This window comes from Lysinibacillus sp. NPDC093210 (assembly GCF_044753985.1).
In the GTDB taxonomy this organism is placed as follows: domain Bacteria; phylum Bacillota; class Bacilli; order Bacillales_A; family Planococcaceae; genus Lysinibacillus.
Window position 1 is genome coordinate 1 of record NZ_JBIVOE010000013.1, and the last position, 56,875, is coordinate 56,875.

The 56,875-nt window shown below is 38.0% G+C and carries 55 protein-coding genes, 16 tRNA genes, 1 rRNA gene and 1 other annotated feature (1 of these 73 cut by a window edge); of the genes, 46 read left to right on the plus strand and 26 right to left on the minus strand.

What is annotated here, in order from left to right; all coding sequences use genetic code 11:
• The 20 genes from rrf to ACIP9C_RS21335 all read left to right on the plus strand — a co-directional run.
• Positions 1-95 (plus strand): 5S ribosomal RNA (rrf, locus tag ACIP9C_RS21240); the annotation flags it as partial.
• Between the two features lie 18 nt (positions 96-113).
• Positions 114-190 (plus strand) — tRNA-Asn (locus tag ACIP9C_RS21245).
• 5 nt (positions 191-195) lie between these two features.
• A tRNA-Ser gene (locus tag ACIP9C_RS21250) sits at positions 196-287 on the plus strand.
• 24 nt (positions 288-311) lie between these two features.
• Positions 312-386: transfer RNA gene (locus ACIP9C_RS21255), tRNA-Glu, on the plus strand.
• Between the two features lie 20 nt (positions 387-406).
• Positions 407-482, plus strand: a tRNA-Val gene (locus ACIP9C_RS21260).
• Between the two features lie 24 nt (positions 483-506).
• Positions 507-581 (plus strand) — tRNA-Met (locus ACIP9C_RS21265).
• Positions 582-585: 4 nt separating this feature from the next.
• Positions 586-661 (plus strand) — tRNA-Asp (locus tag ACIP9C_RS21270).
• 20 nt (positions 662-681) lie between these two features.
• Positions 682-754: transfer RNA gene (locus tag ACIP9C_RS21275), tRNA-Phe, on the plus strand.
• 12 nt (positions 755-766) lie between these two features.
• Positions 767-842 (plus strand) — tRNA-Thr (locus tag ACIP9C_RS21280).
• Between the two features lie 9 nt (positions 843-851).
• Positions 852-935, plus strand: a tRNA-Tyr gene (locus ACIP9C_RS21285).
• A gap of 10 nt (positions 936-945) precedes the next feature.
• Positions 946-1,019, plus strand: a tRNA-Trp gene (locus tag ACIP9C_RS21290).
• 12 nt (positions 1,020-1,031) lie between these two features.
• Positions 1,032-1,107, plus strand: a tRNA-His gene (locus ACIP9C_RS21295).
• Positions 1,108-1,143: 36 nt separating this feature from the next.
• Positions 1,144-1,219, plus strand: a tRNA-His gene (locus ACIP9C_RS21300).
• Between the two features lie 4 nt (positions 1,220-1,223).
• Positions 1,224-1,298, plus strand: a tRNA-Gln gene (locus tag ACIP9C_RS21305).
• Between the two features lie 5 nt (positions 1,299-1,303).
• Positions 1,304-1,378, plus strand: a tRNA-Gly gene (locus ACIP9C_RS21310).
• A gap of 8 nt (positions 1,379-1,386) precedes the next feature.
• Positions 1,387-1,460 (plus strand) — tRNA-Cys (locus ACIP9C_RS21315).
• A 51-nt stretch (positions 1,461-1,511) separates the two neighbouring features.
• Positions 1,512-1,592 (plus strand) — tRNA-Leu (locus tag ACIP9C_RS21320).
• A gap of 191 nt (positions 1,593-1,783) precedes the next feature.
• On the plus strand, positions 1,784-1,969 hold the full coding sequence (locus ACIP9C_RS21325; RefSeq protein WP_401014301.1) for a hypothetical protein: 186 nt from the start codon (positions 1,784-1,786) through the stop codon (positions 1,967-1,969).
• Position 1,970: 1 nt separating this feature from the next.
• Positions 1,971-2,327, plus strand: a complete 357-nt coding sequence (locus ACIP9C_RS21330; protein ID WP_401014304.1) for a VOC family protein — start codon at positions 1,971-1,973, stop codon at positions 2,325-2,327.
• 209 nt (positions 2,328-2,536) lie between these two features.
• A complete protein-coding gene (locus ACIP9C_RS21335; RefSeq protein ID WP_401014307.1) occupies positions 2,537-3,625 on the plus strand; it encodes an S-layer homology domain-containing protein in 1,089 nt (362 codons plus the stop codon).
• 37 nt (positions 3,626-3,662) lie between these two features.
• On the opposite strand, the gene ACIP9C_RS21340 is transcribed toward ACIP9C_RS21335, so the two are convergent.
• Complete coding sequence (locus ACIP9C_RS21340) at positions 3,663-4,406, minus strand: arylamine N-acetyltransferase family protein (protein ID WP_401014310.1); 744 nt, start codon at positions 4,404-4,406, stop codon at positions 3,663-3,665.
• Between the two features lie 196 nt (positions 4,407-4,602).
• Here ACIP9C_RS21340 and nagB point away from each other — a divergent pair, with 196 nt between their 5' ends.
• Complete coding sequence (gene nagB, locus ACIP9C_RS21345; protein ID WP_401014567.1) at positions 4,603-5,316, plus strand: glucosamine-6-phosphate deaminase; 714 nt, start codon at positions 4,603-4,605, stop codon at positions 5,314-5,316.
• A 96-nt stretch (positions 5,317-5,412) separates the two neighbouring features.
• Positions 5,413-6,315 carry a S66 peptidase family protein gene (locus tag ACIP9C_RS21350; protein ID WP_401014312.1) on the plus strand — a complete coding sequence of 301 codons (903 nt, stop codon included), beginning with the start codon at positions 5,413-5,415 and terminating at the stop codon, positions 6,313-6,315.
• 194 nt (positions 6,316-6,509) lie between these two features.
• On the opposite strand, the gene ACIP9C_RS21355 is transcribed toward ACIP9C_RS21350, so the two are convergent.
• The 3 genes from ACIP9C_RS21355 to ACIP9C_RS21365 all read right to left on the minus strand — a co-directional run bounded on the left by ACIP9C_RS21355 (position 6,510) and on the right by ACIP9C_RS21365 (position 9,579).
• Complete coding sequence (locus tag ACIP9C_RS21355; protein ID WP_401014315.1) at positions 6,510-8,087, minus strand: catalase; 1,578 nt, start codon at positions 8,085-8,087, stop codon at positions 6,510-6,512.
• A 278-nt stretch (positions 8,088-8,365) separates the two neighbouring features.
• A complete protein-coding gene (locus ACIP9C_RS21360; RefSeq protein WP_401014318.1) occupies positions 8,366-8,875 on the minus strand; it encodes a hypothetical protein in 510 nt (169 codons plus the stop codon).
• Positions 8,876-8,889: 14 nt separating this feature from the next.
• Positions 8,890-9,579, minus strand: coding sequence for a B3/B4 domain-containing protein (locus ACIP9C_RS21365; RefSeq protein ID WP_401014321.1), 690 nt, complete (start codon positions 9,577-9,579; stop codon positions 8,890-8,892).
• A gap of 59 nt (positions 9,580-9,638) precedes the next feature.
• Between ACIP9C_RS21365 and queG the strand changes: the two genes are divergently transcribed.
• Both queG and trmL read left to right on the plus strand, forming a co-directional pair.
• Entirely contained in the window at positions 9,639-10,769 is a 1,131-nt protein-coding gene (queG, locus tag ACIP9C_RS21370; RefSeq protein ID WP_401014324.1) for a tRNA epoxyqueuosine(34) reductase QueG, read from the plus strand.
• A gap of 14 nt (positions 10,770-10,783) precedes the next feature.
• Positions 10,784-11,257, plus strand: coding sequence for a tRNA (uridine(34)/cytosine(34)/5-carboxymethylaminomethyluridine(34)-2'-O)-methyltransferase TrmL (gene trmL / locus ACIP9C_RS21375; protein ID WP_049668897.1), 474 nt, complete (start codon positions 10,784-10,786; stop codon positions 11,255-11,257).
• 245 nt (positions 11,258-11,502) lie between these two features.
• On the opposite strand, the gene ACIP9C_RS21380 is transcribed toward trmL, so the two are convergent.
• Positions 11,503-12,537, minus strand: a complete 1,035-nt coding sequence (locus ACIP9C_RS21380) for an LLM class flavin-dependent oxidoreductase (protein WP_401014327.1) — start codon at positions 12,535-12,537, stop codon at positions 11,503-11,505.
• A 12-nt stretch (positions 12,538-12,549) separates the two neighbouring features.
• A complete protein-coding gene (locus ACIP9C_RS21385) occupies positions 12,550-13,395 on the minus strand; it encodes a VOC family protein (RefSeq protein ID WP_401014330.1) in 846 nt (281 codons plus the stop codon).
• A 420-nt stretch (positions 13,396-13,815) separates the two neighbouring features.
• On the opposite strand from ACIP9C_RS21385, the gene ACIP9C_RS21390 reads away from it, so the two are divergent.
• The 3 genes from ACIP9C_RS21390 to ACIP9C_RS21400 are packed head-to-tail and all read left to right on the plus strand — an operon-like array spanning position 13,816 to position 15,556.
• A complete protein-coding gene (locus ACIP9C_RS21390; RefSeq protein WP_173479841.1) occupies positions 13,816-13,986 on the plus strand; it encodes a hypothetical protein in 171 nt (56 codons plus the stop codon).
• Between the two features lie 32 nt (positions 13,987-14,018).
• On the plus strand, positions 14,019-14,720 hold the full coding sequence (locus ACIP9C_RS21395) for a hypothetical protein (RefSeq protein WP_401014334.1): 702 nt from the start codon (positions 14,019-14,021) through the stop codon (positions 14,718-14,720).
• Positions 14,721-14,725: 5 nt separating this feature from the next.
• The gene (locus ACIP9C_RS21400; RefSeq protein WP_401014337.1) at positions 14,726-15,556 is read left to right on the plus strand and encodes an aldo/keto reductase; all 831 of its coding nucleotides are present in this window, start codon (positions 14,726-14,728) and stop codon (positions 15,554-15,556) included.
• A gap of 50 nt (positions 15,557-15,606) precedes the next feature.
• Here the strand turns inward: ACIP9C_RS21400 and ACIP9C_RS21405 are convergent, their stop codons facing one another.
• The 3 genes from ACIP9C_RS21405 to ACIP9C_RS21415 form a co-directional block, all read right to left on the minus strand.
• A complete protein-coding gene (locus ACIP9C_RS21405) occupies positions 15,607-17,781 on the minus strand; it encodes a 5'-nucleotidase C-terminal domain-containing protein (RefSeq protein ID WP_401014340.1) in 2,175 nt (724 codons plus the stop codon).
• A 286-nt stretch (positions 17,782-18,067) separates the two neighbouring features.
• Complete coding sequence (locus ACIP9C_RS21410) at positions 18,068-18,907, minus strand: RluA family pseudouridine synthase (RefSeq protein WP_401014343.1); 840 nt, start codon at positions 18,905-18,907, stop codon at positions 18,068-18,070.
• A gap of 222 nt (positions 18,908-19,129) precedes the next feature.
• Positions 19,130-19,555, minus strand: coding sequence for a disulfide oxidoreductase (locus ACIP9C_RS21415; protein WP_401014346.1), 426 nt, complete (start codon positions 19,553-19,555; stop codon positions 19,130-19,132).
• Between the two features lie 234 nt (positions 19,556-19,789).
• On the opposite strand from ACIP9C_RS21415, the gene ACIP9C_RS21420 reads away from it, so the two are divergent.
• Entirely contained in the window at positions 19,790-20,905 is a 1,116-nt protein-coding gene (locus ACIP9C_RS21420; RefSeq protein WP_401014349.1) for a GAF domain-containing sensor histidine kinase, read from the plus strand.
• A 13-nt stretch (positions 20,906-20,918) separates the two neighbouring features.
• Positions 20,919-21,566, plus strand: coding sequence for a response regulator (locus ACIP9C_RS21425; protein ID WP_401014352.1), 648 nt, complete (start codon positions 20,919-20,921; stop codon positions 21,564-21,566).
• A gap of 444 nt (positions 21,567-22,010) precedes the next feature.
• Here ACIP9C_RS21425 and ACIP9C_RS21430 read toward each other — a convergent pair whose 3' ends face one another.
• Positions 22,011-23,132, minus strand: a complete 1,122-nt coding sequence (locus ACIP9C_RS21430; RefSeq protein WP_401014355.1) for a response regulator — start codon at positions 23,130-23,132, stop codon at positions 22,011-22,013.
• A gap of 409 nt (positions 23,133-23,541) precedes the next feature.
• Here ACIP9C_RS21430 and ACIP9C_RS21435 point away from each other — a divergent pair, with 409 nt between their 5' ends.
• Both ACIP9C_RS21435 and ACIP9C_RS21440 read left to right on the plus strand, forming a co-directional pair.
• Complete coding sequence (locus ACIP9C_RS21435; protein ID WP_401014358.1) at positions 23,542-24,468, plus strand: helix-turn-helix transcriptional regulator; 927 nt, start codon at positions 23,542-23,544, stop codon at positions 24,466-24,468.
• 84 nt (positions 24,469-24,552) lie between these two features.
• Positions 24,553-25,293, plus strand: a complete 741-nt coding sequence (locus ACIP9C_RS21440) for an effector binding domain-containing protein (RefSeq protein ID WP_401014361.1) — start codon at positions 24,553-24,555, stop codon at positions 25,291-25,293.
• 68 nt (positions 25,294-25,361) lie between these two features.
• Here the strand turns inward: ACIP9C_RS21440 and ACIP9C_RS21445 are convergent, their stop codons facing one another.
• From ACIP9C_RS21445 to ACIP9C_RS21460, 4 genes are all read right to left on the minus strand, one after another.
• Entirely contained in the window at positions 25,362-26,270 is a 909-nt protein-coding gene (locus ACIP9C_RS21445) for a cation diffusion facilitator family transporter (RefSeq protein ID WP_401014363.1), read from the minus strand.
• Positions 26,271-26,345: 75 nt separating this feature from the next.
• Positions 26,346-27,689 (minus strand): hemolysin family protein, encoded by a 1,344-nt coding sequence (locus tag ACIP9C_RS21450; protein WP_401014366.1) that lies wholly within the window; start codon positions 27,687-27,689, stop codon positions 26,346-26,348.
• A 422-nt stretch (positions 27,690-28,111) separates the two neighbouring features.
• The gene (locus ACIP9C_RS21455; protein ID WP_401014369.1) at positions 28,112-28,522 is read right to left on the minus strand and encodes a hypothetical protein; all 411 of its coding nucleotides are present in this window, start codon (positions 28,520-28,522) and stop codon (positions 28,112-28,114) included.
• A 170-nt stretch (positions 28,523-28,692) separates the two neighbouring features.
• Complete coding sequence (locus tag ACIP9C_RS21460) at positions 28,693-28,896, minus strand: YheE family protein (protein WP_340822414.1); 204 nt, start codon at positions 28,894-28,896, stop codon at positions 28,693-28,695.
• A gap of 222 nt (positions 28,897-29,118) precedes the next feature.
• Here ACIP9C_RS21460 and ACIP9C_RS21465 point away from each other — a divergent pair, with 222 nt between their 5' ends.
• The 3 genes from ACIP9C_RS21465 to ACIP9C_RS21475 all read left to right on the plus strand — a co-directional run bounded on the left by ACIP9C_RS21465 (position 29,119) and on the right by ACIP9C_RS21475 (position 31,424).
• Positions 29,119-30,261, plus strand: coding sequence for a DUF445 domain-containing protein (locus ACIP9C_RS21465; RefSeq protein WP_401014372.1), 1,143 nt, complete (start codon positions 29,119-29,121; stop codon positions 30,259-30,261).
• Positions 30,262-30,279: 18 nt separating this feature from the next.
• The gene (locus ACIP9C_RS21470; RefSeq protein WP_340822416.1) at positions 30,280-30,624 is read left to right on the plus strand and encodes a YlbF family regulator; all 345 of its coding nucleotides are present in this window, start codon (positions 30,280-30,282) and stop codon (positions 30,622-30,624) included.
• A 137-nt stretch (positions 30,625-30,761) separates the two neighbouring features.
• Complete coding sequence (locus tag ACIP9C_RS21475) at positions 30,762-31,424, plus strand: ribonuclease H family protein (RefSeq protein WP_401014376.1); 663 nt, start codon at positions 30,762-30,764, stop codon at positions 31,422-31,424.
• A gap of 55 nt (positions 31,425-31,479) precedes the next feature.
• Here ACIP9C_RS21475 and ACIP9C_RS21480 read toward each other — a convergent pair whose 3' ends face one another.
• Positions 31,480-31,860: a hypothetical protein gene (locus ACIP9C_RS21480; RefSeq protein WP_401014379.1), complete on the minus strand. Its 381-nt coding sequence runs from the start codon at positions 31,858-31,860 to the stop codon at positions 31,480-31,482.
• A gap of 189 nt (positions 31,861-32,049) precedes the next feature.
• Between ACIP9C_RS21480 and ACIP9C_RS21485 the strand changes: the two genes are divergently transcribed.
• Positions 32,050-33,555, plus strand: coding sequence for a coproporphyrinogen III oxidase (locus ACIP9C_RS21485; RefSeq protein ID WP_401014382.1), 1,506 nt, complete (start codon positions 32,050-32,052; stop codon positions 33,553-33,555).
• Between the two features lie 273 nt (positions 33,556-33,828).
• Here ACIP9C_RS21485 and ACIP9C_RS21490 read toward each other — a convergent pair whose 3' ends face one another.
• Entirely contained in the window at positions 33,829-34,902 is a 1,074-nt protein-coding gene (locus ACIP9C_RS21490) for a CdaR family transcriptional regulator (protein WP_401014385.1), read from the minus strand.
• Positions 34,903-35,107: 205 nt separating this feature from the next.
• Between ACIP9C_RS21490 and ACIP9C_RS21495 the strand changes: the two genes are divergently transcribed.
• The 5 genes from ACIP9C_RS21495 (at position 35,108) to ACIP9C_RS21515 (ending at position 40,117) form a co-directional block, all read left to right on the plus strand.
• Positions 35,108-36,247: a glycerate kinase gene (locus tag ACIP9C_RS21495; RefSeq protein ID WP_401014388.1), complete on the plus strand. Its 1,140-nt coding sequence runs from the start codon at positions 35,108-35,110 to the stop codon at positions 36,245-36,247.
• Positions 36,248-37,594, plus strand: a complete 1,347-nt coding sequence (locus tag ACIP9C_RS21500) for a GntP family permease (protein WP_401014394.1) — start codon at positions 36,248-36,250, stop codon at positions 37,592-37,594.
• Between the two features lie 121 nt (positions 37,595-37,715).
• Entirely contained in the window at positions 37,716-38,891 is a 1,176-nt protein-coding gene (locus tag ACIP9C_RS21505; RefSeq protein WP_401014397.1) for an MBL fold metallo-hydrolase, read from the plus strand.
• Positions 38,878-39,123, plus strand: a complete 246-nt coding sequence (locus tag ACIP9C_RS21510) for a DUF3006 domain-containing protein (RefSeq protein WP_401014400.1) — start codon at positions 38,878-38,880, stop codon at positions 39,121-39,123. The genes ACIP9C_RS21505 and ACIP9C_RS21510 overlap by 14 nt, the downstream gene beginning before the upstream one ends.
• Before the next feature lie 205 nt (positions 39,124-39,328).
• The gene (locus ACIP9C_RS21515; protein WP_401014403.1) at positions 39,329-40,117 is read left to right on the plus strand and encodes an HAD family hydrolase; all 789 of its coding nucleotides are present in this window, start codon (positions 39,329-39,331) and stop codon (positions 40,115-40,117) included.
• A gap of 221 nt (positions 40,118-40,338) precedes the next feature.
• Here the strand turns inward: ACIP9C_RS21515 and serA are convergent, their stop codons facing one another.
• A complete protein-coding gene (serA, locus tag ACIP9C_RS21520; protein WP_401014406.1) occupies positions 40,339-41,946 on the minus strand; it encodes a phosphoglycerate dehydrogenase in 1,608 nt (535 codons plus the stop codon).
• A gap of 151 nt (positions 41,947-42,097) precedes the next feature.
• Positions 42,098-42,335 (minus strand) — a binding site (T-box leader).
• Between the two features lie 414 nt (positions 42,336-42,749).
• On the opposite strand from serA, the gene ACIP9C_RS21525 reads away from it, so the two are divergent.
• Entirely contained in the window at positions 42,750-44,399 is a 1,650-nt protein-coding gene (locus ACIP9C_RS21525) for an FAD-binding dehydrogenase (RefSeq protein ID WP_401014409.1), read from the plus strand.
• A gap of 187 nt (positions 44,400-44,586) precedes the next feature.
• Here the strand turns inward: ACIP9C_RS21525 and trhO are convergent, their stop codons facing one another.
• Entirely contained in the window at positions 44,587-45,549 is a 963-nt protein-coding gene (gene trhO / locus ACIP9C_RS21530; protein ID WP_401014412.1) for an oxygen-dependent tRNA uridine(34) hydroxylase TrhO, read from the minus strand.
• 138 nt (positions 45,550-45,687) lie between these two features.
• On the opposite strand from trhO, the gene ACIP9C_RS21535 reads away from it, so the two are divergent.
• Positions 45,688-46,470, plus strand: a complete 783-nt coding sequence (locus ACIP9C_RS21535) for an enoyl-CoA hydratase (protein ID WP_401014415.1) — start codon at positions 45,688-45,690, stop codon at positions 46,468-46,470.
• Positions 46,471-46,704: 234 nt separating this feature from the next.
• On the opposite strand, the gene ACIP9C_RS21540 is transcribed toward ACIP9C_RS21535, so the two are convergent.
• Complete coding sequence (locus ACIP9C_RS21540; protein ID WP_401014418.1) at positions 46,705-46,890, minus strand: YhzD family protein; 186 nt, start codon at positions 46,888-46,890, stop codon at positions 46,705-46,707.
• 304 nt (positions 46,891-47,194) lie between these two features.
• Between ACIP9C_RS21540 and ACIP9C_RS21545 the strand changes: the two genes are divergently transcribed.
• Genes ACIP9C_RS21545 through yhaM form a run of 3 tightly spaced genes read left to right on the plus strand, consistent with a single transcriptional unit; the run spans position 47,195 to position 52,241 of the window.
• Positions 47,195-48,409 carry a metallophosphoesterase family protein gene (locus ACIP9C_RS21545; RefSeq protein WP_401014421.1) on the plus strand — a complete coding sequence of 405 codons (1,215 nt, stop codon included), beginning with the start codon at positions 47,195-47,197 and terminating at the stop codon, positions 48,407-48,409.
• Positions 48,406-51,306 carry an ATP-binding protein gene (locus ACIP9C_RS21550; protein WP_401014424.1) on the plus strand — a complete coding sequence of 967 codons (2,901 nt, stop codon included), beginning with the start codon at positions 48,406-48,408 and terminating at the stop codon, positions 51,304-51,306. Before ACIP9C_RS21545 ends, ACIP9C_RS21550 begins: the two co-directional genes overlap by 4 nt.
• Positions 51,303-52,241: a 3'-5' exoribonuclease YhaM gene (yhaM, locus tag ACIP9C_RS21555; protein WP_401014427.1), complete on the plus strand. Its 939-nt coding sequence runs from the start codon at positions 51,303-51,305 to the stop codon at positions 52,239-52,241. Before ACIP9C_RS21550 ends, yhaM begins: the two co-directional genes overlap by 4 nt.
• A gap of 57 nt (positions 52,242-52,298) precedes the next feature.
• On the opposite strand, the gene ACIP9C_RS21560 is transcribed toward yhaM, so the two are convergent.
• Complete coding sequence (locus tag ACIP9C_RS21560) at positions 52,299-53,246, minus strand: peptidylprolyl isomerase (RefSeq protein ID WP_401014430.1); 948 nt, start codon at positions 53,244-53,246, stop codon at positions 52,299-52,301.
• A gap of 142 nt (positions 53,247-53,388) precedes the next feature.
• Here ACIP9C_RS21560 and ACIP9C_RS21565 point away from each other — a divergent pair, with 142 nt between their 5' ends.
• On the plus strand, positions 53,389-53,496 hold the full coding sequence (locus ACIP9C_RS21565; protein ID WP_080647610.1) for a YjcZ family sporulation protein: 108 nt from the start codon (positions 53,389-53,391) through the stop codon (positions 53,494-53,496).
• Positions 53,497-53,676: 180 nt separating this feature from the next.
• On the opposite strand, the gene ACIP9C_RS23130 is transcribed toward ACIP9C_RS21565, so the two are convergent.
• The 6 genes from ACIP9C_RS23130 to ACIP9C_RS21590 form a co-directional block, all read right to left on the minus strand.
• Positions 53,677-53,862, minus strand: coding sequence for a hypothetical protein (locus tag ACIP9C_RS23130; RefSeq protein ID WP_010857338.1), 186 nt, complete (start codon positions 53,860-53,862; stop codon positions 53,677-53,679).
• Between the two features lie 70 nt (positions 53,863-53,932).
• Entirely contained in the window at positions 53,933-54,478 is a 546-nt protein-coding gene (locus ACIP9C_RS21570; RefSeq protein WP_401014435.1) for a DUF3267 domain-containing protein, read from the minus strand.
• A 121-nt stretch (positions 54,479-54,599) separates the two neighbouring features.
• Entirely contained in the window at positions 54,600-55,160 is a 561-nt protein-coding gene (locus ACIP9C_RS21575) for an HTH-type transcriptional regulator Hpr (protein WP_029747195.1), read from the minus strand.
• Positions 55,161-55,316: 156 nt separating this feature from the next.
• On the minus strand, positions 55,317-55,712 hold the full coding sequence (locus ACIP9C_RS21580) for a YtxH domain-containing protein (protein WP_401014438.1): 396 nt from the start codon (positions 55,710-55,712) through the stop codon (positions 55,317-55,319).
• A 205-nt stretch (positions 55,713-55,917) separates the two neighbouring features.
• Positions 55,918-56,454, minus strand: coding sequence for a tryptophan transporter (locus ACIP9C_RS21585; protein ID WP_401014441.1), 537 nt, complete (start codon positions 56,452-56,454; stop codon positions 55,918-55,920).
• A gap of 164 nt (positions 56,455-56,618) precedes the next feature.
• Positions 56,619-56,875: the 3' portion of an HIT family protein gene (locus tag ACIP9C_RS21590; protein WP_401014444.1), read on the minus strand. The gene runs 157 nt beyond the window's last position; only the last 257 of its 414 coding nucleotides appear in the window; the start codon falls outside the window, past its right edge — the gene reads right to left on this strand; the stop codon is at positions 56,619-56,621.

Consider the following 56,875-nt stretch of genomic DNA (forward strand, 5'->3'; position numbering starts at 1 on the left):
GTCACACCCGTTCCCATACCGAACACGGAAGTTAAGCTCTTTAGCGCCGATGGTAGTTGGGGGCTTCCCCCTGTGAGAGTAGGACGTCGCTAGGCTATACATAATAACATTATTCCGAAGTAGCTCAGTTGGTAGTAGCACCTGACTGTTAATCAGGTTGTCGCAGGTTCGAGTCCTGCCTTCGGAGCCATTCTTGGAGAGTTGTCCGAGTGGCCGAAGGAGCACGATTGGAAATCGTGTAGGCGGTTAACACTGTCTCAAGGGTTCAAATCCCTTACTCTCCGCCAGCACTTTACGATTCCAATTAGTAAGGCCCCTTGGTCAAGCGGTTAAGACACCGCCCTTTCACGGCGGTAACACGGGTTCGAATCCCGTAGGGGTCACCATTTATAACGAATACCCAGATGGAGGATTAGCTCAGCTGGGAGAGCATCTGCCTTACAAGCAGAGGGTCGGCGGTTCGAGCCCGTCATCCTCCACCATTTATAAAATCAAAATAGTATTGTCGCGGGGTGGAGCAGTGGTAGCTCGTCGGGCTCATAACCCGAAGGTCACAGGTTCAAATCCTGTCTCCGCAACCAAAATGGTCCCGTGGTGTAGCGGTTAACATGCCTGCCTGTCACGCAGGAGATCGCCGGTTCGATCCCGGTCGGGACCGCCATTTTTTAAAAATATGAATATGGGTCAGTAGCTCAGTTGGTAGAGCATTAGATTGAAGCTCTAAGTGTCGGCGGTTCGATTCCGTCCTGACCCATCAGGTTTTTTTGCCGGTTTAGCTCAGCAGGTAGAGCAACTGACTTGTAATCAGTAGGTCGTGGGTTCGATTCCTATAGCCGGCACCATGTTTTCCCGGAGGGGTAGCGAAGTGGCTAAACGCGGCGGACTGTAAATCCGCTCCTTAGGGTTCGGCGGTTCGAATCCGTCCCCCTCCACCAGTTTTTTTATAGGGGCATAGTTTAACGGTAGAATAGAGGTCTCCAAAACCTTTGATGTGGGTTCGATTCCTACTGCCCCTGCCAATTAATTTTATGGCGGTTGTGGCGAAGTGGTTAACGCACCGGATTGTGGTTCCGGCATTCGTGGGTTCGATTCCCATCAGTCGCCCCATTTATTATAAAATTAATGTAAAACTATAAAGCAGTGGCGGTTGTGGCGAAGTGGTTAACGCACCGGATTGTGGTTCCGGCATTCGTGGGTTCGATTCCCATCAGTCGCCCCATTGTTGGGGTATAGCCAAGCGGTAAGGCAACGGATTTTGATTCCGTCATGCCCTGGTTCGAATCCAGGTACCCCAGCCATTTATGCGGAAGTAGTTCAGTGGTAGAACACCACCTTGCCAAGGTGGGGGTCGCGAGTTCGAACCTCGTCTTCCGCTCCAATATATATGGCGGCATAGCCAAGTGGTAAGGCACAGGTCTGCAACACCTTTACCACCGGTTCAAATCCGGTTGCCGCCTCCATATTTTTTTCTTAATCGGATACTCCGATTTTTTTTATCTCTAAAGTATTATGCCGGTGTGGCGGAATTGGCAGACGCGCACGACTCAAAATCGTGTTCCTTTGGAGTGTCGGTTCGACCCCGACCACCGGTATCCAAAGTGAATTTAAAAGACTTCAACAAATTTGTTGAGGTCTTTTTTTATATTCTGATACAATAAAAGGTAACAAAGAATAATAACGTGAGAAAACACATAATAAATAAATAGTTTTACTTAAAAGTCGATATTTTTAGAATTATTCATATGTTATAATTTTTTAGATGTTAGGTTTGGAGGTAATAAGTATGAAAAATAAACTATTATCATTTTTACTACTCCTAGCAGCTGTTTTTTTATTACTAGATGCCTTTACAAATATATTTAGCGATTATGCAATGTTTAAAAAAGTAGTTGCTATCGTGCTTATTTGTTTAGCAGGAACTTTAATTTATTTTTCATTAATTTTTACAAATGAAAAAAGGGGGAAATGAATTGGGCAGAGTGATAGGGTTCGAACTAAATAGTCAAGATCCTGAAAAAGCAGCGAATTTTTATTCTAAAGTTTTTGCATGGGAAATTGCTGAGCCTCGTTGGGATTACTGGGCTGTTACAACATGCGCCAGTGAGCAAAATGGTATTAACGGTGGAATTGGTAAAGGTCCAATTGATTATCCTCATGGAATACGCGTGCAAATTGAAGTAGAATCAATTGATGACTCTATTTCAAAAGCTATGGCGAATGGAGCTAATATTGTCCGAGAAAAAATGGAATTTGATGAATTTTATCTTGCCTATTTAGTAGACCCTACTGGACTAGGTTTTGGTCTAATTCAAAATAAGAAAAATTAATATAACTTTAACGCCTCTGCAAAAGATTGCAGGGGTTTTTTATTTTACAAGAGCTATAAACTCTATTAGAAGTGTAGGCACATTTTCAAACGGGTATGGAATGTTTAGAGGTTAATGCAAGAAAACTATTAAAAATGTCTTTTTAGTTAATATTTATTTTACTTGATGAATAGGATAACAAGGATGGGAGTAAATATAGGGGGAATAGTATGAAGAAAATATGTAGGATATTGATTGTAGTTTTGATTTTTGGGTTATTACAGATTCAGCCGGTATATGCAGCTAGTTTTAAAGATGTGTCATCTGACAATACGTTAATAACGGAAATAGATTATTTAGTCGAGCGGGGGATTATTAAAGGATATCCTAATGGCACTTTTAAACCGAATGAATATGTTACAAGAGCTCAGGTAGCTGTCATGTTAACTCGTGCCTTAGCATTGAAAACGACGAATGTAAAAAATCCGAAGTATCAAGATGTCCCGACATCGCATGTCTACTATAAAGAAATCGCTGCTACACAAAATGCTGGGATATTCGAGGCAACAAAGAAATTTAATCCGAATGGGACACTGTCTAGAGCAGATATGGCCATTGTTTTGCAACGTGCCTTTAAATTAAAGGGAATGAGCCCTTATTATTTTACGGATGTTACGGAGAAAACACCAGGCTATAAGGAAATATTAGCGGTAGCGAACAATAATATTACGAGCGGTTATCAGGACGGTTCATTTAAACCTAAATTGCCATTATCACGTGCACACTTTTCAGCATTTGTTGCACGTGCCATGACTCTTTCAAAGCCAAATTTACAAAAGGATCCTGCATATAAATACACCTATGCATTTTACTCACCAGATGATGGCCTACGATATACATTAAATTATCAATACAGCCATAATGATAATAAAAATGATGTTTGGTCAATTGCTAACATGACCAATAATAAGCAGTTTAATGATGAGTTATTATATTATGATGGCTCAGTATATGCACAAGCAATTGCTCAGGAATATAGCTCACATTACGATTTCTATATAGGGCTACCTCTTAGAATTGGTGTAATTGTTCATGAAGATGATGAAGGTCCAGTTAACGGCAATCGTATAACAGTTCAAACGACGGATGGAACGGTTCGAGCAGGCGGTGTTAACTATAAAAATGTAGCGATATTAGAAGAAAGCTTTAAATATATTGATGTAGTGAAAACCTATTATTTTGTAGACGGTATTGGATTAGTCAAGGAACTTCACAATGGCGAAGTGGTATATGAGTTGCTAAAACGAACAGCAAATTAGAAGAGTAAAAGGATGCATTCCAATAATGCATCCTTTTTTAAGTGAACGATATATGAAAATACCGTTCAAGAGCTTGCTGCCACTCTTTCTCAGTATGAGTTGTATAAGTTGTTAAAGAGTGTCCTTCATATATACGGAATTCATTATTGAACATAGTATGTCGGCCAGAAGGAGTGCGAATCATTGCGATTTTATTTTTTTGGTGTGAAAGCCGTGGGGCAAAAATGGCATCGTTATCGTTATCTGTGAAGTTGTAAAGTAGGCGCCAATTGTGTGGTGTTTGCTCATAAAGCATCCAACCGTAGGTGTCATCCCATTCAATTTTGTATAGCTCGTTACCTTCTCGATGTTCGTGGTGAGCAATTAACGGAACTGGTTTACATGGGGCTAGAGCACCTACACCGACGTCAGAGATATAAGGTACACCGTCTAATTGGACGAGAAGTAGCTGATGCATAGGGACATCTTCAAGTGGTGTATTCGCATCCATATTGCGCCAAAATTGTGCATAGCGATTTGTTACAGAAAAACCGAGCTCACGAAGTAACCAGCTATATAAAATATTTAGTTCAAAGCAATTGCCTCCGCGTTGTTGAACAATGATTTTTTGAAAAAGATCAGGAATAGCAAAGGAGATGCCACGTTTCAAGGCAACGTCTAAATTTTCATAGGGTACCGTATGTAGATGGTTTGTTTGTAATTGACCAAGTAGCTTGATAGACGGCTCTATAGATCCTTGAAATTGAAGATAATTTAAATATTGTTGTATTTGAGAATTCATAAAATCGCCTCACTTCCTTACTAATTAACATAACCGAAATAGCAATAGAATACACGTAAAAAATTAATAAAGAAAATAATAGAAATACAGCTAAATAACTTGTAAAATTAATATATTCACTACTAGATAGTAATGAATTTCCCATTTTTAGTTAAAAATAACGATTCTAAAGGTAGGTATATAAATGACGAAAGAAATAAAGTGGATAGAAGTAAATTCTTACGAAGAAATGAGTGAGGTAGCTGCACATATTTTTACTGAGCAACTACAAGCAAAACCAGCAAGCATTTTAGGATTAGCAACAGGTGGTTCACCAGTTGGAATGTATAAAGAATTAGTTAAGCGTCAACAAGCTGGTGATATTTCCTTTAAGGAAGTTACAACATTTAATCTTGATGAATATGTAGGTTTAGAACAAACTAGCCCTGCAAGCTACTGGACGTTTATGCATGAGAATTTATTTAATCATGTAGATATTCACGAGGAAAATATACATTTACCTAATGGTAAGGCGGAAGATTTAGCCGCTGAGTGTGTAGCATATGATGCTCGAATTGCAGAAGCTGGTGGGATTGATTTACAGCTGCTTGGTATTGGGGTAAATGGACATATCGGCTTTAATGAGCCTGGTACGTCATTTGACTCGCTTACAAACATTGTAGAACTTACCGAATCAACTCGAACTGAAAATGCTATTTATTTTGATCGTCCAGAGGAAGTACCTACACATGCTATTACAATGGGTATCCAATCTATTATGAATGCTAAGGCAATTGTTCTCATTGCATTTGGTGAAAAAAAGCTAGAAGCTATTGAAAAGTTACGAGGCGGGGAAGTGACAGAAACGTTCCCAGCTAGCAGATTATTAAATCATCCTAATGTTACTGTTATTTACGGTGGCACAAAATAAAAAATAAGGCGTAGACTTCATTTTGCAGTCTACGCTTTTTTTAGTCTGATAAATGATGCATATGCTAGAATTAGAGATAGAATTGGAGGGGGTAGTGTGATAAGTACAGTCGCACATTTAGAAAAAGGCGATACGGTTGGCGTTGTATGTTTGTCCAGTCTTGTAAAGCCAGAAAAATTAGGAGATGCATTAGCTTTTCTAGATGAGTTAGGCCTCCGCTATAAAATAGGTGACACAATTACGGCGCAGCATGATTACTTAGCAGGTAGTGATGAGGTGAGACTTGCAGACTTTCATGCAATGGTTCGAGACCCTGAGGTGAAGGCAATTTTTTGTGTGAAAGGTGGATATGGCTCTGCACGAATTGCTAGCAAAATTGATTATGAGCTACTAGCGGAAAATCCGAAAATTTTCTGGGGCTTCTCTGATCTTACATATTTGCATTGTGCAATTAATGAATATGCAAATATAGTGACCTTCCATGGACCGTTGCTAATGGCTACAGACAAAATGGATGATTTATCGAAAAAGATGTTTTTACAGCTGTTTACTCCGATGGAAATACAGTATACAGAGGCTATTTCGCCACTAACAACGATTGCACCTGGGATAGCACGTGGACCAATTATAGGCGGTAATTTACGTCGCCTAGTCAGCACCTTGGGCACAAAATTTGAAGTCCGTACTGAAGGTAGAATTTTAGTGATAGAAGACATTGCAGAAACGATTCCACGGATTGATTCTATGCTACAGCAGTTAAAGCAAGCAAGAAAGCTAGAACAATTAGCAGGTGTAGTTATTGGTTCATTTACGCAAACAGAAGCGAGTGATGATGCTCTTCTAACGTTAATGAAAGAGTATTTTAGCGATTTAGGAATACCTGTCGTAGCAGGTTTTAAAATCGGGCATGAAACAACGAATATTGCCATTCCATTAGGGGTTGAAGCAATTTTAGATGCACAGGAAAAAGCGCTTCGTCTTTTACCAGGTGTTCATTAAATTGTTTGAGTGCCTGGCACTAGTTTAAAAAGAAAAATCCACTTTGTTTCCTCGGGCACAAAGTAAGGTGCAAGCCTTGCTAAAGCGCGGTTTGTTGCATCTTACGTTTGTACATTCCCGAAAGGAGTCTAAGTGGATTTTCACTTTATTTTTGACTGAAAATTCTCAATTGTTTAGGTGCCTGTCACTTTTCTTTAGTATGGTTCAGCATCATGTCCTTTGTCGACAGCCTCTTTAGGTGCGTTATTACCGTCAATATTACCGAGAGGCTTGGCAGAGGAAGCATTTGTTTGTGCCATTTGTAAACCTTCATTTAATAAGCGACCATATTCTTCATCTGCCTCTGAAGCTAATGCAATCATTGCCTCTTGGATCGCCATATTGCAAGTCGATAAATCTCTAATTAAGTTTTCTAGCAATTCATCGCGTTCCCATTGCTCAAAATTACGATAGGTTTCACCTGCTTGCTTCGTATTGCTTTGGCGATCAATGGATTCTCGAACAAGATTCCCTTCAATAAATGGTGTATATTCCTTCGCTGTTTGAGCGGCTTCTTTTAAACCATTTAACATTGATGGCTCATAATTAATATGTGGATTTTGCCCAGGTGCTAAATCTCGTTTATACATCATTTGCCCACCGTTTTGGTTTGTCGCTACTCGTTTCTTAGGTGCATTGATAGGAAGTTGTAAATAGTTGGCACCAACTCGGTGACGTTGTGTATCAGAATAAGAGAAAGTACGTCCTTGGAGCATTTTATCGTCTGAGAAATCTAAACCATCAACGAGGACACCTGTTCCAAAAGTAGCTTGTTCCACCTCAGCAAAATAGTCTTCAGGGTTTTTATTTAACACCATTTTTCCTACTGGATACCATGGAAACTTGTCGTTTGGCCAAAGTTTCGTATCATCAAGTGGGTCAAAATCTAGCTCGGGATGAGGGCCATCCTCCATAATTTGAACGTTTAACTCCCATTCAGGATATTCGCCACGTTTAATAGCATCGTATAAATCTTGTGTTGCATGGTTGAAATTTTTTTGTTGGATTTCTTCCGCTTCTTTTTGTGTTAAGTTTTTAATGCCTTGTAATGGCTCCCAGTGGTACTTAACAAGTACAGCCTTGCCTTCACTATTAACCCATTTATACGTGTTGACACCAGAGCCTTGCATCATTCGATAATTGGCTGGAATGCCCCAAGGTGAATACACAAAGGTTACCATATGGAAGGATTCTGGAGAACTTGCGCAGAAATCAAAGAAACGCTCAACATCTTGAATATTTGTAATTGGATCAGGCTTAAAAGCATGTATCATATCAGGAAATTTCATAGCATCGCGAATAAAGAAAATTTTTAAATTGTTTCCAACTAAATCCCAGTTTCCATCTTCCGTATAAAACTTTACAGCAAAGCCTCGTGGATCGCGTAAAGTTTCTGGAGAATGTCCTCCATGGATAACCGTAGAGAAGCGGACGAATACGGGTGTTTGTTTGCCTTTATCCTGAAACACTTTTGCTCTTGTATAGTTAGAAATAGGGTCATTGCCGACAACTCCGTATGTTTCAAAGTAGCCATGGGCTCCTGCTCCACGAGCATGTACGACACGTTCAGGAACTCTCTCACGGTCAAAGTGACTTATTTTTTCAAGGAAATCATAATTTTCAAGCGTCGCTGGCCCTCGATTTCCGACAGTTCGTAAATTTTGATTGTTTGTAATAGGGTGGCCTTGTCGATTTGTTAATGTATCATCTTTTTCTTCATGAGAATGTTTCATACCTATTGCTCCTTCCAATTGTACTAATTAAAGTTTGTCCAATTGATTGGCAAAATAGACATAAAAAAACTCTCCTACACACAAGGTGCAAGAGAGTTTTCGGATGGCGTTTTTGAAATCATTATATGCTCGAGTTTTGTTATGCCTTTGCCAATGGTTGGTTATAGGTCATCGGTCATAAAGTAACAGGTCACATGTCATTGGTTTATTCTAGTTGTCTACCTAAGTAGTTTTGAAAACAGCCATCCGACCCGGTTTGGAGTCTCACCGCCCCGAGCTTAGAAATAGCGAGAATCGTCAAATTGTATTTCAACGCTGTAGTTTTTGGCATTAATCAAATTAGAGATCTTATGTGCTTCTTTCTCAAGTTGAAGAGAACGTTCTCGGTACGCATCCGGTTCGTACATAGCAATATCATAAAGCATTGAACTTTCGCCATAACCCATGCGTACACTTTCTTTCTCATGTGTGCCAAAATGTTTACATAGCTCAGCTTCCGCGCGAAGCTGTGAAGCCAATTCTATGGCCTCTACAAGTGCGAGTTTCTCACCTTTAAAGTCTACTGTATTATTAATATTCGCCTCATAGACAAGACGATCTAATGTCCGTATATCAAGACGTACTTGAGCTAGCTCACCTTCCACAACAGTCATTGGACGATTGCTCGTTTTAGGTGCTTGTCCTTTTTCAACAGTCACAAAGGCACTACGGTGTAACTCACTAATAAGTTCCTGAACCTTTTTAGCTAATATGCTTTTAAGTTTAACTGCTTCTGCAAGATTAATCATGAAAACACGTCCTTTTATAGAGTAGTAGATGGTGTTGTATTCGTTAAAAGGGCAATTTGATAGTCTCCACCATGAATTTGATTGAACATTTTTCCGGCAGACGCAAGAAGCTTTTGCGCATCTTCAGTTGAAAGGGAAGGGCGAAGATAGAAAATATGTAAAGCTTCAGTTGTTGCCTCGGAGACTGCCGTACGTTTTGAATCAACGAACGGTGAACCAAATGGTCCCTCATCATCACGACTACAAAGTATATGATTTAACGTATTAAAGCGTCCATTTAAGCCTTCATAGCCGGCTTCTTCATTGCCAAGTGCAATTTCTACGTTACCTTTAAGATGAGCTAGATCATAGATGCCAACTGGAATTTCATATTGAAGGGAGAAAAAATTATTTAAATCCACACCTGAATGAAACGGTGCTAAATAATTTTGTTTACTAACTCTGCGCATTAAGCTTTCTGCCGAGTGTCGATAACGGTTCGGATCTGCGCCTAGCTTTTTCCAAAGTTGTCGCCATTCTGCAATGCCTTTGCGTTCAGTTACAGGTTGTTCCTGCATTTCTAAATAGAGGTTTTCCTGATACAATTGCAGGCGACCTTTAATCATTTGGGGCGATTCTGCTACGACAATTTTGGTATAATGAATAATGCCGATTTTCAGCTCTGGAAGTTGCGTTAACAACGATGGATTAAGTGATACTTCCATAAAAAATCACCTACTTTATTTATTTTCATTATTATATCATGTAAGGAGTTGGAAATAAAATGAACATACATGACCTGCAACGAGAATTTGTGGCGTATGCAATGTCCATTGGCGTTGATAAAATAGGTTTCACAACGGCAGCTCCCTTTACAGAATTAAAGAATAGACTGCGTCGTCAACAGGAGCTTGGTTTCCAATCAGGTTTTGAAGAGAGCGATATTGAAAAACGAACGGAACCCCTTCAATTGTTAGACAGTGCAGAAAGTATTGTTGCTATAGCCGTCGCATATCCTTCACGGATGAAAGATGCTCCGACTGGTAAAAAAGGTGCTCGACGGGGCATATTTTGCAGAGCATCTTGGGGCGTCGATTATCATACTGCACTACGAGAGCGCTTGGCATTACTAGCAGCTTGGCTGGAAGAACGCGTGCCCAATGTGCGCATTGAATCGATGGTAGATACAGGTGCACTTGTAGATAGGGCAGTAGCAGAGCGGGCAGGTATTGGCTGGAGCGGGAAAAACTGTTCAATTATTACACCAGAGTTTGGCTCATATGTATATTTAGGAGAACTAGTGACAAATATCCCATTTGCGCCCGATAAGCCAATGGAAGATGAATGTGGTGATTGCCGTTTATGCTTGGATGTTTGTCCAACAGGTGCGTTAATCGAAGGTGGGCAGCTAAATTCACAGCGTTGCATAGCTTTTTTAACACAAACGAAAGGGTTTCTTCCAGACGAATTCCGCTCTCATATAGGGAACCGCTTATATGGCTGCGATACTTGCCAAACAGTCTGTCCCAAAAATAAAGGGAAAATCAATTGGATACATGAGGAATTTAAGCCTGATCCAGAGCTTGCTAAGCCATTACTAACACCCCTTTTAACAATTTCCAACCGGGAGTTCAAAGATAAGTTTGGACATGTTTCGGGCTCATGGCGCGGTAAAAAACCAATTCAGCGCAATGCCATTTTAGCGTTAGCCCATTTTAAAGAGGAAGCGGCAGTACCTGATCTCATTGGGCTTCTAGAAAAAGATGAACGACCAGTTATTCGCGGAACGGCTGCATGGGCATTAGGCAAGATAGGCGGGGAACAAGCAGAAATAGCGTTACTTGCTGCAAAGAAAAAGGAACAAGACGAGGAAGTACTCGTTGAGATAAACAAAGGATTACAATTTTTTAGCTAAGGAAGTGTTTCGTTATGCCATTGCATATCGTTTTATATCAACCAGAAATTCCAGCCAATACAGGGAATATTGCACGTACTTGTGCTGGTACTAATACCTCACTACATTTAATTCGTCCACTTGGTTTTTCGACGGATGATAAAATGCTAAAACGTGCTGGCTTGGATTACTGGCATAGTGTCAATGTGGTGTACCACGATTCACTTGAGGATTTTTTAGAAGCATCTAAAAATGGTGACGTGTATTTAATTGAAACATATAGTGAAGAACCGTTTACTACACATGATTTTAGTGATAAGGATCGGGATATCTACTTTATGTTTGGAAAAGAAACGACAGGTTTGCCTAAAGATTTTGCCTATGAACGCAAAGATATGTGCCTACGAATTCCACAAAGTGAACATGTACGTTCATTGAATTTATCGAATACTGCTGCGATTGTTATTTACGAGGCTCTACGACAACAGGGCTACCCAGGTTTACACTAAGAAAAGAGAAAAAGTGTTAGATTGACTGTAATCAATCTAACACTTTTTGCTTAAGCAGAGTGCACAAGTTGATGGTAGCGAAGGAGGTGACTCCCCACGTAAAGTAAGACGCAACAAACTGCGCGTTAGCGAGGGTTGCGGCTTACGGTGTGCCCACGGAAAGCATCCGCCGTAGCGGACATCAACTATAGCAAAAAATTACGAACATCTTTGCCCATATGTCCTAGCCTCTTTTTTAAATTGAATTACTCTTTTAGTGCTTTATTGACCGCTGGCATAATTTGAGTTCCTAGAAGCTCAATAGATTTAGCTACTTGTTTAAATGGTACTGCACCAATATCGAGCTGTGCCATAAAGCGGGAATGACCAAATATTTCATGCTGCATTAATATCTTTTCAATGATTTCATTCGGGCTACCAACAAACAGAGCATTGTGGCCAGCCGTCATGCCGTCAAAGTCCTCTTTAGATAAATGATAACGCATCCCGCGCTGTGCATTAACATAATGCCAATAATTTGAGTAATGCGGATAAAATTCTTCCTTAGCCTGCACAAAGTTTTCTGCAAAGTAAGCGTGACCAGATACTGTGATTTTCGCTTTATTCATATCATGTCCTGCTGTGTGCAATGCTTCACGATATACATCAACTAAATGCTTAAAGCGTCTTGGATCTCCGCCTAAAATTGCTAAATTTAAGCCAACTCCATAACGTCCCGCGCGAATAGCACTTTCAGGTGTTCCACCAACTCCAACATGAATAGGGATTTCCCGACTAGCACGTGGTGCAATTTCAGCATTTTGAAGCGGTTTACGATAATGTCCGCTCCATGTTACACGCTCTTCTCTGTTTAATTTTAAAAGTAATGCCAAGTTTTCCTCAAAGAGTGCATCATAATTATCTACATCATAGCCGAACAGCGGGAAAGATTCGATAAAGGCTCCTCGTCCAGCCGCAATTTCTGCTCGACCATTTGATAATAAATCGAGTGTTGCGAAATCTTCGTATAAGCGTACGGGATCAACCGTACTAAGCACAGTTGTCGTACTCATTAATTGAATGCTTTTTGTTCGCTGTGATAGCGCTGATAACACAACGGGTACGGCTGAAATGGCATAATCTAAACGATGATGCTCTCCAACACCAAATACTTGAAGACCTGCTTCATCAGCAAGTTGCCCGTATTGCATAACTTCATCTAGTCGTTCCTTAACACTTGGCATATAGCCATTCACTGGATTTTTCCCGATATCTGCTAATGTATATACACCAAATTCCATAAGATAGCCTCCTTATAATTTCAGTAAAATTACATTACCAGCAGGATCCTCTGTTTGGAAACCGCCATTAATATCCGTAACAGTTGCTCCAATTTGGCGTAAGTTTGCTTTTAATTTATTTGCCTGCACTTCATTATCCAAACGAAGCATATATGATTTTAGACCAATTTGTTTTTCTCCAAGCTTTGGAGCACCTTCCGAATACCATGTATTTAAGCCAATATGATGATGATAGCGTCCGGTAGATATAAATAATGCTTGCTCGCCATAGCGTGTGACGATGTCAAAGCCTAAGCCTTTCGTATAAAACTCCTCAGCAGCAGCTAAGTTTGATACAGATAAATGAATATGACCCATTACCGTATTGGCAGGGAGCCCTTTCCATGAACCATTAGCTTCTACTAATATTGCAGGAATATTAAGTGGCTCAGTTACCATATACACTTGGTCGTTTCGCCAAGTCCAGTCATTTTCAGGACGATCTACATAAATTTCAATACCATTTTCGTCTGGATCTCGTAAATAAAGTGCTTCACTTACATCGTGATCAGATGCGCCAAAGTACACACTTGATTGACGGAAATGAGTAATTATATTTGCTAAATCACGACGTGTTGGTAGCAGTAATGCAAAGTGATAAAGTCCACTTGTAGTGCGCGTTTTTTGTTCGACCGATTCCAGTTGAACAATAGTTAGCAATGCTGTTTTACCATCAGCAGTTAAGGTAGCTCGATTAGATTCCTGTTGTAAAACTTTAAAGCCAATAATTTCTTTATAGTATGTTAGTGAGCGTTGTAAATCGCTTACTTTAATTTCAACATTAGTAACATATGTGTTCGGTTTTTCATGAAAATGCATAGAAGCAAACCTCCAATTTCTAGTTATGATTGATCATCTAGTTACTTTATGTAAGTAAGTATATTTAATAAAGTATTAGAAGTCAAGTAATTATGAAGCCGAAAAAAAAGAAGTAACCACAATGGCTACTTCTAAAAAATAAGAAAATCACTAAGTATTATACTTAGTGATTTTCTTGAGCATTATTTGTCCGCTTTGTAGTCGCCTTCGTACCCAGCAGTGAAAATAGCAGCTAAGAAAGCAACAGTTACACCAATAATTAATAATAACTTCATGGAAGAACCCTCCTCATGTTTATAAGCAAATCTCTTTTTAGTATAGCCTATCTACTATAAAAATGAAACGTCCTTGCTAAATAAAATATGTCAGAAATGGTTCAGACTTTAATATTTCGGGAAACCTATTATAGAGGTGATAAAAATGGAAAAAAAGGTTCCGAATATAGAAAACGGCACAATGGCGAGAAATTTTAAAGAGTTGCAAGATTTAGGTAAACAAATGGAGCATCTCCGTGATGGTCAAGAACTTGCCGAGGATGACCGTATAGCAGACCCGATTCAGGTAGATGAAGAACCCGAAGACAAGCAATAGGAAAGCCTCTCTCAGCGCAGGCGTAGATAGCTATGGTAAAAGTTGATTCCGCGGAGCAGGGCGAGGATTCCGCGGAGCAGAGTGAGGATTCCGCGAAGCAAGGCAAGGATTCCGCGGAGCAGAGTGAGAATTCCGCGGAGCAAGGTGAGGATTCCGCGGAGCAGAGTGAGGATTCCGCGAAGCAAGGCGAGGATTCCGCGGAGCAAGGTGAGGATTCCGCGGAGCAGAGTGAGGATTCCGCGAAGCAGAGTGAGAATTCCGCGAAGCAGAGTGAGGATTCCGCGAAGCAGGGCGAGAATTCCGCGAAGCAGGGCGAGAATTCCGCGAAGCAAGGTGAGAATTCCGCGAAGCAAGGTGAGGATTCCGCGAAGCAGAGTGAGAATTCCGCGAAGCAAGGTGAGAATTCCGCGAAGCAAGGTGAGGATTCCGCGGAGCAGAGTGAGGATTCCGCGAAGCAAGGCAAGAATTCCGCGAAGAAAGGTGAGGATTCCGCGAAGCAAGGTGAGGATTCCGCGGAGCAAGGTGAGAATTCCGCGGAGCAGAGTGAGGATTCCGCGAAGCAGAGTGAGGATTCCGCGGAGCAAGGTGAGAATTCCGCGAAGCAGGGTGAGAATTCCGTGAAGCAAGGTGAGAATTCCGCGAAGCAGGGCGAGGATTCCGCGGAGCAGGGTAAGAAAAACAATATTTTTAATCCAATTTTTTGTATAATGAAACTAGGAAAAGAAAGGGGCTGATGTTTTTGAATTTACAATCAACAAAAACGTTAACAAATGGTATTGAGATGCCTCGCTTTGGTCTAGGCGTATACAAAATGACAGAACGTGATGAAACGTTACAGGCTATTGATAAGGCGTTGAAAGTCGGCTATCGTGCGATTGATACTGCTTCGTTATATGGTAATGAGGCAGAGGTGGGTGAGGCGATTCGCCACTCAGGCATTAAACGCGAGGATATTTTTGTGACGACAAAGGTTTGGAATACTGACCAAGGATATGATGCGACGCTACGTGCTTTTGAAGTATCATTGAAAAAATTAAATATGGATTATTTGGATTTATATTTAACGCATTGGGTAGTGCCTGAAACATTTGAGGAAACATACAGAGCGATTGAACGTTTGTATGATGAGAAGTTACTACGAGCAACAGGTGTGTCGAATCATCATGAACATCACCTGCAAAAATTATTATCAAAAGCTAATATTGCGCCCATGGTCAATCAGGTAGAATTGCACCCGTACTTACAACAAGACGCATTAAAGGCATTTTGTGCAGAGCATGGAATTGCTGTTACAGCATGGTCACCGTTAGGTCGCGGAGGGGTGTTGGATAATCCAACAATTCTCGAAATTGCACAGGAGCTAGGGAAGTCTGCTGCACAAGTAGTGCTTCGATGGCATTTGCAAAAGGATACACTGATTATTCCAAAATCAGTGACACCAAGTCGTATTGAGGAAAATGCACAAATATACGATTTTGAATTAACGCAGGCACAGATGGATAAAATGGCAACGTTAAATCGTAATCAACGTTTTGGTCAAGATCCAGATAATTTTAAATTTAATTTTTAACCATAGAAAATCCCGCTATCAAACTTATTGAAGCGGGATTTTGTGTAGTATTATTTAGATTCTTTTACATAAGGAATGTAGTTTGAAAGCATTTTTGCCATATGTGCACGTGTAGCATTGTTATTAGGCATGAATTTGCCATTTGAACCGCTAGCAATTTTTAAATCTTGCATAAGTGCGATAGCGTTTTGTGTTTCTTCATTGTATTTAGAAATATCGCTGAAATCAGCAGTTAATCCAGTTTTTGCATCATGTTGTAAGTTATAAGCACGTGCAAACATTAAAGCAAGCTGAGAACGAGTTACTTTTGCTGTAGGATTGAATTTGCCATTTTGACCTTGTACAATTCCTGCTTCTGCAAGTGCAGTAATCTCTTTTTGTGTCGCTGCTTCTAAACTAGTAATATCTGAGAATGTTGCTTCACCTTTTGCTTCAAGTTTTAATACACGAGCAATAAATGATGCAGCTTGTGCACGAGTTAAGTTAGCATTTGGTGAATATGTTGTTGCAGATGTACCTTGAGTTAAATCACGGTAGTAAAGATCACGAACGTAACCTTCAGTTTCAGAGCCTTTTGCAATATCAGTAAATGGAATTGTAGCGATAATGCGACCTTCCACTTTAGCGTCTACTTTTTTAAGTGTGTTTAAGTGATCGATAAACATTTCAAAGTCAACTGTACCAGGTTCACTTACACGGCCGTCTGCGTAAACTTTTGCTAGTGTTTCATAGCCGTCGCCACCTTTAGCAGTGAATGTGTTTGTTGCACCTTTATAGTAAGCTGCTTTATCAAGCTCTTTACCATTTAATTTAATAGATTTAACGCGTTTACCAGCTGGTGCTTTACCATCAAATTCTACTTGTAGGCCAGAGAAATGTAGGAAGCCACCTGATTCTTTCGGGAACTCTTTCACACTATGTTCAGCAATTTCATAGAGTTCAGCACCAGTTAATTTTACGATACCAAGTGCATTACCGAAAGGCATTACTGTCATTACTTCACCAACAGTGATATCTCCTGCGTCAATGCTCGCGCGGATACCGCCACCGTTTTGGAATGCGAATTGTACTTCTGGGTCAATCTTTTTAGCTCCAGCAAGCATACCGTCAGTAATAACGTTACCTAGATTTGTTTCACCAGCACGAACACCCCAAAGTCCACGTTTACCATCAAGTTCTGTAACAGCAGTATTGCCTGTTGATTGTTGTTTAACTGCTTCGATTTTTGCACTATATGGTGCTAATAATTTAGCAGCTTCAGCATCTGCTGCTACAGGATTTTCTTTATCATTTAAAGCATGTAATTGGCCGAAGTATTCAACAACAGCCCCATTATCATCAAATGTTAAATCAAGCTCACCTAAGTTTTCGCTGTATTGACCAGTTTGTACGATAATTGTTGGGTTTTTGAATGATGTTTCTGCTTTCACAGCTTTATCTAATTTTGTATGTGTATGACCACCAACAATAACGTCGATACCTTCTACTGCTGCTGCAAGTAATTTATCATTATCCCAATCAGTAGAATCATCATAGCCTATATGAGTAAGAGCAATAATTTTATTTACGCCTTGTTTTTCAAAATCTGCTACTGCTTTTTTCGCAGAGTCGATGTAGTTAGCAAATTGTACGTTTGCAACACTTGAAATTGAAGGAGTTTCTTCAGTTGTTAAGCCGAAAATACCAACTTTTTCTCCATCTATATCTTTAATAATACCGTTATAGATTTTGCCGTTTTGGAAATCTTCTGCTACTGTTTTGAATTGTAAGCCATCAAATAATGAATCCTTTGAGAAATCTAAGTTACCGCCTAGTAATGGGAATTCAGCACCTTTAACAAATTTTGCAAGAGCAGCATGTCCTTCTGGGCTTGACCCTAAATCGAACTCATGGTTACCAAAAGTCATAGCATCATAACCCATTAAGTTCATTAACTTCATTTCAACTTCTCCAGTAAATTCGTTGAAGTAAAGCGTACCAGTTAATGCATCACCTGCATCTAATAGTAGTGAATTTGGATTTGCTGCACGTAACTCTTTTATTTTTGTTGTACGTTGAGGTGCATATTCTGCGTGTGAATGTGTATCATTGGAATGTAAAATTGTTAAATTGAAACCGTCCTTTGTAGCAGTTGGTGCTGATTCTGCCGCATGTGCAGCAAATCCAGGTGTAGCTAGTAAACTTGCAACTAGAGTTGTTGCCGCAATACTTTTAACCCATTTCATAATAATGATTTCCTCCCTCATTTATATGTCAGATGACTGACAATTTACTCTATTCTAACATGAAAGAAATCTATCGTCATTACCAATATTGGAAAATCAATATTAAAATTATTGTAAAAAATAGATGAAGAAAATATGAATTCGTAAATTTTTACTTTAAATAGTAGAAAAACCAAAAAACGGTTTATGTTGAAACGGCTTATAACCACTAAATCTATCATGAAGTGATAGATTTTCTATAAAAAAAGTACAAACCATGACTCTGGTTTGTACTACTACTTTGTACCTATTCTTTATCTTTTACTATAATTAATTTATTTAAAAATGGGTGTTCAAATTCTAATTGAATGGCATGTAGTTCATAATCATCGCTAGCTGTTTCACGCGCACCATACATCGTATCTCCAATAATAGGATGACCGATATGTGACATGTGTACTCGAATTTGATGTGTACGACCTGTTTCTAAAACAAGGTGGACAACACAAGAATGTTTATAGCGTGCAACAACTTCATAGTGTGTTACAGCATGTTGACCTGTGTTTGATACGACACGTCGTGTTGGGTGATGGCGGTCTTTACCAATAGATTCAGTGATAGTCCCCGATGTAGTACGAAGATTTCCTTGCACCTCTGCAGCGTACGTACGAATAATCGTTTTTTCTTCAATCATACGATCAAAAATTGATTTTGCCAGTGGGTGCTTTGCAACTAAAAGTAAACCCTCTGTCCCTTTATCAAGGCGATGAACATGCTCCGCATAATCTCGACCTTGCTCTTTCATATGTGCCATTACATGATTCATACAAGTGTGAGTATCGCGGTCATCATTAGGATGAGTGGACATGCCCTTTGGTTTAGAAACAATTAAACAGTGATCATCTTCATACACAACATCAATCGCACAAACAGGTGTCGGCTTATAGCTAGAGGCAGGGATAGGAAATGAAAATTTAATGAGTGTTCCTGCTGGCAGTGGCTCCTTCCATAGTAGTGGCTCTCCATCGAGTGAAGTGACTGCCTTTTCCATACGTAATTCGTGAACTAACTTTTTCCCTAGTCGCCAATGATTACGTAGTAGCTCCTCGACCGTTGTATTATTGTCTTTTATTTCATACTGAAACATCTATTTTCCTCCATGGAATGAGGGCTATCGAAGCACCCTTGCTCATTTTTTAGATTTTAGTACAAAAAAATCCGCTCCCTTTCTGCAGAAGGACGATTCACAAGATACCAGATGTTAAAGCCACTGGATAATCTGGCTTGAATCGCTATCCCACAGGCAAATCGCGAATTTTTTGTCGGACATTATGTTAAAGCTAAAAATGTACTTATCGTTCTTGTTACACTATTTTGCAGTTTTTAACGTTTTGATTAAATAGAAGCTTGCGCCTGCAATTAAAATAAACGCTGTTAATGCTAAAAACGGGATTGTAATAAAACCAAGCCAGTTTATGTATTGACCCGTGCAAGATACGGCGCCACAAGAAGGAGCAGAAGCAGCTAAGAAGCTTAGTTTCTGAATCCCATAATGATAAAGTGATACAGAGCCACCTATAACGGCGAATACTGCCGTTGTTACAGCTATGCGTGGATTTTTTTGAATAAAGGCAATAGTGGTCATTATTGCTATTGGATACATAAAAATACGTTGAATCCAACACATTTTACAAGGCTCGTAGTGACGAAACTCAGAAAAATATAGTGAGCCTAGTGTTGCAACGACAGAGACAATCCAAATAAACAATAAGCTATTTTCCTCTTTTTTTGACATATAAAAACTCCCTTTATGATAACGATGTACTTGTTACGATTATATGTGTTTTGAATTTAGAAGTAAAATGTTTCAATTAAAGAGTTTCTCTATTGCTCCTAGTCAGTACGTTCAAACAATTACATATAAAAAACAATGGAAATTCAGTCTAAAGTATGAACGGCTCAGGCAGACACCTTTGACTTGGAAATGTTATCATTAAAATAAGTAATGCCATTAAAAAGAGGTGTTTTTGTGAGAGAGAACGAGCACTCCAATATTAGTATTTTAAAAGAAATTGCTGAGTTACTGAATGAAGAAACAGAAATATTCACTACCTTAAAAGGCGCACTTGTAAAGTTTTTAAATGGTACAAATTTTGAAACGGGCTGGATATTTTTTATTGATGAAAAGGGACGATCAGAGCTTGTTGTCCATGAAAATTTACCAGAGGCACTTGAACATAAAAATTGCCACTACTTAAAAAAGGGAGGCTGCTGGTGTGTATCCCGTTATCGAAATGAAGAATTAAAAAAAGCTTCTAATATTATTGAATGTCAACGGATCGAAAGTGCTATTGCTGCAAATGTTGGCGATCACGAAGGAATTACACATCATGCAACGGTCCCTCTGCAATCAGGTCAGGAACGATTTGGTGTTTTGAACGTAGCATCAAAGAATACGGTGCGTTTTTCAGAGGAAGAGCTAGCATTACTGGAATCGGTTGCCTTTCAAATGGGCTCTGCCATTAAGCGTATATTATTGACAAAGCAGGAGCAGGAAATGGCACTAGTGAAGGAGCGTAATCGTCTGGCGCGGGACTTACATGATTCTGTTAATCAGCTTCTTTTCTCCGTAACATTAACGGCGAGGGCTGGCATTGAGATGAGTAACGACACTGAGGTAAAGGAAACATTTAAGGAGATACAGCATTTAACACAAGATGCTTTAACAGAAATGCGTGCACTCATTTGGCAACTGCGCCCAAAAGGTTTAGAGAATGGACTGTTAGAAGCGATAAAAGTGTATGCTGAAATGCTCGGATTAAAGCTTCATGTAACCGTATCTGGTGTTTTACAATTTCCATCTCGTATAGAAGAAACTCTGTTCCGTGTAGCACAGGAGGCGCTTAATAATGTGCGTCGCCATGCTGGTGTACTCGAAGCGGCACTTTATATTACGGTAACAGCTACTGATATATTATTAGTCATTCGTGATGAGGGACGAGGGTTTGTTATTGACCATAATACAAAGCTCCTATCGATAGGCTTACAATCGATAAAAGATCGAGCTAAATCGGTGGGGGGGACAGCTGACTGGGTTAGCGAAATTGGCAAGGGAACGGAGCTGCTAATCCGCTTGCCATATTGAGGGGGGAATAAAAATGATTCGTGTACTAATTGCAGATGATCATCATGTAGTCCGACGAGGATTATTATTTTTTTTAAAGACACAGAAAGATATTGAGGTTGTGGGGGAAGCAAAAAATGGTGTGGAAGCAGTCGCGCTAGCTGAAAGCATACAGCCAGACATTATCTTAATGGATTTAGTAATGCCTGAAATGGATGGTATTCAGGCTACGAAGCGCATAAAAGCTAAGTTTCCACACATCGAAATTTTAATGTTAACGAGCTTCTCTGATCGAGATCATGTTGTGCCAGCTATGGAAGCTGGGGCAGCGGGATATCAGCTAAAGGATATTGAACCAGATGAGTTAGTATCTTCGATTCGCCGCATTATGCAGGGTGAACACACATTACATCCAGAAGCCACTTCAACACTGGAGATGGATCGCCAAGAATCAGAAAATGCACTACATGTTTTAAATCCGCTAACTCCACGTGAGCAAGACGTACTTGCAGAGCTTACAAAGGGAAAAAGTAATCGAGAAATTGCATCATCATTATTTGTTACTGAAAAAACAGTAAAAACGCATATTTCCAATATTTTTACGAAGCTACAAGTACAAGATCGGACACAAGCCGCACTCTATGCAGTAAAGCATGGATTGACAGAAGGCAGCGGCCAGTAGGCAATAAATAAACATGGCGGTGACTCCTGCGGGAACAGCACGCATCGTAAGACGCAACAGACCGCACGTGAGCGAGGGGTGCAGCTTACGGTATGCCCGCGGAAAGCAACCACTGTAGCGGACAACCACGGCAATGCAAAAAAGTGTTAGATTGATGGCATTTTTCCCGCTATGCAAAATGGATGAAGCCGCCTTAGCTATTCTTACTTTTGCAATAAAAAAATTAGAAGAATGCACTAGTTGTTAGTAGCGTAGGCGGTGACTCTTGCGGGAACAGCACGCATCGTAAGACGCAACAGACTGCGCGTTAGCGAGGGGTGCGGCTTACAGTATGCCCGCGGAAAGCAACCACTGTAGCGGACAACAACGGCATTGCAAAAAAGTGTTAGATTGATTGCAGTCAATCTAACACTTTTTCTCTTTTGTCGCCTCTTTCCAAGTAAATCATTGATTGTGACTAAATAATTTGTTAGACATTTCTAATAAAGTAGAACTCGGAGTGATTGCTAAGTCTTCTTTTAGTTTTTGTTCATAGGTTAAAAAAATAGTGTATGCCTGTGTATGCAATCCTGCCTCGATTAACAGTTGTAAATATTGTTCAAGCTTAAGTTCATTATAAGGATCAAACTCTAATAAACGATTGAGATAGTCAATAGCTTTTTCCGTTTCGGTTCCTATGCTTGTTTGAAACCCTTTCTCTAATAACTCTATGTATGATTTAGTAAGCTTATCTCTATCTGAGGTAGCCCATTCATAATCATCAAATATGAGTAAGCCGTCCTTATAAATAGCAAGACATTGATTGATTAATGAAATCGGAGGAAAATCCGACTTCTTAAAATCACTAAAACAATCTTGGAATTCGTATAAATCACATAAGATATTAGGTTTCTCAAAAATATAATATTTGTTAGAAAATATTATACAGTTCGCGTAGCCCATATTATTTAATGTTTTTCTTAAATAAGATAGTGCTGTATGAAGATTAGATTTAGCACGAACATAATCTAAATTGGGCCAAAGAATTTCGATTAAAACATCCCGATGAATAGGCATGTTAGGGTGCAATATAAAATAAGCGAATAATTCTTTCGTTTTCTCAGTTTTGAAGGAAACGAGACTATTGTTGCTATAGGTAGCAAATTGATTAAAGCATTGGACGTTTAAAATCGTATTAGAAGTTTGTTGTACCAACTGTTGCATAGAAAATTCATGTTCAATACGTGATACTGTTTTTTCTAAGCGTGCTTGGCTAATCGGTTTAAGTAAATAATCAAGTCCTCCAATTTCATATGCTTGGATTGCAAATTCTGAATATGAAGTTATAAATATAACAATTACATGTGGGCGATTGCTTTTTATAATATCAGCTACTTCAAGTCCATTCAGTTCATCAAGCTTTATTTCTAAAAATATTACTTCAAATTCCAGTGATGGAAGGCTATTTAAGAATAGCTTTACACTAGTGAAGGTTTTAGTAACCTCTATTTGTTGAAAGTTTTTTAGCTTATTTTGAAAATAGTGTAAAGCTAGAGGTTCATTGTCTATTAAAACGGCTCGAATCACATCAAAATCTCCTTTATACAATTAAATTGAAAACCATTAAACTCTAGTACATTGTTTTTGAAAAGGTCTCCCCATTATATAGAGGATAAAAGTTTTTTATGTAGTGTTAAGAGAATTGAAATAATTGTATAAGCGTTTTTATTAAACTATTTTGAAAAAAGAAAGTTACGATAGTTAAACTAGAAAATTGACTGAAGGGATTTAAAGTTTCTTATTTCTTATTTTGTAAAAACATTCTAATGAATGTATTATGTAATAGCCGTTATTATAGTACATTTGACTTAAAGAAAACTCAAAAGGTACTTAAAAAATACTTAAAAATAATAGTATATAAGTAATTGAAAATTACTTTGTTGTGGAAAAGTAGTGTGTGTTTTAAAAATATGTACAAAGTTGAGGAATTAGACAAATGAAATTAGATCGTTTACTAACGATGACAATGATTTTAATTAATCGTAAAAAAGTAAAGGCTCAAGAATTGGCAGAGTTATTTGACGTATCAGTTCGTACAATTTATCGAGATGTTGAAACCCTTAGCTGTGCAGGGGTACCTGTTGTGAGTCAGCAAGGGGTAAATGGTGGGATTAGTTTAATTGATGGTTATAGAATGGATAAGCAAATTTTAACGAAGGAGGAACTAACCTCTCTGTCGATTGCCCTCAAAAGTGCCCTAACTTCATATGAAGATTCTCACGCCACAGCTGTTTTAGAAAAATTAACAGGGATAGCAGATGAGAAAGTGAAAAAATCGATTGATCATTTATTTATTGACCTAAGCCCTTGGGGACAGAACGTTATATTAAAAGAACAAATAACCTTATTAAAAAGGGCAATCGAGGACGAGCATTGTGTCAGCTTTTTGTATTCAACTGCGCATGGGACGATGACAAAGCGCTTGATAGAGCCGCATACTTTAGTACAGAAGGGTAAAGTATGGTATATATATGGTTATTGCACTTTAAGGGATGGTTTTCGCTTATTTAAAATCTCAAGAATGAAGGAGATAAAAGAAGAATTAATATGTTTTGAACGGAAGACAGTTCATTTAACAGAACTACCTTGGGATAAAGCTTGGCAACAACCGCACAACTTAGTGGAAATCACACTGTCATTTGATGAAACTATTCGAACATTAGTGGAAGAAACATTTGGAGCAGAACATATAGATAATGAAAAATCTATTGTGCAAGTTTCATTGCCAGAAGATGAATGGCTATATGGATTTTTGCTGAGCTTTGGGAATCGAATAAAGCTTATTGATCCCCCTTATTTAGTTGAAATTGTGCAGAGACGGGCTCAGGAAATTGTAGCATTATATGCAGAAAATAAAAGGTGATTTATTACTCTCAATTGATGACATACAGTTGTCAAGTTTACTTTGTTATAGTGAAAACAAATGAACGAAGGGTGGATATAAATTATGCAAAGTTATTGCCAAAGTTGTGGAATGCCATTAGTGAATGCAAAAATGTTAGGAACAGAAAGAGATGGGCAGGTGTGTCAGGATTATTGCACATATTGCTACGAATTAGGAGAGTTCAAACAGCCAAATATAACTGTCAATGAAATGATTAACATATGTGTACCTCATTTAAAGGAAGAGGGCATGGTAGAGGAAGATGCACGTCAAATGTTAGCTTCGTTTTTACCTAGTTTAAAAAGATGGAGAACAGGCGATGTTAATCCTCCTGTAATGAAAGAAAAACAAAGCTTTCAAATAGTGGGAATAGAAGCGCGCACAAATAATGCGAATGAAATTACTTCCACAGCGAAAATACCCCAATTATGGACAAGCTATTTTCAGCAAAATGTAGCTAGTCAACTGTTAACTCAAGTGAATGAGGGCGTTATGTATGGATTATATTCGGATTATGAAACAGATGTTAATGGAGATTATTCAATTACCCTTGGAGTGGAAGTATCAACTGACAAAGAAGTGCCAAATGGGATGTCTATAAAAACAGTTCCTGCCTCGAAATATTTAGTTTTTACTTCAGAAAAAGGGTCAATGCCAGAGATTGTAATCAAAGCTTGGCAAGATATATGGGCTTGGTTTGCAAACTCAGATGTAGAACGAACGTATACTGGCGACTTTGAACTATATGATGAACGATGTCAACCTACTGAGTCTCAGGTCGATATTTATATTGCAATTAAGTAAGGATGATAATAGTTAAACGCGAATTGCCTTGCGAAGCGGCATAACGCAAAAAAGCCAGTCTCTTACCATCAAGTGGTAGGAGACTGGCTTTTGTTTGTAGGAGGCAAATCTTCGATGTGTGGTTCAATATGCACGAGCACCTGACAAAAGCGATTTTCCCGCATGATTGTACGTTCAATTTCTTCTGTAATACGGTGGCTTTCAAAGACATTTAAATAAGGATTCACAGTCACTGTTACATCTATAAAGTACATATTTCCATGTGCACGTCCTTTGAAATCTAAAAGCTCAATAACGCCGTCTACATTGCGAATTAGTACGGACAAAGTCTCGACTTCATCAATATCAAAGGCATCTGTAAGACTTTGAACAGCTTCCCAAAATATTTCTACGGCAGTTTTTAGTATAAGAAAAGCTACAACAAGAGCTGTCAATGTATCAATAATTGGGAAGCCGAAAATTGCACCGAATATCCCGATAGCTGTACCAATGCTGACAAGTGCATCTGAACGATTGTCGTAAGCGGCAGCTTTAACAGCAGCACTTCGTATTTTTTTTGATAGAGCTAAATTATAGCGATAAACAATATACATTACTACGGCACTCCCAATTGCAACAAATGCTGTTAACATGGATGGGGTTGTGCCAGTTGGCTCCCACAGTCCTCGTAAAGAAGCAATCAAAACTTGTAGGCCGACAACAAGCATAATGAAAGATGCAACAAGTGACGCAACAGTCTCAGCGCGTAGATGGCCATATTGGTGATTTGAATCTGGTGGTCTTTGGGCAATACGTAAACCGATTAATACGGCAATAGATGCAATGATATCAGTTGTATTATTTAATCCATCTGCTTTTAAAGCTTCAGATGTCCCAATATAGCCAATTGTTAACTTTACTGAGCTCAGTATTAAGTAGGTAGCTATAGATAACCAAGCGCCTTTTTCCCCTTGACGTAAATTTGTATAGAGCTCCATTTTGTTTCCTCCTCGCAAAACTTTCGGGCATTATAAAACGACCCCCTTATATGAAAGGGAGCCGTCTTAGCTGTGTTATTTATAGTCTTTCGATTCTTCGATGTCATTTGCTAAATCAAGTTCAGGTAATTTCAGAACTTCTAAGTATAATATGTGGTGACCGTCTAGTTCTTTAGCTGTGAATTCAAAACCTTGCTCTTCAATGCTATCACCTTCGACAGCATCGAAACGCTTCGTCATGAACCAACCACCAATCGTATCGATATCATCATCTTCTATGTCAGTACCTAGCATATCATTGACGTTTTCTAGTAGCATTTTTGCATCTAAAATAAAATGATTTTCTGCAACTTCTTGTACTTCTGGGATTTCATCTTCATCGAACTCATCTTGAATGTCCCCGACAATTTCCTCGATAATATCTTCAATGGTTACAAGACCCGATGTTCCACCATACTCATCCATTAAAATAGCCATATGAATACGTTCACGTTGAATCTTGAGTAATAATTCATTAATTTGCGTTGTTTCCATAACGCGAATAATCGGTTGCATATAGTCAATCACTAATTTATCACCATTTGCTGGGTCTTTAATGTAAGCAGTTAATAAATGCTTCATATTGACTAAACCAATAATATGGTCTTTATCACCGTCGATAATTGGATAACGAGTATATTGTTCAACACCCATTAAATCGAAAACTTCTTTAATAGTAAGCTCTTTCTCAATTCCGACGATTTCAGTACGTGGCACCATGATTTCTTTTGCAAGGCGATCTGAGAACTCGAAAATACTGTTAACATATTCATATTCTGCGTTATTAATTTCTCCACCTTTTAAACTATCCGACAAAATCATACGCAATTCTTCTTCAGTATGCGCAACTTCTGATTCTGACATCATTTTAAGACCAAATAGACCTGTTAAACCGCGAGCAGAGCCATTTAATAATTTAATGATCGGATACGTAATATTGTGGAATAAAATTAACGGACCAGACAAGTTTAATGTAACAAATTCTGCTTTTTGGATGGCTAAAGTTTTTGGCGCCAATTCCCCGATAACTACATGCATAAACGTTACAATTGAGAATGCAAGTATAAATGAAAGGATAGATGTTATGCTACCGTTCAGATTTAGAAACTCGAACACTGGATGTAAAATGATTTCAAACGTTGGTTCACCTAGCCATCCAAGTCCAAGTGCTGTAATTGTAATACCTAACTGACAAGCGGATAAGTACTCGTCTAAATCCGAGACAACACGTTTTGCATTTTTCGCTTTTTTATGGCCTTCTGCGACTAATTGATCAATGCGGGTAGTTCTTACTTTTACGATTGCAAATTCAGTTGCAACGAAAAATCCTGTCATTATGATTAGTAGGGCGAATGCCGCCAACCTTATGGTTATTTCCAATATGTCTCCGTCCAAATAATTCCTTTGTCCCCGCCCGAATGAGGGAAGTAAACAAAGTGTACACCTCCTATGATTTAAAAAATTGTTGGATATTTTAATCATAAGTTATTTATAATTAAAACACAAATATTGACAACGAATTTTTTATACTATTTTTAGAAGGCATAGCTTTTAAAAAAATGGACATTATCTAGATGACAAATGATTGAAAATCGATATGCATTATGCTAACTTTATATGGAGCAAGGATAGTTTATTTAGAGAAAGAAGCATTTGCATCTCATATAAAACGACACGTCAAAAATCTCAAGAGTGCTTTTACTTGTGGATTTTTTTAAATGAATTATTTTTAATATGCAAAGAAGAGGTTGTCCCAAATATAGGAGACAGCCTCTTTTTTGCGTCAATATGTATCGAAAAAATTATTGTTGAAAGCGTAACTTAAGACAAGCCTTTTCCACATCATGCACAGATTCCTTTAAAGGGATTGTGTCTGTAAAAGTGGAGATGGTGATAGGTGCTTTTTCTGTCAGCCCTTGTTGTGTAAGAATATAATGATTGCCATTATAAATTAAGTACATTTGTTTATTAGCACGTTTTCCGATTCCAGTTGGGGATTCAAAAATAGCTTTTAATTGGCTGCAATACTCATTGAAAAAATTACTACTAAAGCCAGATAGTACTTCGAACTTTTTACTATCGATAGTACTTGCTTCATCGACTAACCCGAATATTTTTGCCGAAAATTCAGTAAAAAGTTCTTTTACTTTTGCACGAATTAATGCTTTGGAATTATAGTTGTTTAAGTCATCAGAAAGTGCGACTTTACTCATTGAAATAGCCTCCTGCATAAAAAACATTTAGAAATAAATTCATTTATTAAATGTATAAGAAAAATACAGGAATATCAATATAAACAAGCACTTTTCGTATAATAGCAGTGATTTTTCTAGTAAATATTAGGTATTTTTAAGTGGGTAAAAGCAAAAAAGTATTGATATTTTTAGTCATAAATATGGAAAAGCATAAGTTCGTGAATCATTTTTTTAACATCTTCTTCATCTGGAGGAATTGGTCCAATCCATTGGATGACTCCATCCTTTAAATATTCTGCAGCGTAGCGTTCACGTTGATAGAAAAATGAAATGGCCCATCCAGGAAGCTGTGTATTTTCAAATAAAGGTTTAAAGCTAAAATGCTGAATCATATACAAACCCCATTTCTAATTATATGTATTTAATATTATTCAAGGATAGCGGTAATTTTGCAACTAAACAATTTGTCATTGTTTAAAGAATAGGTACAATTATGCTTTGTCGTAATTAAATGGAGGGTATTTCTTTCGTTGGATTTCATTGCTCTGCTATAATGAGTCCAATAGGCGACAAAATACGCCACATGTGAATACGATTGAAATGAGTGGATGCTAATGGACAATTTTATAGTGACATTATTATTTATGGCAATCATCGGTGCTGCTATCGGTGGTATAACAAATCATCTAGCAATTAAAATGCTTTTTCGACCTCATGAAGCGATCTATATTAAAAATTGGCGCGTGCCATTTACACCGGGTCTTATTCCAAAAAGACGTGATGAATTAGCGAAACAGCTTGGCTTAACAGTTGTAAATTATCTACTGACACCTGAGACCTTTAGGAAAAAGTTTTTTTCAAAGGACATTCAAGATAAAGTAGAACAATTTGTACAAACAAAGGTCGAAGAAACATTCTTTACGGATGATAAAACGATTCAAGATTGGTTATCTTTAGCTGGCTTCTCCAATATGCCCGCTACAATCGAACAAAAGGTAGAGCTAATTGTAGCAGGACAATTTGAATCAGTTAAGAATACATTATCAACGAGAACAATTCGTACACTGTTATCGGAGGACATTCAAAATACGATTGATGCTAAAATTCCAGTAGCAGTCGGACATATTTTAGAGAAAGGTGAAGATTATTTTTTATCGCCAGCTGGTGAAATGACGATAAAGGCGATGATTGATGACTTTTTATCGTCAAAAGGATCCCTTGGCGGTATGATTAATATGTTTTTAGGTGATTCCTCGTCACTTATGGGCAAAGTACAACGCGAGCTTGTGAAGTTTATACAGGCTCCTGGAACAACAGCACTACTAACGAACATTTTCACACAGGAGTGGGAAAAATTAAAGGATCGTCCAGCAATGGATTATTTAGGGGATATTGATTTTGAACCGATATTAGCAAATTTACAAAGCTATGTAAAAGATCAATTAGCAGTTGCAGAACGCTTACAGCATCCTATTTCATATTACTGGCCTAACGGTAGTACTTGGATGAGGGAAACAGTAGTGCCTCAAATGATTGAAAAAGCATTTGATAGAGCAGAAGATAAATTAGAAGATGTGTTAAAACGCTTAAATTTACAAGAAATAGTACGTGAACAAGTTGACTCATTCCCAGTATCAAAACTTGAAGAGCTTGTCCTTGGCATTTCGAAGCGTGAATTTAAAATGATTACTGTGCTTGGTGCAGTTCTTGGTGGACTAATTGGTATTGTGCAAGGTTTAATCGTCTACTTAATTTAGAAAGGGGAAAAAGAAATAATGGTTAATATTTATAATGAAATTAATGCTTTGGAGGCAACTTTCCGCAAAACGGCGGAATTTAAAACTTTAGAAGAGGCAGTAGCAGTAGTCAAAGCGGATGAGGATGCAATAAAGCTATTTCAAAACTTCCGTAAGATTCAAATAGATTTACAGCAAAAACAAATGGCTGGGGAAGATTTACAGGAAGATGAACTACTTTATGCTCAAAAAACAGCACAGCTCGCACAACAAAATGAGAAAATTGTAGCTATGCTTGAAGCAGAGATGAAGCTAAGTGGCGTTATCGAAGAAGTAAATCGTATTTTAGTAAAACCTATTCAATCGTTGTACGAGGGCATGTAAGTAAACATGTTTATCAGCAATATACCGTTAAATGTTTTGTGAGGAATAAATAAACGAATATTTGCACATATAACAAAGTAAGAAGGAAAACGTGTCTCGTCTTTTCGAGACACGTTTTCACTTATGGAGGGAATGTCATGCATGTTTTAATTGAATGGATTTATAAAACACCAAAGGGTGCAGGGACGGTGTTACGATCAGAAGAAATGCCAGCAGCTCAAGCATTATTATTGGCGGAGGATATGGAACGTACAGGACGTGTTAAATCGCTACAATTTATTGATCGACAAGATACGAACTGGTCTATAAAGGAGCTAAAGGCATATCTAAAAGAAGTTGACACAGAACCTCACAATATTACTGTCTATTTTGATGGAGGCTTTGACCGTGCAACTACACAGTCAGGGCTTGGGTGTGCCATTTATTATGAGCAAAATGGTAAACCCTATAGGCTAAGAAAAAATGCCTTTTCCGCGGAGCTCAAATCGAACAATGAGGCTGAATATGCAGCCCTTTATTTAGGTTTAGTGGAGCTTGAATTATTAAATGCTCATCATTTGCCGATCAGCATTATTGGGGATTCACAAGTAGTGATTAATCAGCTAAATGGGGAATGGCCTGCATTGGAGAAGGATTTAGCAGGCTGGGCGGACAAAATTGACGCGAAATTAAGTGAACTAAGCCTGCGACCAGACTATAAGCTTATTTCGAGGAAAGAGAATGCAGAAGCAGATAGATTGGCAACACAAGCATTAAACGGAATTGATATTACTGGGCTGAGTGAACTCATAAAGGAATAATAGTGAAAGGGGGGCGTTCAATACTACAGACGCCTCCCTTTTACTTACACTTGTCCTATGCAAAATGCTGTTTATGAGTCATAAATTTAGGATATTTTTTGGCAAACTGCTGTAAGCTTTGCTTGAAATGAAATGTATTCATAAAGTTTTGTGCTAATCGTAATTCATCTGAGTATAAAAGGATATGGTGGAAATGCTGTTGAATAAAGTTTCTTGCACGTTTATAATGCTCGTTGATAGAGATAGCACCATACATTTCTTGTTGATTAATAATATAAATAAAATCGCAGAGAACCGTTTGGCCGCGATATTTTAAAAATATGGTGACATATAATGTCTTTTCGTCACAACGTTGTAAATCAAAATGATGGAAGGCTACTTCTAATTGCTGAATAAAGCTAGAAACAGAAGGAGAGTTTTCTTTTATTACAACCACTATCAACACCACCTTTACTAAAAATTATATGTAAAATTAAGTAATTTGTCTATAATTAGTCTAAATATTCTGTCAATCGAAACTTGCAAATAGTAGCTTTGCTTAAACTTATAAAAATTTGTTAAACTATTGAGGCAATCATTAATTTAGTAATGTACATTGGAATATTGAAAGAAGAGAGCGAAAACAATGAAAATTATTCAAATAGATCAAAAATATCCTGAGGATTGGATTCGCGTATTAAATCATATTGCGAATTTATTTTTTGAGGATTCGAAGTTAAGTACGACTGCGCAGGAGGCGGATATGTCCGTTGCCTTCAACTACCGAGTTGATGAAAATTTTTCTATCTATACGAGAGCGGTGCTAGAGGTAGATGGTAAGCGTTATACGAGTGATTACCATATTGATTATGAGATAGAGGCAGTGGGTCGTGAGCAAAATATTCGAATGAAACGTGCACTATCGCACGTGTTTTTAGATGTGCTAGAGCAGCATACTGGGATGCATCAGCAATGGGGTATTTTAACAGGTGTGCGCCCAACAAAGCTCTATCATAAATTCCGCCAGGCAGGTTTGGATGATATAGAAATTGCTGAAGTGCTCGTACGTGACTTCCGATTGTCCGAGGAAAAGGTAACACTGTTGAAGGAGATTGTAGCTCGTCAGCTCGTCACTATTCCTGACTTAGATAATATTGGGAAGGAAATTAGTATTTATATTGGCATTCCATTCTGTCCAACAAAATGTGCATATTGTACTTTCCCTGCTTATGCGATTGGTAGTAACCGTAAGCAAGGTCGTGTAGAGACATTTTTAGATGGACTGCACATTGAATTACGTGAGATGGGTAAGTGGCTGACAGAAAATAATATGAAAATCACTTCAATTTATTGGGGTGGTGGTACACCAACTTCAATCGAGGCACATGAAATGGATGAATTGTATCAAACAATGTATGACTCCTTCCCGAACCCAGAAACGATTCGTGAGGTAACGGTGGAAGCAGGTCGTCCGGATACGATTACACCAGAGAAATTAGCCGTACTGAAAAAATGGGGCATTGATCGTATTAGTGTCAATCCGCAATCTTATACAGATGAAACATTAAAAGCAATTGGACGCCATCATACGGTGCAAGAAACGATTGATAAGTTTTGGTTAGCACGCGAATCTGGAATGAATAACATTAATATGGATTTAATTATTGGTTTACCAAATGAAGGGACGGAAGAGTTCCAACATTCATTAGAGGAATCTGCAAAAATGCAACCAGAGTCATTAACAGTACACACATTATCCTTTAAACGTGCATCCGAAATGACCCGCAATAAAGATAAATACAAGGTGGCAGATCGTGATACGGTCGCACAAATGATGCAGATGGCGCAAGTATGGACAAAGGAAAATGATTATGTTCCTTACTATCTATACCGTCAAAAAAATATTTTAGGTAATTTAGAAAATGTAGGCTACAGTAAAGCGGGCGAAGAAAGCATATATAATATTGTTATTATGGAGGAAGTGCAGACTATCTTAGGTATTGGTTGTGGAGCATCTTCAAAATTTGTTCATCCTGAGACAGGGAAGATTACACAATTCTATAATCCAAAAGATCCCGCAGCTTACATCATGACGTTTGAAGACGCAATTGGCAAAAAAATTGAGCTATTAAATGAATTATATAATGCTTAAAGGGCAAAAGAGTAAAGTGTTAGATTGACTGCAATCAATCTGACACTTTTTTTGGTGTGACGTTGATGTCCGCTACGGCGGATGCTTTCCGCGGGCACACCGTAAGCCGCAACCCTCGCTAACGCGCGGCTTGTTGCGTCTTACTATGCGTGCGTTCCCGCAGGAGTCAACGCCTACGCTACCATCAACATGTAAAATTGTTTGAGTGCCTGTCACCACCATCCGAAATCGCCGAATCGCCGGTAAACCTTTGTTAACATTGCCGTAAATGATTTACCGTAAAGTGCAGGCCATTTTTAAAATGACAGCATCCTCAAAATATTGTGGATCGTAGCCTGTGAGCTCTCGAATTTTATTTAATCGATAGGTAAGTGTGTGACGGTGAATATTAAGTTGTTGTGCACAAAGTTTAAGTTGTAAATTACAATCAAAAAAGGTTTGTAATGTTTCGAGTTGTTTAGCATTCATATTTTTTAGAACGCGATTTTGAAATGCTTGTACTTCCTCGGAATCTCTCTTTTTAAAAAGAGAAAATAACTCGACATCTTCAAAAAACGTAATTTCTTTATTAATAAAGGCAAATTCAAGTGCTGTTTTAGCACCGTTATAGCAATGTGGAAGTTGCGCTAAATTGGGTACAGTTGGTCCTACACCAATTTGTAATGAAGGTAGTTTGTGCTTTTTTTTACGTAATGCTTTCATCATATGCTGCTTTTGCTGTTCATCGTAGTTTGTTAGTAAAATATAATATTCTTGTAGTTGGCTATGACCAGAAAGAACAGATTGCTTATAAAATAAATCCTCAATAAACAGAGGGAGGCTATTTTCCACAGATGACGGTGCATCCAAGCTAAGTAATACAATTTGAAATGGTGCTTCTAAAATGAACGGAAGCTTTTGAATGCGTTCTTGTAAGGCAGCGTCTATCTTACTACCATGCACCAACGCTTCGAATATGTAATCGTTATTTTTACGTTGCCACTCACTTTTCGATTCCACAATAGCTTGATGTGTCATGATTTCAGTTGTTAGTTGAACGAGATTGGCAATTTCTAAAATTTCCTCAGAATCGCCTGTAATGCCGATAACTCCAAGAACCTCATCCTGATACATAATCGGCATATTGATGCCAGGTTTTGTATTTGGATAGGCATCAATATTTTCCCCATTAATGATGAGTGTCTCTTTCGTTTTTGCCACGTAAAGTGCGCCTTCGTGAATATTTTCAACTCTCATCTTATCACCAGATGCTAAAATAACTCCGGTTGGACTAATGACATTAATGTTGCGACGTAAACGTAACATTGTTTGATGCACTATTTCTTCTGCTAATTTTTTTGTTAACATGCTTATACACCTCGCATAAATAAACCTCTGTTATATGACAGTTAATTTGTACATTCATTATAATGTTTTCTGAATTTATTGTCATTATAATAATTTGTAAGCGCTTAACTTTGAGTAGAAGAAATTTCTTGTATGCGATAAAACTATATCGTCTGACAGCTGAGCACCAACGTAAATATGAATGGATGTAAAGTGGGGGTATAACATGAGAGTCATAATTTGTCCGGATTCTTTTAAAGGTACTTTGTCTGCATTTGAAGTAGCAAATGCGATGCATGAAGGAATCTTGGATGCTGATCAATCGATTGAAACAGTTATTTTACCAGTGGCAGACGGTGGAGAAGGTACGTTAGAATCACTCATTGCTTCAACAGGGGGGGAGTATATTTCAGAAAATGTGCTTGATCCGTTAGGCAGAACAATCGAAGCAAAGTTTGGTGTGCTTGGGGATGATGAAACCTGTGTTATCGAAATGGCACAGGCATCTGGTATTACGCTGTTGCAGGACAGTGAAAAAAACCCTGAGCTTGCATCGACCTATGGGACAGGTCAGTTAATAAAGGCTGCACTTAATAAAGGGTTTCGTAAATTTATTATTGGAATAGGTGGCAGTGCAACAAACGATGCTGGTATAGGTCTATTAAGGGCACTAGGCTTGCAATTTAGAAAAGATGATGGGACTCCCATTGCGAATGGCGTATCAGCATTGCTAGATTTAGCGTCCATTGATAATAGTCAACTTGATGCACGACTGTCTGAAGCAACATTTACAATTGCATGTGACGTGGATAATCCATTGATTGGAGAGCGCGGAGCTACAGCCATTTTTGGCCCGCAAAAAGGTGTGAAAGAGCATGAAATTACTTATTTTGATAATTGCTTAAAGCAATTTGCAGATATTGTGGAAAAGCAATTTCATATTCGATTACATGATTATAAAGGGGCAGGTGCTGCTGGAGGTGTAGGTGGCGCATTAATTGCCTTTTTAAATGGCACTTTTCATGCAGGCATAGATATTGTTATAGATGCTGTACAGTTAAAAAAACATTTGAAAGATGCACAAATTGTTCTTACTGGAGAAGGTAAATCGGATCGTCAAACGTTACATGGAAAGGCGCCATTGGGGGTGGCGATGGCTGCAAAAACAACAAACACACAGGCTGTGTTATTGTCTGGAGCCATTGATGAAGAAGATAAGCCTGTTTTGCTCAATTATTTTGCTGTTGTGGAATCACTAGTAGATGAATCGACTACTGTCCAGCAAGCAATGCTAGAGCCTTATCGTTTGATTCGTCTAAAAACGAAAAAAATAATTGAGAATTATGTAAATATGGGGGATGAGTAAATGTTGTTCGTTATTATTTTAATAGGGGTATTATTTGTTGTAGTCGGAACAGCAAAGCTAAAGCTTCATCCGTTTCTAGCACTATTAATTAGTGCATTTTTTGTAGGCATTGCTTCTGGTATGCCATTATTAACTGTTGTTGAGAGTATAAATACTGGATTTGGAGGCTTGATGACAAGCATTGGTTTAGTCATTATAGCTGGAACAATCATCGGGTTAATTTTAGAAAAATCAGGGGCTGCCTATCGAATGGCAGAGGTTGTATTGCGAATCGTTGGTCCAAAGCGGCCACAATTAGCTATGTCTTTAATCGGCTATATCGTATCTATTCCAGTTTTCTGTGATTCAGGATTTATTATTTTATCGAGTTTACAAAAATCATTAGCAAAGCGCGCAAATGTTACGATTGCCTCGATGGCTGTTGCATTGGCAACAGGGCTCTTTGCTACACACGTTTTAGTACCGCCAACACCAGGACCGATAGCAGCGGCTGGTAATATTGGGGCGGCAGATTATTTAGGAACTGTGATTGTTATTGGATTGTTAGTAGCAATTCCAGCGACATTTATAGGCTATTTATGGTCAGTTAAAGTAGCGACAAAAATTCGTGTGCCTGAAGATGACTTAGAGGCATTAGATTATGAAGAAATTATTAAATCATTTGGTAAAATGCCTTCAACGTTTAAATCATTTTTACCGATTGTGCTTCCAATTGTGTTAATCGGTCTAGGATCAATCGCAGCATTAGTTGGGGATAGTGAAGCTACATTTAATATGATTTTACGTTTTTTAGGGTCACCCACAGTTGCCTTATTTTTAGGTGTAGCAGCAGCGATGTTATTATTACCTGAAATTAGTGAAAAGACGTTAACTGGTTGGATTGGTGACAGCTTAAAAGAGGCTGCTCCGATTTTATTAATTACTGGAGCGGGCGGCTCTTTTGGAACGGTTATTAAAAATGCTGGCGTTGGTGAAATGTTGCAAGAGATGGATTTAGGTATGTTTGCAACTGGAGGTCTTTTCCTAGTTGTACCATTTATCGTAGCAGCTGCGTTAAAAACAGCACAAGGTTCGTCAACAACAGCATTAGTTATTACGTCTTCACTAGTAGCTCCAATGCTTATTACGCTTGGCATTGAAGGCGCTGTTCCTCTAGCATTAGTTGTTATGGCAATCGGTGCAGGAGCAATGACGGTTAGTCACGTGAATGATAGCTTTTTCTGGGTTATTACGCAATACAGTGGGATGGAAGTTACGCAAGCCTATAAAGCACAAACTGTTGCGACACTATTGCAGGGGCTTGTTACAATTGTGATTACAATGATTTTGTGGTGGATACTAGTTTAACCTGCTTCAGCAGAAGTTTTCGAATTGTTATTAGCCGCAATTAGATTGAGTAGAAACAGAGAGCAGCCTTCGGGTTCGCTCTCTTTTTTTGTATAATAGAAAATAGAAAGGAAGTTATTCTATGAAAAAATTACTCGCAGTGCTCCTTTGTATTTTTGTATTAGCAGGATGTACATCAACATTAGAAACAGAAAAAATACCAGTGGCAGCAGGTCATGAAATGCGTGTGCATTTTTTTGATGTAGGACAAGGCGATTCCATTTTAATTGAGTCACCTAATGGTAAAACGATGCTCGTTGATGGAGGTGTTAAAGGGGCTGGGCAACAGGTCGTTTCATATATCAATGAACTTGGTATTGATAAGCTTGATATAGTCGTCGCTACTCATCCTGATGCCGATCATATTGGTGGTTTAATCCCTGTATTAAATTCGATTCCTATTGAACAGTTTTATGATTCGGGGAAAGTACATACATCACAAACATTTGAAGAAATGCTCTCGCTTATTGATACGAATAATATTCCATATAACGTGCCAAAAACAGGGGATAGCATTACTTTTGATAATGAACTAGAAGTAAAGGTGCTGAATGCTAACGAAAATGCTTCTGACAATAATGATGCGTCAATTGTGTTAAAAGTTACCTATGGAAATATTTCATTTTTATTAACAGGTGACGCAGGTGTAGCTTTAGAAAAAGAAATGCTACTACAAAATGTTAAGGCGACGGTTTTAAAGGCAGGCCATCATGGTTCCAATACAAGTAGCTCTCAAAGCTTTATACGGGCAGTGCAACCAGAAGTAACCATATTGAGTTATGGTAAGGACAATAAATACGGACACCCACATGCCGAAGTTGTAGAGCGTTTACAGGCGATTGGAAGTAAAATTTATGCAACAGCCGAAGCTGGTACAGTTACCGTTTCAACAGATGGGGTAAGCTATAATGTAAGTGCGAAAGAGTGGTCTGGGGCCATTGCCGAAAAGCCAAAAATGAAACAAGATGTAGAAATGATTAGCAAGGATTTAATAGAGGAAATTGTTGCTATAAAAAATAATGGTCAAGATACGGTTTCTTTAAAAGATTGGCAACTTGTATCAATAGAAGGTAATCAAGTTTTTAATTTTCCAAATGTATCGTTACAGCCTGGCAAAACGATTTATGTTACAAGTGGTACGACAGCACGTGAGGGGCAAAATTATTTAAAGTGGACAACAAGACAGATTTGGCTGAATGACGGGGATCGTGCGCAATTACTTAATGCGAAAGGGGAAGTTGTAAGTGAACTCGACTAAATACACATTAGACCGTATTGAAGATGGCTATGCAATTTTTTTAAAATATCCAGAGGAAATTGAGCAACTAATTCTACCTATCAATACCATTGATCATTCGTTACAAGCGGGTGATCGCGTCCTAATTAAAGAAATCGATAACACCTACCATATCGACATATTAGAAGAAGAAACAGAGCAAAAAAAAGCCGAAGTTCAAAGTTTGATGGACAAATTACGCCGAAAAAATTAAGTGCCAGTCACTGAAACAATTCTGAATTGTTTCAGTGACTGGCACAAAGTGAAGTGGATTTTTTTACGCTATAGAAAGTCACAATATGCTGCTTTTAGAACCGGGGACGATGCACAAAAACTATGCTAACTATTTTGAAAATATGCTAAAATAAGCGATATGAATGCTTTTTGTTCAAGTAGAAAAGAAGCTAGGAGCTGACACGATGTCAATAAGTACAATTATTTTTGATTTGGATGATACGTTGTTATGGGACAAAAAATCTGTTAAAACAGCATTTGAAAAAACATGTGAATATGCTGCAACAATACATACGGTGGATTCAGCTGAATTAGAGGAAGCTGTGCGCAAAGAAGCACGTGCACTTTATGAGGGCTACGAAACATATGACTATACGGTGTTAATCGGTATTAACCCATTCGAAGGACTTTGGGGAACATTTGATGATCCAACTGATTCTTTCCAAAAGATGAAAGAAATTGTACCTGCATACCGCTCGGAAGCATGGACAAAGGGCTTAGCGGCACTTGGAATTGACGATGCAAAGTTTGGAGCCGAACTAGGAGAACGCTTTGTAGCAGAACGTAAAGTGTCACCACTTTTATATGAAGATACGTTTACTGTTTTAGATGAGCTGAAAGGTAAATATCAACTTATATTATTAACAAATGGTGCACCAAGCTTACAAAATTTAAAATTAGAAATTACTCCGGAAATTGCTCCGTATTTTGACCATATTATCATTTCTGGTGATTTTGGAAAAGGGAAGCCAGATGCTTCTATCTTCGAGCATGTGATGGAAAAGGCGGGCATTACTGCTGACGAGGCAATTATGGTTGGCGACAACTTAAATACAGATATTTTAGGTTCATCTAGAGTTGGCATGCGTAATGTTTGGATTAATCGTGAAAATAATGTACCTACAGGAGTTGTTACACCAACATATGAGGTAGATTCATTAACAGCTTTTTTAAAACTTGTGAAAGAGCTTTAATCCTTACAATTTAGTTCAACAAAAAAATAAATATGCTTAAAAAAGGACTGATTATTAACTAATCAGCCCTTTTTTTATGAATCGCCGATAGAGCTTAGACAATGTGTGCCATAGCAGTAGTCGTTGCCCTCATCCTCCGCGACCATCAATAATGATAGAAAAATGACAAAAGGCATCAAGAGTGTGAACTCCTTGATGCCTATGCTTTAGTAATTTAGCGATTAAAGGTCAATTGCTTTTACTTCATCGATGTTTTCAAGTTGTGAAACGTATGTTAAATCTTCTTCCGTAACAACATTATCGACTGTTAGCATCATCACAGCTGTTCCACCAACTTCAGCACGCCCAACTTGCATTGTTGCGATGTTGATATCTTTTTCAGCTAGTTTTGTTGCAACGCGTCCAATCGCACCTGGTTTATCTGTGTTTTTAATGTAAAGAAGGTGACCTTCTGGGACAACGTCTACTACGTAGTTTTCGACTTTTACAATACGTGCGCCAAGGCCATTTAATAATGTACCGGCAACAGTATGTGTTTCAGTAGCCGTTTTTACTTCAACTGTAATTAAGCTTGTGAAGCCTTTCGCAGTAGTAGTTTTATGTTCGTTAATTTTCATGCCAATACGTTCAGATAAATAACGAGCATTGACGTCATTAACGTGATTACCATGGTTTTTAGCTAATAAACCTTTTAGAGCATTAGAAGTTAATGGACGTACATCATAGTTTGCTACTTCACCAGCATAAGATAGGTTAATTTCTTTAACTGGCTCAGCTGTTATTTGAGATAAGAAAGAACCAAGCTTTTCAGCTAATTCAAAGAAAGGTTCTACTTGTGCAAGTAGCTCTTTTGGAATTGATGGCATATTTACTGGGTTTGTCACCGTTCCTGTTTTATAGAATTTAATGATATCGTTTGATACGTCAACAGCTACAGATTCTTGTGCCTCAATTGTAGATGCACCTAAGTGAGGTGTTGCAATTACTTGTGGTAAAGTTAGTAATTTGTGGTCAGTCGCTGGCTCAGAAACGAAAACGTCAAGAGCTGCGCCTGCTACTTTACCTTCGACAATAGCATCATATAGATCATCCTCATTAATGATACCACCACGAGCACAGTTAATAATACGCACGCCATCTTTCATCATTGCAAACTTTTCTTTATTAATGAGGTTACGTGTTTCTGGTAGTAATGGTGTGTGAACTGTAATGAAATCTGCAGCGGCACAAATTTCTTCGACAGTAGATTTTGTAACACCCAGCTCATTTGCACGTTCATCAGTTAAGAATGGATCGTACGCCATAATGTTCATACGTTGACCTTTTGCACGGTAAGCGACTTCTACACCAATACGACCGAAGCCAACAACGCCAAGAGTTTTATTTTTAAGCTCCACCCCAACATATGATTTACGATCCCATTTACCATTCTTCAATGTATTGAAAGCTTGTGGAATGTGACGAGCAAGAGATGTCATCATAGCGATTGTATGTTCAGCGGCAGAGTTTGTGTTACCATCTGGTGCATTAACCACGATAATACCGTGTTCTGTTGCAGCAGCTAGGTCAATGTTGTCTACACCTACACCAGCACGTCCGATTAATTTTAAGCTTTTCGCAGCTTCAATTACTTCGCGTGTTACTGTTGTTTGAGAACGAACTAGTAAGACATCAATATCAGAAATTTTTTCCATTAATTCCTCAGGTGCTAGTCCAGTATCGATAATTACGTTTAAATCTAAATCTTTTTCTTGGCGTAATGGGAAAATACCATCTTCACTTAGTGGATCAGCGATAAATACGTTAATTGTTTTTGTTGCAATAGTCATTTGTAATTAGCTCCTTTTAAATAAAAATTATTAGTGATGTTTATAAGTGCAGACCCCATTTTGTAAAATTGCGGTTCCTACATCATACAAACAATCTTTTTTTCGAAAAATATAAAAGCCTTCCGCGCCTTACGAACACAAGTATTGTGTCGTAAGGGGCGAAAGGCTGAAAAATATAGGTTCGCGGTACCACCCTTAATTACTGCTCGAAAGAATTTCGTTGCAGTCTTAGCTATATGCGTAACGTGCATGTGACGGACAGGCTTACTTTTGGTTTTCGGCTCGTCTATTCGGGAGTGGAACTACATCGTAGAAATCACTGATTTACACCAACCATCAGCTCTCTTTGGATTTTCTTTCGACTAGCGTGTCTCCGTCGTTATATTTTTGTGTGATTAAATTTGTTAACATCATAATCCCTATTGTTCACCTTTGTCAACAATTATTCAAAAAAAGATTAAAATTACTCGCTTCAAAAGTCTGAAAACTGCTTATATACGAACATTATTGATATAAACAGTTAATAATATTCGTCTTTTTGCAAAGGACATTGTAAGCGCTAACGAATGTGTCAAGACAGAGAATATAGGGGTTTAGCGAGTGTAAAAGATAAAAAGTTTTCGGGAGATAATTGTATTATATTAAATTATTTCAATAAAACTTCCTTTGTTTTAAGACGGAATGCGAACATTTCGTTAATGCCACATATTTGTCGAAATTATATAACGATAAGGAGGTAAAGTGCCAATAAGAGAAGAATGTATGTAAAGAAAGATAGATTTAGATTTTTCGGGGGTGTTGGGATGAAATATGATGTAGCGATTGTCGGAGCTGGTCTGGCGGGACTAGTTGCAGCCTGTGAATTAATAGATGCAAAGAAACGTGTACTATTGGTGGACCAAGAGCCTGAAAATTCAATGGGAGGACAGGCATTTTGGTCTTTTGGTGGGCTATTTTTAGTAAACTCACCCGAGCAAAAAAGGCTTGGTATTAAAGATAGCAAAGAGCTTGCATGGCAGGATTGGCTAGGGACAGCTGGCTTCGATCGTTTGGAAGATGAGGATTCATGGGCTTACAAATGGGCAAGGGCTTATGTAGAATTTGCTGCAGGTGAAAAATATGCATGGCTTAAATCATTAGGTATAAAGTTTTTCCCTGTAGTTGGTTGGGCTGAACGAGGTGGCTCATTAGCGGGAGGTCACGGTAATTCGGTTCCTCGCTTTCATATTGTGTGGGGAACTGGGCCAGGGATTGTAAAGCCCTTTGCAGATAAAGTGAAAAAAGCGATAAAGGAAGGAATTATTGACTTTAAGCCGAGACATCGTGTGGATGAGTTTATACAACAGGATGGTCGAATTACTGGCATTAGTGGCACAATTTTAGCTGAAAGCTTTGCACAACGAGGAGAGCAAAGTTCACGCATTGGGGTAGGTGCTTTTTCCTATGAAGCAAAGGCAGTTGTTGTCGCAAGTGGGGGCATTGGTGCAAATATAGATTTAGTACGCAAAAATTGGCCAGCTCGCCTTGGCACTCCGCCAAAAAATATAGTATGCGGCGTACCAGCTTATGTAGATGGTCGCATGCTAGAAATTACTGAACATGCTGGTGGGCGTATCGTTAATCGGGATCGGATGTGGCATTATACAGAGGGTTTAAAAAACTGGGACCCAATTTGGCCAAACCACGGTATTCGTATTCTGCCAGGTCCTTCATCTTTATGGTTTGACGCCGAGGGAAATCGCTTTGGAGCACCGAATTTTCCAGGGTTTGATACATTAAGTACGTTAGAGGCTATTCAAAAAACGGGTTATGATTATTCATGGTTTATTTTAACTGAAAAAATCATTGAAAAGGAGTTTGCTTTATCAGGCTCAGAACAAAATCCCGACTTAACGAATAAAAGCATATCAGAGTTGATGAAACGCATTTTACCAGGTCCACCTGCACCGATCCAAGCATTTAAAAATCATGGGGAGGATTTTGTTATTGCAAACGATTTAAAACAGCTAGTAGATGGCATGAACAAGCTTGCAGGGAATGAATTACTTGATTTTATTAAAATTAAAGAGCAAATATTAGCACGGGATCGTGAAATGGACAATAAATTTACGAAAGATATACAGGTAAATGCAATACATGGAGCAAGAAATTATATTGGTGATAAAGTAGTACGGGTTGCAAAACCACATAAAATTTTAGATACAAAAAATTGGCCCCTTATTGCAGTACGTTTAAATATTTTAACTCGCAAAACATTAGGGGGCTTACAGACGAATTTAGATGGAGCTGTATTTGGCATGAATGGACAACCGGTACCAGGATTATTTGCAGCAGGAGAAGTTAGTGGTTTCGGAGGGGGCGGTGTACATGGTTACCGCGCATTGGAAGGAACGTTTGTCGGAGGATGTTTATTTAGCGGACGACAAGTTGGTCGCTTTTTAGCACAACAATAGTGCCATCTTAAGTGTCAGGCACTCAAACAATTCTGAATTCTTATGGCACAGCCAGTAGCGTTAACTAAGAAACAATTCGCAAAGAATCATGTTGGAACGCACGTAAAGTAAGCCGCAACAGACGGCGCGATTGCGACGGTTGCGGCTTGCAATGTGCTACGTGAAAGTGCCAGGCACTCAAACAATTTTATTTTTGAGCTTGCGCAATTTTTGCTATTTGTTCTTCTACTTGCTCTTTTGTCCAGTCATTTTCTTCAACAAAGAAATTACGTTTTGCGCGACGGCAATCGTCTGAACAGCTACGCATATAAAATGCCTCGTGCTTTTCCTCACATAGCATTAATTTGTGGCACTCAGGATTAGCACAGTTTGTATAGCGCTCTGTTGGTTCGCCTGTGAAATAGTCCTTACCAATAACCACATGCTCGACCTGATTAATAGGCACAGTGCGGCGACGATCAAAAACAAACATTTGACCATCCCATAATTGTCCCTTTACTTCAGGGTCTTTAGCATACGTTGCAATACCACCATGTAGTTGGCCGACACTTTCACCGTAGCCTTCACGTTTTAACCAACCCGAAAATTTTTCACAGCGAATGCCGCCCGTGCAGTAAGTTAAGATGTTTTTACCAGTAAAGTCTTCTTTATGTTCTTCCATCCAAGCCGGAAGATCACGGAAGTTTTCAATCTCAGGGCGCACCGCATTGCGGAAATGTCCTAAATCAAATTCATAATCGTTACGTGCATCTATAATAACCGTATTGTCTTCTTGCATACGAGTCATAAATTCTTTTGGTGTTAAATAATCCCCCGTTATTTCTAATGGGTTAATATCATTTTCTAAGCCAAGGTGTACAATCTCCGTACGAGGTCGCACATGCATTTTTTTAAATGTATGCCCTTCTACTTCATCGATTTTCCACATAATATCGCTAAAACGAGGGTCAGCTTTCATATGATTCATGTAGCTTTCAGTTTGCTCAATCGTGCCAGAAACTGTACCATTAATGCCCTCTAATCCTACTAAAATACGACCAAGTAGACCGATTTCTTTACAAAATGCTAAATGTTCTTCGGCAAATGCTACTGGGTCCTCAATAGCGACATATTTATAATAAAGTAATACACGAAAGTCCTTTTGTGTCACAAAAATACCCACCTTTAATTCATTATTCGACATTAAATATAGCATAACAATGACTATTTTGCGTAGGAGAGAAGGAGTTTTCAGAAAAAACACGAATAGTACATAGTGAATGACTATTCATATTTGGGGGTGTAGGACATGGAATTTTCAACAATTACATTAGAAAAATTAGAGCGTCGTGCTACTTTAACGCTAAATCGACCACATGCTATGAATGCGATGGATGATGTGATGATGCGTGAATTAGCAGAGTGTTTTGAAGCATTACAGCAGGAAAAAGAAATACAGGTTTTAGTTATTCGTGGGGAAGGAAAGGTCTTTTCTGCGGGCGGTGATATTAAAGCAATGCTAGATCCAAATAAGCCGCTAAATATTGATGAGGCAATGGTATATTTAACACGTATCGTCAAAGCTTATTACCAACTACCAATGATTGTGATAGCTGCGGTACATGGTGCATCAGCAGGGTTAGGCTTTAGTTTAACACTAGGTGCTGATATCGTAGTTGCTTGCGAAAATAGTAAGCTTGCTATGAATTTTATAGGGATTGGGTTAATTCCAGATGGTGGTGGTCATTTCTTTATGAAGGAAAGACTTGGCACTGTGAAAGCAAAACAAATGATTTGGGAAGGTAAAGTGCTAACAGCCGAGGAAGCACACGATATAGGATTAATCGATTATGTTGCGCCTGAAGGATCGGTTTTTGCAGTGGCTGATCAATTAGTTGGAAAGATGCTAGCATCACCAATTGCTTCAATGATTATGACTAAAAAGATTTTACATGCACAAAACTTGCCGCAGTTAGAGAGCGTTTTAGCGATGGAAGCACAAGGGCAATCTGCTATGCGTAAAACGGCTGATCATTTAGAAGGCATTCATGCATTTGTTGAAAAAAGAACGCCCGTCTTTGTAGGACATTAAGGCATTTAGTGTGGTCCACAAGCTAAATAAAAATATAAAATTTTAATCCGACGCAAGCCCCATCACATAGACTTCTGTTGCGAGAAAAGCGAGATTCCATTTCGGATGCTCGATCTCGTCCACAAAGGTGAAGTGGTGGGGCTTGCCGATTTACCAACTATATAACTATTTGCAAACTTTGTTAATGTGTGAGACGCCTAGCGTATTTTCTACGTGTCTTTCTAATTTCATAGTTTAAACATGGAATAATATTAATTTCCCAGAAGCGTTAACAAGGCGATGTGTTTTTTCTGCAACACCCTTTTCAACGATTTGTTGTTGACCATTTACTTTTGCAGCCTCATCGTTTTCAAAAGTCCAAGTTTCATCAAAAAGTGTTTCCCCAGTTTTTTCAAAAGCTGTAAAACGATAATTATTCATAAACAAACCCCACCCTTTACTTGAATATATATCTATTATACATAGAAGAAATATAAACTTCACGGTATATCTAGCGAATATTTCGATAATTTACGAAAATTGTGGAAAATTTAGTACAACATGAAGATGAATAGTTCTATGATTTCGTTTCTCAACTAACATGAAGTATGATAAAATAGAACAAATATTCGCTTTCGATTGATCCTTCTGTACAGGGCATAAAGCTACTAAGCCTTGTACAAGTACAATGAAAATCTAGACGAAATGAAGAACAAAGGTTTAATTAATTAGTAGAGGTGATTGGATGTCCGCAATTCGTTTTTTCCATATGGCAGATTTACATTTAGATAGTCCTTTTAAAGGCTTATTTGGATTACCTGAAAAGAATCTAAAAAAAATTCGTGCAAGTACTTTTGAAGCATTTGATAAGATTATTCAGAAGACAATCGAAGAAAGACCAGATTTCCTACTTATTGTAGGAGATCTTTATGATGGAGAAAATCGCAGTTTACAGGCACAAAGACGTTTTCAGGCAGCGATGGAGACGCTATTTGAACATAACATCCCCGTCATTGTCAGCTATGGTAATCATGACCACTTACATGGTTCTTGGACACGTTTTGCTTTGCCAAGTAATGTTTACGAATTACCAGCTGATACGAGTGTTGTACAATTAAAAATACGTGGTCAGCAAGTAAATATTTATGGCTTTAGCTATGGTGAGCGTCATGTTAAGGAATCAATGATTGATCGTTATCCTGTTGCGCAGGATCAGCATGCAATTCACATAGGTATGCTGCATGGCAGTGAAGCAAGTGATTCTACACATGCGGTATATGCACCATTTAAAAAAGAGCAACTTCTTGAAAAAAGATACCATTACTGGGCACTTGGTCATATTCATAAACGACAGTTATTACACAATGAACCACCGATTGTTTATCCTGGTAATATTCAAAGTAGACACCGCAATGAACAAGGAGTGAAAGGTTTTTATGATGTAACCTTGTCGCAAACATCTGCTGATTTAACATTTATCCCGACTTCTGCTGTTGTCTATAATATGGTGGAGGTGGATTGCACAAATGTGCTTCATGCAAATGAGTTACTACTAAAATGTGAAGAGGCAATCGCTCATAATCGAATGGAATATGGAGCATCTGTAATTGAGCTTCATCTGAAGAATCTAGATGAAGAAGCTGCAGCATTGTTTGAACATGCTTCGGTAGATGAATGGCTTGAAACAATTCGGGAGTCAGAAGATGGGATTGAACCAATGGGATGGGTGCAAAAACTTATTTTGCATAAAGTTTCAACATCATATGAGTCGACTGCTATGACTGAATCTGTAATCAGTGTAATGGAGCAGTGGGATATTTCCGATTGGAAAGATATTTTAAAGGATTTGTACCAGCATGCGAGTGGTGCAAGATTTGTAGAACCTATAACAGAACGAGAAATTGAACAATTGAAGCTTGATGCTCAGGAGTTATTAACCGATGAAATTCAAAGGGCGTGAAAACTTTGCTAACGATACAAAAAATTCACATTTACGGCTTTGGTAAGCATGAAAATATCACAATCTCTTTGCAAGACGGTGTAACTATTTTTTATGGCATGAATGAAGCTGGTAAAACGACTATACAGCAGTTTATTTTACAGATGCTTTTTGGGTTTCCAACAAAGCAACAAAGCCAGCGAAAATACGAGCCAAAAACATCACCCAAATTTGGGGGGCAGCTGACCATTCTCCACCCAATATATGGTCAATGTACGATTGAACGTGTTAAAGGAAAGGCTACTGGTGATGTTACTGTATATACTGAAGATGGTATGAAGGGGCATGACGAGCTTTTAGCCAAGCTTTTGTATGGCTATTCACGCGCATCTTTTGAAGCGATTTTTTCATTTTCAATTCATGAACTGCAAGGTATCGAAAAAATGTCAGAGGATGAATTGACACATCTATTGCTTGCATCAGGGACAACTGGCATTCATCGGCTATCTGCACTTGAAAAAAAATTAGAAAAAGATGCTGGAGAGCTTTTTAAAAAAACTGGTAAACTTCCCCTCATTAATCAAAAAATCGAGTATTTAAAGCAACTTGAAAAGACTATTAAGAAAGAACAGGCTACAATCCATACATTCGAAGATAAATCACTCAAATTACAGCAACTTGAGCAAAGATTGAAGGATTTAAATAAACAACAAAAAACACTGCAACAAGATTGGCAACAACTTACGGTCATAAAACAGGCAATGCCACTCATTGAACAACAAGAAACGCTACAGCAATCATATAAAAGGTATGCACATGTTCAGTTCCCACCAGAAGGAATTAGACGCTACGAACAGTTAAAAGATCGACTGACGCACGAAACATTCCAGCTGACTCAACTAGAAGAACAATATCAAGCTTTAAAAAGTAAGCTTCAATTAACAGCAGATGAACAAGCAATCGAAGAAATTGCAAGGCTAATGAATAAAGAAGCAACTTGGAATCAGCTCCTCGTCAAAGAGCAGAACCTTAAGGACGAGCTGTTTGTACTAGAGCAAGACATTGAAGCACAGTTTCGTTTACTAGGCGTGCAGGAATTGGAAGCTCAAGCAACCCTTTTAGAGGGAACTGTATCTTTGCAACAAGAAGAACAATTTCAACGACAGTTGACTGTCTTAACTGAAGCTGAAGAAGAGCTAAAGTTTTATTTACAATCGTTAGAACGGATACATGAGGAACTTGATAGCATTTCTCGACAGAAAAAGCATCTACAGCAGGAGTCATTAACAGCTGAGGAAGAACATATTTTAGCACAGTGGCCCCAGAGAAAGAGGCGCTTAGAACAATTACGCCATGTTAAATCGCAACGTTCAAAACAGAAGCAGCCAACATTTCTTGTTATCCTTGTGATAGCTATAAGCATTGTTGCGCTTATTTACGGTGTTTTAGAAAAGAATTGGGCGGTAATGGTTATTGGTGCCCTCTTATCGCTAGTATTCATATTGCATTTAAAACAAGCGAAACAAGCTGATGATGGGCCTCCTGAGCATAATAGTCAATTATTGAGAGAGCTAGAGCAAGAAGAAAATATTGTGCAAGTGTTACTTGTGAAAAAACAACGACTTGAAGATCGATGGATGCTAGCCAACGAGCAACAGCTTGATAAAGAACGACAGTATGCACAACTCGAACATAAAATTCAACAAACTGAACAAGTAAGCGCCGAGGCAACACATATGCTGCAAAGCTTTTTGGAACGTTTTCACTTAGAGGGAAGTGTACCACGGTCACTATTACCAGAGTTGTTTATGCGTATTCGTGGTGTACAAGAGTTGGTAGTTAAAAAAACAAGCATATATAAGCTTTTACATGCTATACAATCTGAAAAAAATGAGCTTTATGAAAAGCTACAGCAAGTTTTAAAGAATGAGTATAGTGAGCAGGAAATTTTTGTACATCTACGCTCAACATATTTAGCAATTCAGCAGGAGCAACAACAGATGTTGCAAACAAAGGAACAACTCGCTGAAATTCATTCAAAAAAACAAGAAGTACAACCGCTTTTGGAAAACTACGAATCGGAAATCGCACAATTATTTCATGACGCGAATGTAGAATCAGAAAATGCATTTTACGAGACATTTGAACAATTTCAACAGCAGCAAAAGCTTCAGTCCGAACTACAAGCGATTCAATATCAATTAGCCTCATTAGATATGCAACAGCAAGAGCGCTTTTTAAGTGCGGAACAACTTCATGAAAAAATACAAGCACTGGAAGAAGTACGTAATGCCGTTCGAATAGAAATTGAACATTGCTTAGAAGAGCGGGCTGCCTTGCAGATTGAAAAGGAATATTTGCTTAATGATGAACAATATGGTCTACTGTTGCAACAGTTTGAACAAGAAAAAGCATTGTTGCAACAGCTAATGGAGCAATGGGCTACAAAAAAAGCATTAGCAACAGCTATTCATGAAACATTATTCCGTTTGCGTGAAGAAAAATTACCACATGTACTTACACAGGTAAATGCTATATTCCATTCGTTAACAGGTGGTCGTTACGATAAACTTTTCATTCATGAGGAAGGCTATTTTGAGGCGCAAGCCGTTTCTGGCTTACGCTATCATGTAGCAGAATTATCCCAAGCTACAAAGGAGCAGGTCTATATTTCATTGCGAATGGCATTAGCGAAAACCCTTGCAACTTCTGCGCCATTTCCATTTATAATGGATGATCCTTTTGTCCATTTTGATCGAAACCGTACAAACAAAATGGTACAATTAATGAAAGAAGTAGGATATGAACGTCAAATTTTATATTTTACTTGCCATGAAGGGATGCTCGCACTTTGGCAAAAAGAGCAAATTGTCGATCTAGGAGCACTAGCAAATGAAAGGGGAGTGACGTCAACATGAAAGGTATTACGACGCTCCAAGTTGGAGAATCAGTTGATCAATTTTTATTAATTAAACAATCGACAAAAGGGGTTACCACTGTAGGGAAGCCGTTTATGTCACTGTTACTACAAGATAAAAGTGGAGACATTGAGGCGAAACTATGGGATACAAACGAAGATCATGAAAAAATGTACCATGCAGAGGCGATAGTGCATGTAGGTGGAGAAATTCATGACTATCGTGGGAAAAACCAATTACGTATTAAAACAATTCGTGTGGCAAAGCCGGAGGAGGGAATTGCCGTTAATGATTTAGTTCCTTCTGCTGCTACTCCAAAAGAAGAGCTCTATGAGGAATTGACACAATTCTTCTTTGATATTAAAAATCCAAATATTTCACGTATCACGCGTGCAGCTATTAAAAAGCATCAGGATGCTATTTTAGTATTTCCAGCAGCAACGAAAAACCATCATGATTATGCATCAGGCTTATTAGACCATATGGTATCAATGTTAAAGCTAGGGAAAGCCATTGCTGATTTATATCCAACGCTAAATCGAGATCTATTATATTCGGGAATTATTTTACATGATATTGGTAAGGTCGTTGAATTATCTGGTCCGGTTGCAACAATGTACACTGTAGAAGGTAATTTACTTGGCCATATTACGATTATGGTCAATGAAATTGCTAAAATTGCAAGCGAACTTGAAATCGAAGGCGAAGAAGTGATGCTCTTACAACATCTAGTGTTGTCGCATCATGGGAAAGAGGAGTGGGGAAGCCCGAAAAAACCAATGATTCAAGAAGCGGAAATTTTACATTATATTGATAATATTGATGCAAAAATGAATATGCTTACACGCGCATTAGGTAAAACAGCTCCTGGAGAATTTACAGAGAGACTATTCCCACTCGATAATCGATCATTTTACAAGCCAAATATTCAATAAAACAAAAAGGGTTACGCCTGAAGCGGCGTAACCCTTTTTCATATAGTAAAATAATTACTATTTAGATTCTTTGTCTTTACTTTCATCAGCAGCTTTTTTAGCAGCTTCTTCATCTGCTTTTGCTTGTTCTTCACTTGTTGTTGTAAATGATTCTAATGCATCTTTTAATTCTTTATCAGAAGTTTTAAAGTTTGCATCTTTTGCTAATTGAGCGATGATGTCTTTTAACAATGTTTGTGCTTCACCAGTTTGTGTAAGCTTGTTTAACATTGTTGTACGAATTTTTTCTTCTTCATCTTTAAATGAGCCTACATCTTTTACATCGCGCTTTTCCGTAATTTCAATTACGTGGTAGCCATAGCTTGATTTAATTGGCTCACTTAATGTGTTTAATGGAAGGGCATAAGCCGCATCATTGAATTCATCTACCATAGAACCAACTGTAAACCAACCTAACTCTCCGCCTTTTGCTGCAGAACCAGTATCAGTTGAGTATTCCTTTGCAACATCAGCAAAAGAAGCGCCACCTTTAATTTTTTCGATAGCTTCTTTCGCAGTTTTTTCATCTGCTACAAGAATATGGCGACCATTTAATTCTGTTTTCATTTGCTCATAATATTTTTTAACGTCTTCTTCTTTAATTGCTTTGTCTTTTAAAGCTTTTTCTTGAAGTAGTTGTACGCGTAAAGAATCTTTAAAGCCTTGTTCAGTTAAGCCATTTTCTGCTAGTGCTTGTGCAAAGCTATCGCCGAACTGAGATGCAGTTGCATCATATTGTTCTTTAATTTCTTTATCAGTCACTTCATATTTGTCTGCTAATACTTTTTCAGTCACCATCTGTTGTAATACATAAGAGCCTGTCAAAGTTTTCGCTTTTTCGTTAAAATCAGATACTGAAATATCGCCTACTTTAGATGTAACTAATGCTTTGCTATCAGCTCCACTACAAGCACCAAGAGCTAAAATTGAGGCTGCTAATGTTAAAGATAATACAGTCTTTTTCATATGGATATTCTCTCCTTAATTCAATTCGTCCATTTTTTACTATAACATAAACGTTTTAAAAACAAAATGGTTCCCCCTTGAGTATAGCCTAAATTTCAAATTTCAAAGCGCATAGGATATAGAAAAGAAAGGGGGTGAAGTTATGAGCAACGGAGGATACGGTGGTGGCGGTGGCTACGGCTCAGGCTTTGCTTTATTAGTTGTGTTATTTATTTTATTAATTATTGTTGGTGCAGCGTTCCTATACTAATTAATAAAATGCCGAAAAGCTAAGGATATGCTGTTCCTTAGCTTTTCTTATCAATATCTAGGCATTCGCTCCGCACGCTTGGGCCGAGGCCGAAAAATTTTGGCGTCAATTAAATTCCCATTGCTGCATGGATGTTTTAAATACATGACCCGCGTGCGGACTGGCGCGGATGCATCTTCATTAGACCGCAAATAAAATTTCAACATAAAATGAAACAAGTAAAATTGTGATAAGTATATTGATAGTTCGGAATATCTTTGGTTGGTTTTCTTCGGGAATTTCACGTCGCATGCACAGTGCGTAGGTCATGCGATTGATTTGAAATAAATAGAATACCGAGAATAGAACTACAATCATTAATAGCAAGTCTATTCCTCCCCTCTTTCAGTATTATTAGCATATCAAAAAACGTCAATAAAACACAAGTACAAGCGAATCAGTTAATTGTAGGTGGTACTAAAATTTCATAGCCCTTCGGTGTTTCTTCAACTTGGGCATCTTTAGGTGAATTCAACAAATACTTCACGTAAAGAATATCAATTAAACATAAACTACAATGATACGCTAAAAGTAATGTACCGTAATGTGTATAGGCAGGTAGTAGCCATGTAGCAGTAACGATACTTGTATTTAATACGATAAATGGTGCAAGTAATGCGAAAATATATCGGTTTTTAGATAATGGCTCACGGATACGCATGTGCAGTACAGGAATAAAGTAAAACTGTTTCTTTATACGTAATTTGAGATGCTGGCGTAAGTCATATAATGCTAGAAAGTGTATACATTTATGAATAGGATAAAGCGCAAGGACGGCAATAACAAATAGCCAGAACAAATGATCAGTATAATATTCATCGTTAAATAAATTAAATGTCACATAGGACACGGAAAAGACAGTGAGAAAAACAATTACACCCATTATTACAATACGCGTCGTTCCATAATGATGTTCAAGGTTTAAAATTTTCCAACAGTGCACGTTAAATATCAACTCCATAATAGGGAAGGTTCCTATTCAATGTAAATTGATTTCTATAAGATTGCAAGAGAAAGGAGGTATTTCAGAAATGTTTCTGAAATGCCTCCTTTTTTAGCATAAATTATCCTTTTACAGTAGAACGTTCTTCTAACGTGTCAAAGGAATCACGGAAGTGTTGAAATGAACGTTCAAAAATATCGATAAAGTCCTCACCGTAAATATTACGAATAACAGCCATCACATCTAAAAATTCTGGGAAACGACCATACAAATCTTTCAAAGCTAGCGAGCCCTCAAGCACAGAATGATATGTGTTATGATAATTGCTATTCATTTCAATAATAAGGTCTGTCCCTGTTTCAGTTAGCTCTACATAAGTATTACGTTTGTCATCGTCGCGTTTCGAAAACTTCAGTAAACCACGTTCCTCTAACTTTTTCGAAAAGTTAAATGCTGTTGAAACGTGCATTACACCAAATTTTGCTACGTCTGAAATGGAAGCCCCTTTTAAATGATATGAAATCCACAATATATGGTGCTCGTTAATGTTTAAATCGTATGGTTTAATCCATTGTTGCCAATCTTTTTCAACTGCTTTCCATAAAGCTTTTGATAATTGTGCAATTCTTTGACTGTATAGCATTGCTTCTTTTTGAGTGTATAATTCCTCTGACAAAGCCATCACCTACTGCTTTCTTTAACGTTTTAAAATTATTATAGCAATAAAGAAAAAAAGTTTAAAGTTAGAAAAATTAAAAAATTGAAAAGTGGTTAAAAAATAACATTTTGATGATTGTTTTTGGTAAAAAAATAGGTTTTAAAACTCTTGCATAAAACTTTATGCCTGCACTTTTTCTTGCGGTTTTTTCTTTTTATCGGTGAATTGTGCAACGTTTTTCTCGATTTCGTTAATTGAATTCTGTAATGCTTCTATTTCTTGTTGTAAATTATTCTTTGTCGGTTCGATTTCTTGCGTGAAGATAGTAATCGAATGTTTTAGATCATTTATTATTTGTGGTATATTATTTTTTGCTTCATTTGTTAATGTACCTACGGATTGTTTAACGTTGTTGACTTGATGCTTTACATCTTGAAGCTTTAGTTTTGCACTATCAGTATTAGAAAGTATTGTAGAACGTAATTGTTGGCCCGATTGAGGTGTTGAAAAAAGGACAGCAATTGCGCCGCCTATAATGCCTGTTGTTAATCCGATTAAAAATGGTTGTGCTTTCATAGTAAATACCTCATTTCTATATTTGTTATCTTTCTTCTATTAAACCATGAAATCAGTCGATAAAAAAAGAAAAAAGAAGCTAAACGAGTGATTTTGCCTCACTGTTTAGCTTCTTCCCTTATATTAAGGCTTAAAAACGTCTTACGCCCGCGACTAAATCTGTTCTTCGTTTAAAAAGTAGTAGTACAGTGCGGTTGGTGCTGTTTTATAATGCTTGCGAAATTGCTGTGTTGAATTTAGAACGTTTCACTAGTTTCGCAACGATAGGATAAATAATAACAAATGCTACGACATTAAATGCAACAGCTGGTATTACAACCCCAACAAACAGCATTGCAAATGTTGCACCTACGTTAGCGTTAAATACAAATAGGGCAACAGATAAAAAGACAGTACCTGATAAAATTGTGCCTAATCCAACTAATACTGCGGATACAGCAAAATGATTTATAACTTTTTTTAGTACGATAAGGATTGCTAAAAACACAAAACCGGTAACAGCTTTATCAATAATATTAGGGATAAAACCTGCTGGGAATGTTGTAAATAAACCTGAAAGCACCCCTGTTGATAAAGAAAGTAAAAAAGTTTCTTTTATCGAAGGGAACAATAAAATGCCGATAAACATCATGGTTAACATGAAGTCAGGCTTCATTCCATTTACCATACCTGGTGTGACCACATAAAGGGCAGCACCGACACCAACTAAAAGTGCCATTAACACTAGATTTTTTGTATTCATTTCTAATCTCTCCTCAACTATGCTAATCTATTTGTTTCCTAACGTGTCCTCATGACCGTTAGCGAAACTTATTTGTGATTGTACGCTAAAATTGATCGTTTGACAATAGCATTCAATGTCCAGTCAATAAGCTGTTTTGTACTAAATTGTTTGAGTGCCTGGCACTATAAATTGGCTTTAATGCTGTTGGCTACTTCTGTTAATTGCTCTTGTGTATATGTTTGTGTTTGCCAAATTAAACCTAGGCCTTCTTTTTCATCGTAACGCGGAATAAAATGTAAGTGGTAGTGGAAAACGGTTTGTCCAGCTGCAGCACCATTGTTATTAATTGTATTCATACCAATTGGGTTAAATGCTGCTTTAATGGCATTGGCAATCTTTGGTGCGACTGCGTATAAATTACGCGCTACATCTTCTGGCA

Excerpts from the sequence above, each read along its gene's own strand:
- ACIP9C_RS21325 (WP_401014301.1), top strand. The coding sequence starts at position 1,784 with ATGAAAAATAAACTATTATCATTTTTACTACTCCTAGCAGCTGTTTTT.
- ACIP9C_RS21335 (WP_401014307.1), top strand. The coding sequence starts at position 2,537 with ATGAAGAAAATATGTAGGATATTGATTGTAGTTTTGATTTTTGGGTTA.
- ACIP9C_RS21340 (WP_401014310.1), bottom strand. The coding sequence starts at position 4,406 with ATGAATTCTCAAATACAACAATATTTAAATTATCTTCAATTTCAAGGA.
- ACIP9C_RS21355 (WP_401014315.1), bottom strand. The coding sequence starts at position 8,087 with ATGAAACATTCTCATGAAGAAAAAGATGATACATTAACAAATCGACAA.
- ACIP9C_RS21360 (WP_401014318.1), bottom strand. The coding sequence starts at position 8,875 with ATGATTAATCTTGCAGAAGCAGTTAAACTTAAAAGCATATTAGCTAAA.
- ACIP9C_RS21365 (WP_401014321.1), bottom strand. The coding sequence starts at position 9,579 with ATGGAAGTATCACTTAATCCATCGTTGTTAACGCAACTTCCAGAGCTG.
- queG (WP_401014324.1), top strand. The coding sequence starts at position 9,639 with ATGAACATACATGACCTGCAACGAGAATTTGTGGCGTATGCAATGTCC.
- trmL (WP_049668897.1), top strand. The coding sequence starts at position 10,784 with ATGCCATTGCATATCGTTTTATATCAACCAGAAATTCCAGCCAATACA.
- ACIP9C_RS21380 (WP_401014327.1), bottom strand. The coding sequence starts at position 12,537 with ATGGAATTTGGTGTATATACATTAGCAGATATCGGGAAAAATCCAGTG.
- ACIP9C_RS21385 (WP_401014330.1), bottom strand. The coding sequence starts at position 13,395 with ATGCATTTTCATGAAAAACCGAACACATATGTTACTAATGTTGAAATT.
- ACIP9C_RS21390 (WP_173479841.1), top strand. The coding sequence starts at position 13,816 with ATGGAAAAAAAGGTTCCGAATATAGAAAACGGCACAATGGCGAGAAAT.
- ACIP9C_RS21395 (WP_401014334.1), top strand. The coding sequence starts at position 14,019 with ATGGTAAAAGTTGATTCCGCGGAGCAGGGCGAGGATTCCGCGGAGCAG.
- ACIP9C_RS21405 (WP_401014340.1), bottom strand. The coding sequence starts at position 17,781 with ATGAAATGGGTTAAAAGTATTGCGGCAACAACTCTAGTTGCAAGTTTA.
- ACIP9C_RS21410 (WP_401014343.1), bottom strand. The coding sequence starts at position 18,907 with ATGTTTCAGTATGAAATAAAAGACAATAATACAACGGTCGAGGAGCTA.
- ACIP9C_RS21415 (WP_401014346.1), bottom strand. The coding sequence starts at position 19,555 with ATGTCAAAAAAAGAGGAAAATAGCTTATTGTTTATTTGGATTGTCTCT.
- ACIP9C_RS21425 (WP_401014352.1), top strand. The coding sequence starts at position 20,919 with ATGATTCGTGTACTAATTGCAGATGATCATCATGTAGTCCGACGAGGA.
- ACIP9C_RS21435 (WP_401014358.1), top strand. The coding sequence starts at position 23,542 with ATGAAATTAGATCGTTTACTAACGATGACAATGATTTTAATTAATCGT.
- ACIP9C_RS21440 (WP_401014361.1), top strand. The coding sequence starts at position 24,553 with ATGCAAAGTTATTGCCAAAGTTGTGGAATGCCATTAGTGAATGCAAAA.
- ACIP9C_RS21445 (WP_401014363.1), bottom strand. The coding sequence starts at position 26,270 with ATGGAGCTCTATACAAATTTACGTCAAGGGGAAAAAGGCGCTTGGTTA.
- ACIP9C_RS21455 (WP_401014369.1), bottom strand. The coding sequence starts at position 28,522 with ATGAGTAAAGTCGCACTTTCTGATGACTTAAACAACTATAATTCCAAA.
- ACIP9C_RS21460 (WP_340822414.1), bottom strand. The coding sequence starts at position 28,896 with ATGATTCAGCATTTTAGCTTTAAACCTTTATTTGAAAATACACAGCTT.
- ACIP9C_RS21465 (WP_401014372.1), top strand. The coding sequence starts at position 29,119 with ATGGACAATTTTATAGTGACATTATTATTTATGGCAATCATCGGTGCT.
- ACIP9C_RS21470 (WP_340822416.1), top strand. The coding sequence starts at position 30,280 with ATGGTTAATATTTATAATGAAATTAATGCTTTGGAGGCAACTTTCCGC.
- ACIP9C_RS21475 (WP_401014376.1), top strand. The coding sequence starts at position 30,762 with ATGCATGTTTTAATTGAATGGATTTATAAAACACCAAAGGGTGCAGGG.
- ACIP9C_RS21485 (WP_401014382.1), top strand. The coding sequence starts at position 32,050 with ATGAAAATTATTCAAATAGATCAAAAATATCCTGAGGATTGGATTCGC.
- ACIP9C_RS21490 (WP_401014385.1), bottom strand. The coding sequence starts at position 34,902 with ATGTTAACAAAAAAATTAGCAGAAGAAATAGTGCATCAAACAATGTTA.
- ACIP9C_RS21495 (WP_401014388.1), top strand. The coding sequence starts at position 35,108 with ATGAGAGTCATAATTTGTCCGGATTCTTTTAAAGGTACTTTGTCTGCA.
- ACIP9C_RS21500 (WP_401014394.1), top strand. The coding sequence starts at position 36,248 with ATGTTGTTCGTTATTATTTTAATAGGGGTATTATTTGTTGTAGTCGGA.
- ACIP9C_RS21505 (WP_401014397.1), top strand. The coding sequence starts at position 37,716 with ATGAAAAAATTACTCGCAGTGCTCCTTTGTATTTTTGTATTAGCAGGA.
- ACIP9C_RS21515 (WP_401014403.1), top strand. The coding sequence starts at position 39,329 with ATGTCAATAAGTACAATTATTTTTGATTTGGATGATACGTTGTTATGG.
- serA (WP_401014406.1), bottom strand. The coding sequence starts at position 41,946 with ATGACTATTGCAACAAAAACAATTAACGTATTTATCGCTGATCCACTA.
- ACIP9C_RS21525 (WP_401014409.1), top strand. The coding sequence starts at position 42,750 with ATGAAATATGATGTAGCGATTGTCGGAGCTGGTCTGGCGGGACTAGTT.
- ACIP9C_RS21535 (WP_401014415.1), top strand. The coding sequence starts at position 45,688 with ATGGAATTTTCAACAATTACATTAGAAAAATTAGAGCGTCGTGCTACT.
- ACIP9C_RS21540 (WP_401014418.1), bottom strand. The coding sequence starts at position 46,890 with ATGAATAATTATCGTTTTACAGCTTTTGAAAAAACTGGGGAAACACTT.
- ACIP9C_RS21545 (WP_401014421.1), top strand. The coding sequence starts at position 47,195 with ATGTCCGCAATTCGTTTTTTCCATATGGCAGATTTACATTTAGATAGT.
- yhaM (WP_401014427.1), top strand. The coding sequence starts at position 51,303 with ATGAAAGGTATTACGACGCTCCAAGTTGGAGAATCAGTTGATCAATTT.
- ACIP9C_RS21560 (WP_401014430.1), bottom strand. The coding sequence starts at position 53,246 with ATGAAAAAGACTGTATTATCTTTAACATTAGCAGCCTCAATTTTAGCT.
- ACIP9C_RS21565 (WP_080647610.1), top strand. The coding sequence starts at position 53,389 with ATGAGCAACGGAGGATACGGTGGTGGCGGTGGCTACGGCTCAGGCTTT.
- ACIP9C_RS21575 (WP_029747195.1), bottom strand. The coding sequence starts at position 55,160 with ATGGCTTTGTCAGAGGAATTATACACTCAAAAAGAAGCAATGCTATAC.
- ACIP9C_RS21580 (WP_401014438.1), bottom strand. The coding sequence starts at position 55,712 with ATGAAAGCACAACCATTTTTAATCGGATTAACAACAGGCATTATAGGC.
- ACIP9C_RS21585 (WP_401014441.1), bottom strand. The coding sequence starts at position 56,454 with ATGAATACAAAAAATCTAGTGTTAATGGCACTTTTAGTTGGTGTCGGT.